The sequence below is a fragment of the Polaromonas sp. P1_G4 genome (assembly GCF_056405475.1).
Genome location: NZ_JBFUCA010000001.1, coordinates 1 through 50232, shown reverse-complemented (window position 1 = coordinate 50232; position 50232 = coordinate 1). Strand labels below are relative to the sequence as shown.

The window sequence follows — 50232 nt, the reverse complement described above, 5'->3', positions numbered from 1 at the left end:
GCTATCAAATAGATAGCAAACACTTTAAACGGGAATCGCCGGCAGCAACTTCTCAACAATGGCACGCGCGTAGACGCTGGCCACTTCCGCCACAAATGCCGGAAAGTCCACGTGCGCGGTGTCGTCGGCGCGGTCGGAAATCGTTCTCACCGACGCAAACGCCACGCCGTAGTCATGGCAGACCTGCGCCACGGCCGCACCCTCCATCTCGACCGCCAGCGGCGTGTGGCCTGCTGCAATCAGTGCCGCACGGATACCGGCGGCTTCCTGCGCACCGCAGACAAAGCGGTCGCCGCTGATCATCAGCCCGCGGTGGACACGCGCAGACGGATACGCCGGCACAGTACCGGCAGCCAGCGCCGCCGCGTGCAATAACGCCGTCAAAGCCGCGTTGCTTTCAAAAACCGTCTTGCCATACAGCGGAACCTCATAGCGGGGAAACAGCGGTGAGGCGTCCATGTCATGCTGCACAAAACTGTCGGCCACCACCACATCGCCCACATTCACACTTTCGCCCAGCCCACCGGCCACACCGGTGAATACAATGCGGCCGACCTTGAAGTGCTCGATCAGCGCCACCGCCGTGGTGGTTGCCGCCACTTTTCCGATACGCGCGAGCACCAGCACGACCGGGTGCCCGTGCAGGGCACCAAGCCAGAACTCGCGGCCAGCGTGCTTCACCTGCCGCGCGTTTTCCAGCAGGTCAATCAGGCCGGACTGCTCTTCAGCAMGGGCGCTGAGGATGGCGGTGGGTGCACGGGGGAAGATGTCAACGGAAGTCATGCCCTGATTTTGCCCGCGCTTTCAACACCGGGGGCGCAGAAAAAAGGGCAGCTTGCGCTGCCCTCTAGAAAACCTGCCGCGCATGCGCGGCGAGCTCTGAAACTTGCCGTTTATTTCTTGTCGCGCAGTTCGCGGCGCAGGATCTTGCCAACCGGCGTCTTGGGCAGATCGGTACGGAACTCCACCACTTTCGGTTGTTTGTAGCCTGTGAGATTGGTTTTGCAGTATTCCCGCACCTGTGCTTCCGTGAGCTCGGGATTCTTTTTCACGATCACCAGCTTCACGGCTTCGCCGGACTTTTCATCGGCAACGCCTACGCAGGCACATTCCATCACGCCGTCGAGCTTGGCCACTACATCCTCAATTTCGTTCGGATAGACATTGAAGCCGCTCACAAGGATCATGTCTTTCTTGCGGTCGACGATCTTGAAGAAGCCGTTTTCATCGACCACGCCGATGTCGCCTGATTTGAAGTATCCGTCGGGCGTCATGACCTTGGCGGTCTCGTCGGGGCRCTGCCAGTAGCCGGCCATGACCTGCGGACCCTTGATGGCGATTTCGCCGGGCTGGCCTTGCGGGACTTCATTGCCGTCGTCATCGAGCAGCTTGAAGTAAGTGCCGGGAATCGGCACACCGATGGTGCCGGTGAAGGCCTTGCTGTTGGTCGGGTTGCAGCTGGCCGAGGGTGATGTCTCGGAAAGGCCGTAACCTTCGCAGACCGGGCAGCCGGTTTTCTCGAGCCACAGCTTGGCCACCGCGCCTTGCACAGCCATGCCGCCACCCAGAGAAATCTTCAGGTGCGACCAGTCCACGGTGTTGAAGTCCGGGTGATTCGCCAGGCCATTGAACAGGGTATTGACCGCGGGGAAGCTGTTGATCTTGTGCCTGGAGAGCTCTTTAAGCACGGCCGTCAGGTCACGCGGATTGGGGATCAGGATGTTTTTGCTGCCGGTGCGCATGCCCAGCATCATGTTCACGGTGAACGCGAAGATGTGGTACAGCGGTAGCGCGCAGACATACGTGAGCTGCTCGCCGGCCGGCAGGGCCGCCATGGCCGGGCTGTTCCAGGCTTCGGACTGCAGCACATTGGCGATCACGTTGCGGTGCAGCAGAACGGCGCCCTTGGAGACACCTGTGGTGCCGCCGGTGTATTGCAGCACGGCCACGTCGTCTGGTTTGATGTCGKGCCGCTTGAGCGTCAGGCGCGTGCCCTGCGCCACAGCGTCGTTAAAACGCACGGCGCCGGGCAGGTTGAAGGCCGGCACCATCTTCTTGACGTTGCGCACCACGTAGTTGACGAGCGCGCCCTTGAGCATGCCTAGCTGGTCACCCATGGCGCACAACACCACGTGCTTGACGGGCGTGGCGGCAATGCATTGCTCGAGCGTGTTGGCGAAGTTTTCGATGATGACGATCGCCTTGGCGCCCGAATCCTTGAGCTGATGCTCCAGTTCGCGCGGCGTGTACAACGGGTTCACATTGACCACCACATAGCCGGCGCGCAGGATGGCGGCCACCGCCACCGGGTACTGCGGTACGTTGGGCATCATGATGGCAACGCGGTCGCCCTTAGCCAGGCCCAAGCTCTGCAGGTAGGCGCCGAAGGCGAGCGACAGGCTGTCGGTCTGGCCGAAGGTCACGTCCTTGCCCATGAAGCTGTAGGCGACGCGGCTGCCGTGTTTCTTGAAGCTTTCCTCCATCAATGCGACCAGCGACGGGTACTGGGACGCGTCGATATCGGTAGGAACGCCCGGCGGATAGGCTTTGAGCCATGGGCGGTCAAGGGTCGCTGCATTCATGTTTGTCTTCTCCATTACGTATTGCTTACTGCCATGGATTCTCATGGCGTGCCCTCTTCGTGGCTATTGCGTTTTCCCTAGGAAACCCGGGAAATCAGGAGGGAAGCCTCTCTAAATCGGGGTGCGCCCGCGGCTCGCCGCCGCGGGAAAACCCGGCGGCCAGCGATTACTCGATGGCCTTGCCCATGTCTTCGATCACCTTTTTGGCGTCCCCGAACACCATCATGGTCTTGTCCATGTAGAAGAGTTCGTTGTCCAGGCCCGCGTAGCCAGCCGCCATGGAGCGCTTGTTGACGATGACCGTCTTGGCCTTGTAGGCCTCCAGAATCGGCATGCCGTAGATCGCGCTGCCCTTGACGTGCGCGGCGGGGTTCACCACGTCGTTGGCGCCCAGGATGATGGCGACATCGGCCTGGCCGAACTCGGCGTTGATGTCTTCCATTTCATGCACCTGGTCGTAGGGCACTTCGGCCTCGGCCAGCAACACGTTCATGTGGCCGGGCATGCGGCCGGCCACCGGGTGGATCGCGTATTTGACGTTGACGCCCTTGTCGATGAGCTTTTGCGCCAGCTCTTTGACCGAGTGCTGGGCGCGCGCCACGGCCAGGCCGTAGCCCGGCACGATGATCACGGTCTCCGCATTGCCCAGGATGAAGGCAGCGTCGTCGGCAGAGCCCGACTTGACGGGGCGCTGCTCTTTGGCGCCTGCGGCGGCGGTGCCGGCCTCACCGCCGAAGCCGCCCAGGATCACGTTGAAGAAGGAGCGGTTCATCGCCTTGCACATGATGTACGAGAGGATGGCGCCCGACGAGCCGACCAGCGAGCCGGCAATGATCAGCATGGAGTTGTTGAGCGAAAAGCCGATACCGGCCGCGGCCCAGCCCGAGTAGCTGTTGAGCATGGACACCACCACCGGCATGTCGGCGCCGCCGATCGGAATGATGATCAGCACGCCCATGACGAAGCTCATTGCCAGCATCGCGAAGAAGGCGGGCCAGCTGCCCGTGAACATGAACACCAGCCCCAGGCCGATGGTCACCAGGCCCAGCACCAGGTTCAGCTTGTGCTGGCCGGCAAACTGCACAGGTGCGCCCTGGAACAGGCGGAACTTGTAAGTGCCCGACAGTTTGCCGAAGGCGATCACCGAGCCGCTGAAGGTGATGGCGCCAATGGCGGCGCCGAGAAACAGCTCCAGCCGGTTGCCGGTGGGGATGGGGTTGCCTTTGGCGGCGATGCCAAAAGCGTATGGCTCGGCAACGGCGGCCACAGCGATAAAGACCGCAGCCAAACCGATCATGCTRTGAAAGAACGCCACCAGCTCGGGCATCTTGGTCATTTCGACCGTCTTGGCGCGCCAGGCGCCATAGCCTCCGCCGACCACCAGGCCCAACAGAACGTAACCCATGCCGAGGGCCTTGCCGCCCGAGATCTCGACAATCAGCGCCGCCGTGGTCAGCGCGGCAATCGCCATGCCGGCCATGCCGAACAGGTTGCCGCGGATTGAGCTGGTAGGGTGTGACAGGCCCTTGAGCGCCTGAATGAAGCAAACGGAGGCTACCAGGTACAGCAGCGTGACGAGATTCATGCTCATTTGGCGGCTCCTTCAGCGGGCGCGGCGACTTTTTTTTCTTTCTTGCGGAACATCTCCAGCATCCGGCGCGTCACCAGAAAGCCGCCGAAGATGTTGACGGCCGCCAGCGCCACGGCCAGCACGCCCATGGTTTTGCCCAGTGGTGTTTCGGTCAGTGCGGCCGCGAGCATCGCGCCCACGATCACGATGGCCGAAATCGCATTGGTCACCGCCATCAGCGGTGTGTGCAACGCCGGCGTGACGGTCCACACCACGTGGTAACCCACGTAGATGGCCAGCACAAAAATAATCAGGTTGATGATGGTGGGTGACACTGCATCCATGGTCTTCTCCGTGAGGGACTACGCGGGCGTGAGCCCGGCTTGTCCGATTAAATCCAATTGATCCGATGAGTCCCGAACGGGTTACTTCTTCTTGACCTCGCCGCCCTGCGTCATCAGGCAGGCTGCGACGATGTCGTCTTCCAGGTCGACATTGAGCGTGCCTTCCTTGGTGATGATGAGCTTGAGGAAGTCGAGCAGGTTGCGGGCATAGAGCGCGCTGGCATCCGCCGCGACAAGGGCCGGTACGTTGGTCTGGCCGATCAGCGTCACGCCGTGCTTGACCACGGTCTTGCCGGGTTCGGTCAGCGGGCAGTTGCCGCCTTGAGGTGCGGCCAGGTCGACGATCACGCTGCCGGGCTTCATGGCCTTGACCATGTCTTCGGTGACCAGCACCGGCGCCGGGCGGCCCGGGATCAAGGCTGTGGTGATGACCACGTCGGCTTGCGCCACGCGCTTGGCGACTTCGGCCTTTTGCCGCTCGAGCCAGCTCGGCGGCATGGGCTTGGCATAGCCGCCCACACCGACCGCGGCTTCGCGTTCTTCGTCAGTCTCGTAGGGCACATCGATGAATTTACCGCCCAACGATTCGACCTGCTCTTTGACGCTCGGGCGCACGTCGCTGGCTTCAATGACGGCGCCAAGGCGCTTGGCGGTGGCGATGGCCTGCAGGCCGGCTACGCCGACGCCCAGGATCACCACGCGGGCGGCCTTGACCGTGCCGGCCGCCGTCATGAGCATGGGGAAGAAGCGCTGGTATTCGGCAGCGGCCATCATCACGGCCTTGTAGCCGGCGATGTTGGCTTGCGAAGACAGCACGTCCATGCTTTGCGCGCGGCTGGTGCGCGGCGCGGCCTCCAGCGCGAAGGACGTCAGCTTGGCCGCAGCCAGGCGCTGCAGCCCGGTGGCATCAAAAGGATTGAGCATGCCGACCAGCACACCGCCGGCTTTGGCCAGGCCCATTTCACTGTCCAGCGGGCAGCGGACCTTGAGCACGATATCAGCGCCATAAGCGCCCGCCGCGTCGGTGATCTCTGCGCCGACCGCCGTGTAGGCCTCATCGGGAACGCTGGCAGCCACCCCGGCGCCGGACTGCACACGGACGGTATGCCCTTGTGCCTTGAGCTTTTTGGCCGTTTCGGGCGTGATGGCGACGCGTGTTTCTCCGGCCGTGATTTCGGCGGGTACCCCAATGAGCATGGGTCTCTCCTCAGTACGTTGGTGTTGGTTTGATTGACGTCAGCCCGCAGGCGGGCTTGCGCGCGATCTGTCTCGGTGTCTTTATCTGCGTATCCGCTTTTGTACCTGTCATGAAGCTTACATGAGATTTCTGCAATTTTTTGTCAGGGCAGTCTACAGTTTTTGACCCGAGTCAAGCCACGCAATAAAAAAAGCCCCGCCTGCCAATACATGGCGGTTGGGGCCGGTTTGCCTTGATGGCTGGCGTGCTATTTCTATTTGGCTGTCGGCATCACGAATTCGGCGCCCTTGCCGATGCTCTCTGGCCAGCGCTGCATGATGGACTTTTGTTTGGTATAGAAACGTACGCCCTCTTCGCCATAGGCGTGCATGTCGCCGAAGAGGCTTTTTTTCCAGCCACCAAAGCCATGCCAGGCCATGGGCACCGGGATCGGCACGTTGATGCCGACCATGCCGACCTGGATGCGGCGGCTGAATTCGCGGGCCACGTGGCCGTCCCGGGTGAAGCAGCTCACGCCGTTGCCGAATTCATGGGCATTGATCAGGTTCACCGCTTCGGCGAAGTCCTTCACGTGCACGCAGCCCAGCACCGGGCCAAAAATCTCTTCTTTATAGATGCGCATGTCGGGCGTGACATGGTCAAACAGCGTGCCACCCATCCAGAAGCCCTTGCCGCAGCCCGGGCCGGCCTTGGCGCCCGTGAAGGTGCGGCCGTCCACCAGCAGCTTGGCGCCTTCTTTCACGCCCGTCTCGATGTAGCCGGTAATGCGCTGGTGCGCGGCCGATGTGACGATGGGGCCCATTTCAGCGTCAAGCTCCACACCGTTTTTGATCACCAGTGTTTTGGCGCGCGCTTCCAGCATGGGAATGAGTTTTTCGGCCACATTGCCCACCAGCACAGCCACAGAGATCGCCATGCAGCGTTCGCCGGCCGAGCCGTAGCCCGCGCCGATCAATGCGTCCACCGCCTGCTCCAGGTCGGCGTCGGGCATGACCACCATGTGGTTCTTCGCGCCGCCCAGTGCCTGCACGCGCTTGCCGTGGCGTGCGCCGGTTTCGTAGATGTAGTTCGCGATCGGTGTGGAGCCAACAAAGGACACGGCCTTCACGTCCGGGTGCACCAGCAGGGCGTCGACCGCCTCTTTATCGCCCTGCACCACGTTGAAGACGCCGTCGGGCAAGCCGGCTTGCTTGAGCAGGTCGGCCATGAAAAGGCTGGGGCTGGGGTCGATGGGACTGGGCTTGAGCACAAAGCAGTTGCCGGCGGCAATCGCCACCGGGAACATCCACATCGGCACCATCACCGGGAAATTGAAGGGCGTGATGCCGGCCACCACACCCAGCGGCTGGCGCAGCGTCCAGTTGTCGATGCCGGTGGAAACCTGGTCGGTGAAGTCGCCCTTGAGCAGCTGCGGAATGCCGCAGGCGAATTCAACAATGTCGATGCCGCGCGAGACCTCGCCTTGGGCGTCGGTGAACACCTTGCCGTGCTCGGCGGTGATCATGTGGGCCAGCTTGTCCTTGTTCAGGTTGAGCAGTTCCAGGAACTTGAACAGCACGCGCGCGCGGCGCAGTGGCGGCGTGTCGGCCCAGGCGGGAAAGGCGGCCTGGGCTGACGCCACGGCCGCATCGACCTCCRTTCCGCTGGCAAGCGCGACATAACCCGACACCGCGCCCGTTGCAGGGTTGAAGACTTCCTGGCTACGCCCGGAAGACGGCGCGGCCACACGGCCATTCAGGTAGTGGCCGATGGTGGCTTGTGAAGCGGAGGCAGCAGGGGATAAAGACATTTTGCAATCCTTGAAAGGTGGCGGCACCGGACTGGCCGTTGGGGGTTCACCGCAGTCTAGGGCTGCGCAGCCGAATTGATAATGCCCCGTTTTGTGATTACATTGTTCATATTTTTGAACAATAGACCTCTCGACCTCCATGTCTTCCGACCAGCTATCGCCCCTTGTCGCCGATCTTCACCTGCTGACCATCCTGGCGGCTACACGCAGCTTTACCGAAGCGGCGCGCCGCCTCGGGATGTCCAAGGCCTCGGCCAGCATGCGCATCAGTGAGCTGGAGCGCGCCGCCGGCGTGACGCTGGTGCGACGCACCACGCGCTCCGTAGGCCTGACGGAGGCTGGCCAGCAATTGGTGAACGACATGCAGCCGGCGTTTAACCGCATCAGCGAGAGCTATTCCGCCGTGAAGGACCTGGTGGAAACCCCGCGCGGGCTGATCCGCGTGACAGCACCTGTCGCGCTCGGGCGTCAGCACCTGGCGCCCTGCGTTGCGGCCTTCCTCAAGCGCTATCCCGAGATCCATATCGAACTGGAACTCACCGACCGCTTTGTCAACCTTGCCAATGAAGGCTTCGACCTGGCGATACGACACACGAATGCGCCGCCCGACACCCATGTGGCCTGGGTGTTGTGCGAAACGCGCTCCATCCTGCTGGCCAGCCCCGACTACCTGGCGCGCCGCGGCGTGCCTGCGCAGCCGTCAGACCTGGCCGCGCACGATTGCCTGCTTTACCTGGGCAACCACAACACCGCCAGCTGGACCTTCGTGCGCAGCGGCAAGCGCAAATCCCGCGAGCAAGTTGGCGTGAACATCACGGGCACACTGAAGGCCAACAACAGCGAAGTGCTGCGCGAAGCGCTGGTGGCGGGCCTGGGCATCGGCCTGCTGCCGGATTTCAGCGCACCTGCGGGTGGCAGCGCGGTGCCATCGCCGTCGCCGCTTGTGCAGGTGCTGCCCGAGTGGCAGGTGCAGGGATTTTTCGGCGAGCGCATTTACGCCCTCAGGCCCTGGTCGCAGCAAGTGCCCAAGGCGGTGCAATGCCTTGTGGCACATTTGCGCGAGAGTTTCGCTGCCGGATTTTCGGCTAGCAAACACACCTGGCCGGCCGGTCAGGACCCCGGTCATCAAGGCCACGGATAATCCGGCGCATGATTAAACGATGGAAACCCAGCGTCACGGTCGCTGCGGTGATTGAAAAAAAGACGGGCGGTGTCTCCAGGTTCCTGCTGGTCGAAGAGGAAACGCGGGACGGCCTGAAGCTCAACAACCCCGCCGGCCACCTGGATCCCGGTGAAAGTCCCTTTGAGGGTTGCGTGCGCGAAACACTGGAAGAAACCGCCTTCCATTTCACGCCCACCGCCATTGTGGGTGTCTATCTCTCCCGCTTTGAGCGGGCCCTCATCGGGCAGGAAGAATCCGAAGACATCACCTACCTGCGCTTTGCGTTCTGCGGCGAACTGGGCGAGCACGTGGCAGGCCAGGCGCTGGATGAGGGCATTGTGCGCACGGTCTGGCTGACGGCCGACGAAATAAGAGCAAGCGCTCACATGCACCGAAGCCCTCTCTTGTTGACCTGCATGGAAGATTACCTGGCAGGCAGGCGCTTCCCGCTTGATCTGGTGACCACGGATGCCAGCGTGCATGCACCGCTGAACCAGAAGTAGGAAGCACCGCTGCCGTGGATGATTTGGCAGCGCCAACGGGACCCCGCTTTCCCGCTGACAGCCAGCGCAATCCTCAATAAAGAATTCGTTGCGCCACCGGCGGCGGCGTCCACTGGTACAACCAGGTCTCCGTCAATGACTGGCCGTCGACCTGCAAATGCATGCGCAGGTTGATGGGTGCCGTGCTGTCGCCATCGGGGCGCAGGTCGAACATGGCACGCCACCCCTTGATGGCGTCCAGCGGCCGGGCCGACGTCAATTCAATCGTGCCGCGCGAAGCGGTGATCACGGCTTTGACCTGGGCCCCGCGGTTCAGCAAGGCAAAGTCGCCGCCCGCAAAATCGACGGCAAAACGCCGCGTGTAGGCGGTGCGCTTTTGCCCGACCACGCCGCCGAGGCCGGTACGTGTGGCCACACAGCGCGCCAGCGGCCCTTGCGCGGCGGGCGGTTCGCCCCCCCAGTGCAGCCGGTAGGAAAACAGCAACTCCTGCCCTGCCTGCGGCTTGTCCCTGGGGTTCCAGAAGGCCACGATGTTGTCAAAGGTTTCGTCCGCGGTCGGAATTTCCACCAGCTGTATCGCGCCCGCACCCCAGCCCGCCTTGGGCTCAACCCACAGGCTCGGGCGTTTTTCATAGAACACGCCGTCGTCCTGGTAGTGGTCAAAGTTGCGATCGCGCTGCATCAGGCCAAAACCGCGCGGGTTCTCGTCCTGGAAGGCGTTGAACTGCAATTGCGCCGGATTGGTCAGTGGACGCCACAGCCATTCGCCCGTGCCGCTGTGCATGGCCAGGCCGTCGGTGTCGTGGATTTCGCCGCGCCAGTCCCAGCCCATGCGTTTGTCGTTTTCGCCGGTCTGGAACATGCTGGTGCACGGCGCGATGCCCATGCGGTCAATGGTTTTGCGCGGATACAGCGCCACGTCCAGGTCCATGACCTGCGTGTCGCCCGGCGTGATCACAAAGCGGTAGGCGCCGCTGACACTCGGCGAGTCCAGCAGGGCGTAGACGGTCAGTGAAGCCGCTTTCGGGTCCGGCTTTTCGAGCCAGTAGCCGATGAAATCCGGAAACTCTTCCGGGAAAGTTTGCGCCGTGTCGATGGCCAGGCCCCGTGCCGACTGGCCATACTGCCATTCGCCTCCCACCGCGCGAAAGTAGCTTGCGCCAAGGAAGGCCGCCACGTCACGCACCGGATCGGTGTGGAAGTTCAGCCGGAAGCCGGCAAAACCGAGATCGACGGGCAATTTGTCGCCCCGCACGCCGCTTTTTCCGTAATCAAACATGGCCGGGTCATAGGCCAGTTCCTGTGCCTGGCCATTGCTCACTTCATGCATGCGCACCGGCGTCTTGAAGAATAGGCCGAGGTGAAAAAATTTGGCCACGAAGCGCAGCTTGTCATCGCCCCACAAGGCATGGTCGTCCCTAAAGCGGATGGCCTGGTGCTGGTCCCAGTTCAAGTCCGAAATACCGGCCGGCAAGGCCGCAGGCCGGGGCCGGTAGGGTTTGGCGGCCAGGTCGCGCGCCTGGCCCTTGAGCATCGCGTAATCGAAGGCTTGGGCCTTGCCCACGGGTTTGAGGCCCGCAGCCTGGGCCAGTGACGAAAGCCATGGCAACCCGGTGGCGATGCCGGCGGCCGTGACGGCCTGCCCGGTGCGGGAAAGAAATTGACGTCGTTGCAAAGTGGCAGCTCCTGCAAGAAAGGGAGTTCCATTGTGCCGCCGGCCGCACGGCCAGCAGGGCCGGAAAGCCCGGACAGGCGCAAACGCTTTCATCTTTTTACAATAGAGCCATGGGCAACCCGCAAATCAACACACACAGCCACGACGGCAAGCGGCAACGGATCGTTGTTGGCCTGAGCGGAGGCGTGGACTCCGCCGTGACGGCGCACCTGCTCAAGCAGCAGGGGCACGAGGTTATCGGCATCTTCATGAAGAACTGGGAAGATGACGACGACAGCGAGTTCTGCTCGTCCAACATCGATTTTGTCGACGCCGCCGCCGTGGCCGACGTGATCGGCATCGAGATCGAGCACGTCAACTTCGCAGCCGACTACAAGGACCGCGTCTTCGCCGAGTTCCTGCGCGAATACCAGGCTGGCCGTACGCCCAACCCCGACATCCTGTGCAACGCCGAAATCAAGTTCAAGGCATTTCTGGACCATGCCATGCGCCTGGGCGCCGAAAAAATCGCGACCGGCCACTATGCGCGGGTGCGTCGCAATGAAGCCACCGGCCTGCACGAACTGCTCAAGGGCCTGGACCCGGCCAAAGATCAAAGCTATTTTTTGCACCGGCTGAACCAGTCACAGCTCTCCAAAACGCTGTTCCCTGTGGGTGAGCTGCGCAAGACCGAAGTCCGGCGCATTGCCGACGAGATCGGCCTGCCCAACGCGAAGAAAAAAGACTCCACGGGCATCTGCTTTATCGGCGAGCGGCCTTTCCGCGAATTTTTGAATCGCTACATTGCCAAAGAGCCCGGCCCCATCAAGAACGACAAGGGCCGCGTGCTCGGTGAGCATGTGGGCCTGTCTTTCTACACGCTGGGGCAGCGCCAGGGCCTGGGCATAGGCGGCGTGAAGGCCAAAGGGGCCGAGCTCAAGGCCGTGCAGGCACGCGGGTTACGCGGCGTGGGCGAGCACGAACCCTGGTTTGTGGCACGCAAGGACCTTGAAACGAACACGCTGTGGGTGGTTCAGGGCCATGATCACCCCTGGCTGCAATCCACCGTGCTCCAGGCGCAGGACTGCAGCTGGGTGGCGGGACATGCACCGACGCCCGGTGTCATGGCGGCCAAAACACGCTACCGGCAGGCCGACGCGCCCTGCGAATTGCGCAGCGCTAACGGTGCGGCCTGCGAACTGGTGTTTGCCGATGCCCAGTGGGCGGTGACGCCGGGCCAGTCGGCTGTGCTCTACCAGGGCGATGTCTGCCTGGGTGGCGGCGTGATTGCCACCAGCAATGTGCAGAACCAGCCGGCTGTGCCGGTCCGGGCAGTCTACGCCTGATTTTCATTCAAATCAGGCCGAAAGCCATTATGGTATTGCGCAAGCAGCTATTAAATCAATAGCAAAACGACTCAAAGCGCGGTTTCAACGTAGGTGTAAATGTAGTTGGAGCCGCCGTTGACGTTGCCCAGCAGGCGCGACGAACCAAAAATGCCCGAGCGGTGCGACACACCAAAGCCTATAAAGGTGTCCTTGAGCGGCCGGTAGCCGATCAGGTCGCCCAGGCTCACGTCAATGGTCGGGTCCAGGTAATTGAGCATGCGCGAGGCCGACTTGCCGTTTGCCGCCAGGCTGGACGACTCGATGTAGGGCGCCCGCTGCGCCATGGAGACGCCCACGCCCAATCCCAGCCGCGTCTTGACCCGGTCGCTCCACGGGAAGCCCGAGTAAACGGCCTTCATGAACAGGTCCAGTTGCACGCCATTGGCCTGCAGGCCCCGCTCATCGTGGTGCGTGAGGCCCACGTAGCCGATGAAGTCGAGCGGCCAGCCGTTCACGTTGTTCAGGAAGGGCTTGCCCACCTGAATGCCGGTAATGCGGGTCGAATTGACCTTCGCCGTCGACAGGCACTGCGCCGTGATGATCTTGGCCAGGTGGCAGCCGTCTTCGGTTGACTTGCCGTACAGCAGCTTGAAGTAGGTGGGTGAGCCGTCTTCTGCCCACTCGCGCTTGTGGCCGCCGAAGTCATAGGCCGCACCGACATACACGGCGGGCAGCACGCTCTTTTGCACGATGGGGCTGTTCTTGGTCTTGTTGTCCAGCAGGGTGGCCGACACACCGGCCAGCAGACGCCAGCGCTCGGTGAGGTCATAGGAGCCGTACAGGCCAATCGAGGTCTGCACGCCCGAGCCCGGCGCATAAGCAGGCCGCCCGGCCGTTGCCTCACTGGCCTGCACTCCGTAGTAATAGTTGTTGAGCCTGGCGTCGCGCACCCCCACGGTCACATTGGGGCGCAACATCCAGGGGCCCGAGCGCCAGTCGTAGGTGTAGCCCAGACGGAACTCGTTGCCCTTGTACGTGTTGCTGATGTCATGCACCAGCTCGGCCTGCAACGTGCCCCAGGGCTGGCGCCAGCGGTAGGCTAGGCCCAGGTCCAGGCCCGAGTCGCGCGGCGACATGCCGGCCAGACTGGCGGGCAGGCGCTCGGTCGGAAAGCCCTCCAGGCGCTGCTCCACAAAAAGGTCCAGGCGCCGCTCGGTGCCGTTGAGCAGCTTGATGCCGCCCCGGTTGGCATGCAGGAAAAGCCGTTCGCCCTCATACAGGTAAAGCGGCAACAGGTCGTAGCGCGTGCCGGCATCCTTGTAGGGCGAACGCTCGATCCGGGTCACGAGGCCCAGCCCGACACTGCCCGGCGAAGAAAGGATGTCGGTGAGCGGCTCAGTGTTGCCGCCGGCAAAGGCCGGCAGGGCCGCGCACAGCCCGGCAGCCGCAATAGCAGCTCCGCGCAGAACTCGGTGTGGCAAAAGGAGCAAAGGGGAGCGATTCATCATGTTTTTTTTGAAAGTGGGGGATGTTGCAGCAGCCGGTCAGGGGGCACACACTCCGATGCTATCCACGAACAACGCATCCGCTCCGGCCGATTTGTAAGAAAACGGGTACAAATCGGATAGGCCGACACCGCGCCATTCCCCTTATTGATTCGATCCGGGCGTCTTTCTCACACGCCGGCTCACACGTACACTGCCTATCTTCGGGTCTCCACTAACTTAACGGAGCCTGTTATGCCCAAATTCGTGATCGAACGTGCCATCCCCGGACTCGGGGCCCTGAAGCCCGCCGAGCTGCAATCCATCTCCCAGAAATCCTGCGGTGTGCTGCAGGAACTGGGGCCTGATGTGCAGTGGGTGCAAAGCTATGTGACGGGCGGCAAGATGTACTGCATCTACAACGCGGCCAGCGAGGAACTCGTGAAGGAACACGCGCGCAGGGGTGGCTTTCCGGCGGACACCGTCTCGCGAGTCACCACCACCATAGACCCCACCACCGCCGAAGCCTGAGGCAGCCGGTGAACTCGCCAGCCCCGAACGACGCGCCGCCTTTGGGGCTGGCCATCCACCTGCTCGGCCCGCCGCGGGCGGAGCGCGGAGGCCAGCCCGTGCCGGCGCCACGCGGGCACAAAGTCTGGGGCCTGCTCGCCTACCTGGTCCGCAGCGATGCGCCGGTCAGCCGCAAGCACCTGGCGCAGCTGCTGTTCGAGGATGCCGAAGATCCGCTGGCCGCCCTGCGCTGGAACCTTAGCGAGCTGCGGCGCCTGCTCGGCACCGCAGATTTGCGCGGCGATCTGCTGGCGCTTTCACTGGAGCCTGCCACCTACGTCGACCTCAGCGCCGTACTGTCGGGTAGCTGGGCGCAAGCCCTGTATGTGCCCGGCCTGGATCACGAGTTGCTGGAAGGCATGAATTTTTCCGGCAGCCCGGCCTTCGAGGTCTGGCTTGCCACGGAGCGCCGCCATCTGCAGGCCGCCGCCGAAGCCGTGCTGCGCGAAGCCGCACTGGCTCGCATGGCCGCGGGCGCCATGACAGAAGCAGCCGCGCTGGCCGGCCGACTGGTACGGCACAACCCGCTTGACGAGAACTACCAGGCTTTGCTGGTGCGCAGCCTCGCGGCCGCGGGTGACGGCGTGGGCGCCGCGCGCCAGGCCGCAGCCTGCCGTGAATTGTTCCAGCGCGAACTCGGCGTGCAACCCGGCGCCACGCTGGACGCCGCCCTGCGCACGCTCACCGCAGCGCCCACCGCGCGGCCCGCCACCGGGCGCGCCGCGGCGCTGGCACAGCTGGAAGCCGGGGAGGCGGCGATCAGCGCCGGCGCGCTCGATGCCGGCCTGCAATGCCTGCGCCGCGCGATCGTGGAAGCCGATGCCACCGGCGACGCGGCGCTGCGCGCGCGCACGCGTGTGGCCCTGGGCGGCGCGCTGGTGCATGCCGCCCGCGGACGCGACGAAGAGGGCGCTACGGCGCTTCACGAAGCACTGGAGGTCGGCCACGAGGCTTCGCCGGCACTCGCCGMCGCCGCGTGCCGCGAGCTCGGCTACGTCGAATTCCTGCGCGGCCGCTATGAACGCACGCTGGCCTGGCTGCAACGCGCGACGCCGATGGCAGCCGGCGACCACGCGGAGCAAGCGCGCATTGCCACCGTGCAGGGCGCTGCGCTCAGTGACACTGCGCATTACACAGCCGCCATCAGCCAGCTACGCGAAGCAGAGGTGCTGGCTGCTAGCGTCGGCGACAGCCGGCAACTTGCCTACGCGCTGTCCATGCTGGGCCGCGCGCTGCTGCTGCACGGTGAACCCGAGGCCGCCGCCGACGCCCTGGACCGCTCGGTGGCACTGGCCCGGCAAGGCTGGACCGCCTTTGTGCCGTGGCCGCAATCGCTGCGGGCCGAGATCGACCTGCTGCGCGGCGACGTGGATGCGGCCGCGAACCGCTACGAGCATGCCTTCGCGCTCGGCTGCCAGCTCAGCGACCCATGCTGGGAAGGCATTGCCGGCCGAGGCCTGGGGCGCGTGGCGATGGCGCGCGGGGAACCGCAGCGCGCCGTCGAAATACTCGCTGACGCATTGACGCGCTGCATACGCCTTCCTGATGCCTACCTGTGGGCCAAGGCATATGCCCTCGACGCGCTGTGTGATGTCGCTGTGGCACAAGCCATGCCCCAGGCCTCGGCCTGGATCAACGAAATGCAGGACCTCGCTGCGCGCAGCGGCATGCGCGAACTGACGGTGCGCGCCTGCCTGCACCGCGCGGCGCTCGGCGACGGTGCGAGCGCGGCGGCGGCGAAGCTGCTTGCCGGCCAGATCGACAACCCCGCGCTGCACGCCCTTGCCGGGCTATGACTGCGGTTGCCACATCCAAAGAGGCTGATGATGAATGCGAAATCAAACGACGCCGTATCGCTCAGCGGCATCCGGCGCCTGGTGCCCGGCCAAGCGCTGCGTTTGCCGCGGCGCGGCGGCGAACTGACGGTGCTGCACGGCCGGCTCTGGCTGACGCTCCACAACGATCCCGGGGATCATTTCATCGAAGCCGGCCAGCGCGTGCGCCTTGGCACCAACAAGAACGCAGTGGTTGAATCCGCAGGAACCGCGCAGGGCGTGAGTCTGCACTGGGAGCCTTGTCGCCCGGGCTTCGTCAGTGCCTTGCTCGCCCGGCCCCTGAGCGGCACGGCCTTCCTGGCCTTTTTGGCGGCCCGCGGCTTCGCGGCGCTGGCCCTCAGCGCCGCGGCAGGCGCAAGACGCGCGCGTGGCCATCATGCGGTCAGCGACCGCCACGTGTTCATCACGCTGGAAGGCGGCGGGGCGCGAGGGTCAGGCCACCCTTGAGGAAAAAAGCCATCAACCCTTATCGGATGAGCGCAAACAGCTATTAAATTGATAGCAAACACGCCGTGACGCTCTTTTTTAGCGCTGCATGCCATCGCCACCGCGGCGGATGCCACCGGTGAACACAGGCCGGGCGCCGCATGGCCTCAGCCGAGCCCGCACCACTGCGCGATGCGGTGCATCATGTCGCCCCACAAACCGAGCACGGCGGCAAGCACCAACACCCCGCCAGCCAGGCGCACGCCAAGTTGCCCGCCCAGCCTATTGCCAGCGCGCCGAAGCCCAGCCAGTAGTTGCGGCGCCAGCAACAGGGAGACGCCGCTACCTACCGCAAAAGCCGCCATAGCCAGCGCACCTTGCAGCGGTCCGCCGCTGAGCGACGCCACCAGCAGCGCCGAATAAAGCAGGCTGCAGGGCATAAAGGCCCACAACGCGCCCACCGAGAACATGCCGCCGCGCGATGCGGCCACGGCACCCACCCTGGACCACGCGGAGCGGCCCGCGCGGTCGGCCCAGGCCGGCTGGCTGGCCTTCACCACCAGCATCAGGCCCCAGCCCAGCACGGCCAGGTGAAACAGCACCCAGAGCGGCTTGACCACGGCGGCCTGCTCCGTAATCCAGGCAAAACTTTGCACCGCCACGGCTGCCGCCGCGCCCGCGGCGGAATAGCCTACAAGCCGCCCGGCCTGAAAGACCAGCGGTGAATGTGCCTGCCGCTGCGGGCCCACGCGCCGGAGACCGCCACAGGCAGCGCCGCACATCACGGCGCAATGCGGTCCGCCGGCCAGCCCCATCAGCAAGGCCGTCATGGCGAGTGCGTAAGACATGGGCGGCGCCGCAATCAAATAATGCGCGAAAACCGGCTGCGGTTGAGGTCGGACTGCAGGTAGCGGTCGAACACCATGGCCACCGCGCGCAGCACGAAGCGCCCCTCGGGCGTCACTTCGATGCCGGTGTCAGACAGCACGACCAAGCCGGCGTGCTCCAGTTCGCGCAGGCGTTCGAGCTCGGGCGCGAAGTAGGCCTTGAAGTCCAGCATCCAGGCGAGTTCTATCGACTCGAACCAGACCCGGCCTTGGCACATGATGGCCATGATCACCGCGCGGCGCGCCAGGTCGTCCCGGCTTAGCGCCAGGCCGCGCGTAACCGGGAAGCGCCCCTGATCCAGCAGGTCGCAGTATTCCTCCAGGTCCTTGGCATTCTGGCTGTAGGTGGCGCCGACCGCGCCTATGGCCGACACGCCCAGACCCACCAGGTCGCGGTCGGGCTGGGTGCTATAGCCCTGGAAGTTGCGGTGCAACCGGCCCTCGCGGCTGGCCACGGCCAGCGCGTCGTTCTCAAGCGCGAAGTGGTCCATGCCGATGTAGCGGTAACCCGCGCCCTGCAAACGCTGCATGGCCTCGGCCAGCATGGCGGCCKTGTCCTCGGCCGCGGGCAGCAGCGCCGTTGGGATGTGCCGCTGCGGCTTGAAGCGCTCCGGCAAATGGGCATAGGCATAGAGGGCAATGCGGTCCGGCCTGAGCTCCTCGACCCGGCGTATGGTGCGCGCGAAGGACGTCTGTGTCTGCCGCGGCAAGCCGTAGATCAGGTCCACATTGATGGATTCAAACCCGAGCGCGCGCGCCTGCGCGACCAGCGCGAACACCTGTTCGGCGGGCTGGACGCGGTGCACGGCTTTTTGCACATCGGGGTCAAAATCCTGGACGCCGAAGCTCAGTCGGTTAAAGCCCAGGGCGGCCAGCGCGGCCAGGCGCGTGTTGTCCACAGTGCGTGGGTCTACCTCGATGGCCATTTCCGCACTGGCCGCGATGTCGAAGTTGCCTCTGAGCATGTCCATGAGCCGTGCGAGTTCCGCGTCGGACAAAAAAGTCGGCGTGCCCCCGCCCAGATGCAGCTGGCTAACGGGCTGCCCCTGCCCCAGTCGCGCCGTGTACAGGGCCACTTCGCGCTCAAGATAGCCCAGGTAGGCGGTGGCGCGGCTGTGCTGCTTGGTGATGATCTTGTTGCAGGCGCAGTAGTAGCACAGCGATTCGCAAAACGGGATGTGCACATACAGCGACAGCGGCGCCGCCGATGTCTCGGCCCGCACGCGTCTGTCGTCCAGCGCGCGGCTATGGTCGACGGCGGTAAAGGCCTCGACAAAACGGTCCGCTGTGGGAAAGGAGGTGTAGCGCGGCCCGGTGATGTCGAACCGTCGAAGGGCCTGGGGTAATACAGCGGGCATGGAATGTTTAGGGAATGTGAGGCCTCCACTGTGCCGCCCCTCCGCCCCGGCTGCGTTGATGTGGATCAACGAGGGCGCAAGGTGGGGCCGCCGGACGCGTCTGCCCTGTTCTTGACCTGCGTCAAATCGCCGCGAAGGGCACGCCGTAAGCTGGCGGCTTCCCCATTGCCCTGGGTGGACGGCCCCGGCTGCCAACCCTTCATCTCATGTCCCTGTCACAAGCAATCCAAGTAACCCAAGCTACTGTTCTTCCGCACCGAAAAGTCCTGCGTTCCTGGCTTCTTCCCGTCTCGACCAAAAACACCGGCCTTGCATTGGCGCTGGCCCTGATGGACCTTGCCCTGTTCGCTGCATGCATGGCCGGGGCGGTGCTCGCGGACCACCCCGCCCTCCAGGTGCTCATGGCCCTGCTGGCGGGGTTCATGATCGCCAGGCTGTTTATCCTCGGCCACGATGCGTGCCACCAGAGCTTCACCTCACACCGCAAACTCAACCGCTGGCTGGGCCGCCTGCTTTTTCTGCCCTCGCTCACACCCTACAGCCTGTGGGACGTCGGGCACAACATCGTGCATCACGGCTACACCAACCTCAGCGGCTTTGATTTCGTCTGGCAGCCCGCAACTCTTGAGGCCTATGAACGCCTGCCCGCCTGGAAGCGATGGCTGGAGCGCGTCTACCGCAGCGGCTGGACGCCCTGGCTCTATTACCTCGTGGAAATCTGGTGGAAGCGGCTTTACTTCCCGTCCAAAGCCGTGATGCCCACACGGCGCGGCATTTTTGTCGCGGACAGCTTGCTGGTCACCGCCGCTGCCGCTGCCTGGGTCGCGGGCCTTGTGGTCACGGCATGGTCTACCGGCCAGTCGGCACTCTGGCTTTTGGCTGTCGGCTTTTTCCTGCCGCTGCTGGTGTGGAACGGCCTTATAGGCTTTGTGGTCTACGTGCACCACACGCACACCCAGATCGCCTGGTACGACAACAAAAAGAGCTGGTCCGACGCAAACCCCTTTGTCTCCACCACCGTGCACCTGACCTTCAACTCGTTTTTCGGCGCGGCGCTGCACCACATCATGGAGCACACCGCCCACCACGTCGACATGGGCGTGCCGCTGTACCGCCTCAAGCAGGCCCAGGCCGTCCTGGAGGCCAGGCTACCCGGCCACATCGTTGTACAGCCCTTTTCATGGCACTGGTACTTCGACACGGCGCGCCGCTGCAAGCTTTACGACTTCGAGGGGCGGCAATGGACGGATTTTTCCGGCAATCCGACCTCGCAAGGGATGGCCGGGCCCGTTTAAGCCGTAAACAGGTTGTCAGTGGACGCGCGTGTCGAAGACCTGTTTGAGGGCCGCATGGTCAAGGATGCGGATGTGGCGCTTGTCGACTTCAAGGATGCCCTGTTGCTGGAAAGCGGAAAAGGTGCGGCTCACGGTCTCCAGTTTCATGCCCAGGTAGCTGCCGATTTCGGCACGCGACATGCGCAGGTGAAACTCGCTGGCCGAGTAGCCGCGTAACTTGAGCCGCTGCGACAGGTTAAGCAGGAAGGCGGCCAGCCGCTCTTCGGCGTTCATGCTGCCCAGCAGCATCATCAGGCTGTGTTCCTTGACGATCTCCCGGCTCATCAGCCGGCCGACGGCCTGCTGCATGTCGGCACTGGTCGCGGCCAGGCCGCTGATCTGGTCGTAGGGAATGGTGCAGACTTCAGTGTCTTCGAGCGCGGTGGAGTTGCTGGCATACGCGCCGTTGGCAATACCGTCCAGGCCCATCAGCTCACCGGCCATCTGGAAGCCGCTGACCTGCTCACGGCCGTCCGCGAGCGTGAGGCTGGATTTGAAGGTGCCGATGCGCACCGCATAAATGTTGCGGAAAGCCTGGCCCTCATGGTAGAGCGTCTGCCCCGCCTTGACCTTGATCCGGCTGAAGTGGAGATCGTCCAGTCCCCCCACATCGGCGGGCTTCATGCCGCAGGGCAGGCAAAGGTCGCGCAGATTGCAGTTCGAGCAGGGAGTCTTCAGCGGCAGGATGGCGGCGGAAGAAATGCYGCCGACGGATGAAGTGCCGCTGGTGGATGAACAGGCTACAGGCATGATGACTCCTTGGATTGGGAGGAAGAAACGGATTGATCCACACGCCGCGGCTGCGCAAGCATTGCCACGGTGTCCCCGAGTTGGTAAAACTCGGCGTGTTTATCGAGGAAGCAGGCAGCACCCRCAGCCAGGTAGCGCGCACGGTAGGCGGCCTCGGCATGGTTGCTGAGGATGATGAAAGGAATGTCTTGCGTGGTTTTGAGGATGGACTGCAGCACCTGCATGCCCGTGCCCTTCTCGAATTGCACGTCAAGCACCACCACATCGGGCTGCGTCGCCAGGATGCCCGAGACCGCAGACTCCGGCGTATCGGCCTGGCCCGCGACCACCACGCCCCGGGCGGTAAGCATTTCGGCAACGCTGCGGCGGCTCAGCGCGGAGTCGTCGGCCAGAAAGACCCGGGTGGGTGAAGCGGTGTGTTGCATGCCTCTACTGTCGCGCAGGCGGCGCGGCAGGGACATCGTCTTTTGCTGAAAGGCCGGCTCGGATAAGGCTGGTTCGCCGGCACCGGCGCTCCGATCCAGACTCGGAAATTTCCGAGCCTGTACCGACCAGCGCGCCCGCTTAATGCGCCATCAAAACCGGCAGCGTCATGCTTTTGAGGACGGTCCGGGATGCGCCGCCCAATACCCATTCATAGGCGCGGGCGCGGCCATAGCAGCCCATCACCAGCAAGTCCGCCTGCAGATCGAACGCGCGCGACAGCAGCAGGTCGCCCAGGTTCCCGGGTTCCGCGCCTTCCACATTTTCCCGGTGCCAGCTGGCCTGGACACCGTGGATCTTCAGGTAAGAGACGATATTCGGACCTGCGCCCGTAGCCGCCACGGCATCAACGCCCCAGCTCAGGATATGCACCGAGTTTGCGTTGCGCAGGATGGGCAGGGCCGCGGTCACCGCGCGTGCGGCTCCGCGGGTGGGCTTCCAGGCGATCACCACATTGCCCGGCAAACCCGGTTTTGCCGACGTGTAGGGCAGCACCAGTGCCGGCCGCCCGCTCAGGGCGATCACGGCCTCCGGAAAATCCGCCGGCATCAGTGTGGACCAGCCCTCGCCCGGGCCGTGCTGGCCCAGCACCAGCAAGTCGGCATAAAGCGCCTGTTCGGCAAAGGCCGACACCAGCGGAAATTCATGAACTTCAGCCCAGGTGGCCGACAACCCCGCGGGCCTGAGCTGCTCGAACACCGAACGTGCCCGCGCCAGTTCGGTGTCCTGCACGTTCTCCCGCCTCACGGCCAGGCCGACGCCGATGCCGGAGGCGACGGGAAGCGCCTCCGAGGCCGAAGGCGATGCATACAGCGCCGTGATGCCGGCGCCATGCTGCGYGGCAAGCCGGCAGGCAAATTCAAGGCGTTGCGCGAATTGCGGCGAGGCATCGGCGTGGACCAGCAGCTGTTTCAGTTCATTGCCCATGGAACACCTCCCGGTGCAGAGTTTGGATACCCTGACTGTAGGCAGATGCACCCAAGGCCGTATTGACCCTCGTCAACACCATGCTCTTTGCGCGGCCGCTTTCAGCGTTCAGCTGTCCAGCGGTTCGGCCAGCCCGTGCTTGATGGCGTAGCGGATCAGTTCGCTCTGGTTTTGCAGTCCCATTTTTTGCATGAGGTTGGTCTTGTGGGTGCTGACGGTCTTGACCGACAGGTTCAGCCGCGTGCCAATGTCCGTGAGAGAGACGCCGGCCACCAGCAGCTGCAGCACCTCGAACTCGCGGTTGGAAAGGCTCTCGTGCGGAACCGCCTGGCTACCGGGCATCGCGCCCAACGCAAGCTGTTCCGCCACCTCGGCGCTGATGAAGGCGCCGCCCGAAGCGACCTTGCGTATGGCCTGCTCCAGCTGGTCCGGTGCGCTCTCTTTGGTCAGGTAGCCGCTGGCGCCGTTCTTGATCGCGCGCACGGCGTACTGCAGCTCCTGGTGCATGCTCAGGACCAGGATGCGCAGCTGCGGTTTTTCGCCGCGAATCAGCTTGATGAGCTCCATGCCGCTGCGCCCCGGCATGGAGAGGTCCAGCACCAGCACGTCGAAGGCCAGCTCGCGCACGCGCTGCATGACTTCCGTTCCGTTGCCGGCCTCGCCGGCGACCTCCATGTCCTCGATGGAGGACACGATGCGCTTGAGCCCCTCCCGCACGATTGAATGGTCGTCGGCAATCACAATCCTGATCACGTGATGTCTCCTGTTTCGGGCACCGGGATGCTAACCCGTATGCGGGTGCCCTGGCCCGGCGCGGTGTCTATGTCCACCGTTCCCTGCAGCAAGCGGGCCCGCTCGTGCAGGCCCATCAGGCCCAGCGAACTGGGCTTGCGCGGCGCGTCCAGGGCGAATCCGGCACCGTCGTCGACCACTTCGAGAACCACGGCCGCGTCAGTCCTCGCGATGCGCACCTCGACTTGCGACGCACCCGCGTGCTTGGCCACGTTTACAAGCGACTCCTGCACGATGCGGAATACCGCCGTGGCATACGGTTCGGCCAGTTCAACGTCCTCGTCCAGCGACAGTTTGCATGCCACGGCATGGCGCTGGGTGAAGTTGTGGGTGAGCCATTGGATGGCCGGCACCAGGCCCAGGTCGTCCAGCAGCAGCGGCCGCAAATCCGACGCGATGCGGCGCGTGGCGGCCACCGTGGTGTCCAGCAAGCCAAGCATGTCGTCGAGTTTGGCCCGCACGGCACCCGCATCCGGGGACAAGGCTTCCCGARTCCAGGTGGCGTCCATTTTGATCGCTGTCAGTGACTGCGCGAGTTCGTCATGCAGCTCGCGCGCGATCCGTGTTTTCTCGCTCTCGCGGATGGCGTGGGCCGCCGAGGCGAAGGCGCTCAGTTCCTCGCTGGCGCGCACGCGCTCGGTCACGTCGCGCAGGATCACGGTGTAAAGCTTGCCGTGCGCGGTATCGAGCTGCGAGATCGAGGCTTCCAGGGGAAACTCTTCGCCGCTGGCCCTGAGCCCGTAAAGCACCGTGCCGTCTCCCATGCGCCGCGAGGTCGTGCCGGTCTGGCCGAAACGCCTGAGCTGCTCGCCGTGCGCGCCCTGGTGCCGCTGCGGGATCAGGCGCGTGAGAGGCTGGCCCAGCATCTCGCGCGTGGGCCAGCCGAATATTTTCTCGGCGGCCTTGTTGTAGAGGATCACGTGCTGTTCTTTGTCCACAGTGATGATGGCGTCCATGGCTGAATCCAGCAGGCCGGCCAGCCTCGCGTCCGCGCCCTCCAGCGCTTGCTTGCCGATACGGTCTCGCGCCGCGTCACGCCCGGCCAGCAGCCAGGCGATGCCGCAAGTGGCGGCGGCCAGCGCCGTAACCAGCGGCAGGCCCGGCAGYGACTGCGGGCTGGATGCCAGATGGACGGCGGCCAGCAGCGTAAGGGTTGCCATCACGGCCAGCGTGACGGCCATGGAACGCCGGCGCTTCGGCACTGCGTCACCTATGTGGGGGAACAAGGACATGGGGCAGCTTCGGGAGTGGAACCCGATCTTACCGCCCGGCCCTTTCTGCGGAAGCCGGCACAGGCCCCATCAGCAGCACCGTCAAGGCGCTGGAGGCCGCGCAAGCAAGCCAGAATACAAAAAAGGCGGCGGTCTGCAGCGCCAGCCGGGACAGCCCCGCGGGTTGCCCGTAACGCAGCATTTCCTCAGGGTCGAACAGTCCGAAGAGCAGCAGTTCCAGCAGGCAGGCCGACAGAAAGGCCGGCCAGGCGATGCCCAGTATCTTGTTGGCTGAAATCATGGTGTCTCCTCTTTGTGTTGCAGGCGATCAGGGGCGAGCCGTTTTGTCGGGTGTGGCCGCGTGGTTGCGCCCCTCCAGGGCAGGCGCCAGCGCCTTGGGTTGATGCAGCGCATTGGTTCGCGAGGCCCGCGCCGGCTCCTGTCCGCCTATCACGGCATCCGGATACTTGACGGCCAGAAAGGCTGTCACCACGCCTGCCACGACCACGGCGGCGGGCCCGGAAATCACCAGCCAGACATGGCCGTGCTTCCACCAGGGGGAGGCTTGGGTGGGAATGGTATTCATGAAAGGCCTTTCATCGCGGAACCAGGAACACGGACTTTTCTTCGACGTGGGCGCGCCCGCTCTCATCGCCGACACGGAACACGATGGCGTGCGAGCCGGCCGGCGCCGAGCCGTAGGGAATCTGCAGCCGCACCGCGACCCAGCGGGATTCGGTGGGTCCCACGCTGACCTCGGCCTCGGAGGCGACCGTCAGGCCCTCCAGTCCGGCAGCCGCAATCGTGTAGCGCTGCGGCTGCTCGGTGGCGTTCATGATCTGCAGGCGGTACACGTTTTCCAGCCGCCCACCGGCAACGATGCGCGACAGCGCCGCGCGGTCGCGCACCACGTCAACCTTCAGCGGCATGCGCGCCACCAGGCTCCACAGCAGCGCCAGGCACAGCACGCCCAGAAGCGTGGTGTAGACCAGCACGCGCGGCCGCAGCACCCGGCGCAGCATGCGCGAAGCGCTCCATTTCCCGGCCAGCGCGTTCTGGGTCGTGAAGCGGATCAGGCCTCGTGCATAACCCATCTTGTCCATCACGCCGTCACACACGTCCACGCAGGCGGCGCAGCCTATGCACTCATACTGCAGGCCCTCGCGAATGTCTATGCCCGTTGGACAGACCTGCACGCACAGGGTGCAATCGACGCATGCGCCCAGAGACAATGCCGAGGCGTCGGCGTGGCGCGACCTGGCGCCGCGCGGTTCACCCCGCGCGGGGTCGTAACTCACGATCAGCGTGTCCTTGTCGAACATCGCGCTCTGAAAACGCGCATAGGGGCACATGTATTTGCACACCTGCTCGCGCAGGAAACCGGCATTGCCGTAAGTGGCGAAACCGTAAAACAGGACCCAGAAGATTTCCCAGCCACCCATTTTGGTCTGCAGGAACTGCAGGATCAGCTCGCGGGCCGGCACGAAATAAGCGACAAAGGTAAAGCCGGTCCACATCGCCACACCTATCCAGAGGATGTGCTTGAACCACTTCTTGACCAGTTTTTCCAGGGAGAAAGGGGCGCCGTCCAGCCGCAACCTGGCCGTGCGGTCGCCCTCCACCTTGCGCTCTATCCAGAGGAAGATTTCGGTATAGACCGTCTGCGGGCAGGCAAAGCCGCACCACAGGCGGCCCGCCACCGCCGTGAACAGGAACAGCGACAAAGCGCTGGCGACCAGCAGGCCGGTCAGGTAGATGAAGTCCTGCGGGTACAGCACATAACCGAATAGATAAAAGCGCCGCGCCTCCAGGTCGAACAGCACCGCCTGGCGCTGCCCCCACTGTAGCCACGGCAAGCCGTAGAAAAACAGCTGGGTCAAGATGACGAATGCCCAGCGCCAGCGCGCGAAAAGCCCGCTCACGGAGCGCGGGTAGATTTTCTTTTGCGCCTCGTACAGCGACTCCCCTGCCGGCTCCGCCGCCGGCACGATGGGAATGATTTTTCGCAGTGGCAGCTGGGTCACTGTCGCCTCAAAGTTTTGCCGCAGCGGCTTTGTTGGAGAGTCCCCAGATGTAAGCTGTCAACACATGGATCTGCGCTTCCGTGAGCTTGCCGGCCTGCGCAGGCATCTCGTTGGTTTTGCCTTTGTTAACAATGTCAACGATGGCCTGCTCTCCCCAGCCGTGCAGCCAGATGTCGTCGGCAAGGTTGGGCGCGCCTATCGCGGTATTGCCCTTGCCGTCCATGCCGTGGCAGGCCGCGCAGGCGGTGAATTTGGATTTGCCGAGCTGCGCGCGCAGTGAATCGTGGGGACCACCGGAAAGGCTCAGCACATAATTCGCCACGTTCTTGACATCATCAGGCGTTCCTACAGCGGCCGCCATGGGCGGCATCTGACCCTTGCGACCCAAGGTCAAGGTTTCCCTGATTTTTTCGGTTGAGCCGCCGTGCAGCCAGTCGTTGTCAGCGAGGTTGGGAAAACCCTTGCTGCCGCGTGCGTCCGAGCCGTGGCACTGGGCGCAGTTGTTCATGAAGAGGCGCTCGCCCACCGCCATGGCATTGGCAKCACCCGCGAGTTCGTCCGCGCCTTTGGCAGTGAAGCCGGCATACAGCGGCGCAAGTTCCTTGTTTGCGTTTTCCATCGCGGTGTTGTATTCGCCACGCGTGCTCCAGCCCATTTCGCCCGGGTAAGCACCAAGGCCCGGGTAGGCGACCAGGTAGAGCAAGGAATAGATCACGCTGATCACGAACAGCCACATCCACCAGCGCGGCATCGGGTTGTTGGACTCGCGCAGGTCTTCATCCCAGACGTGACCCGTCGTGTTGTCGCTGCGCTCGGGCATCTTTTTGCGGGCCGTGGCCCACAGCAGGACCAAGGCGCCGAGGATGCCGACCAGGGTCAGCGCGGCCACATACCAGGACCAGAAGTTGTCAGTGAAATCGCTCATACGTCACACCTGATGAGTTGTGCGGTAAAGAAAAAACCGGTGAAGAGGGTTTGCATGGCGCGGTTCCCCTAGTCCTGCAGGAAGGGGATCTTTGCGTCCTCTTCAAAGCGTTTGTGGTTGCGGCTGGAATAGGCCCACACCAGCAAGCCGACGAAGGTGGCAAAACACAGCAGGGTTGCGATGATGCGCAGCGTGTTGACGTCCATGGTGCTCTCCTTTACTTCAGGGCCTTGCCCATAACTTGCAGATAGGCCACCAGGGCATCCATTTCCGTCTTGCCCTTCACCACACCGGCGGCCTCGGCGATTTCGGCGTCGGTATAAGGCACCCCCACCCTGCGCAGTGCTGTCATGCGGGGCGCCATGTCGGCGGGGTCGACGGGTTTCTTCTCCAGCCAGCTATAGGCCGGCATGTTGGATTCAGGGACCAGGTCGCGCGGATTGTTCAGGTGGATACGGTGCCATTCGTCGGTGTACTTGCCGCCCACGCGGTGCAGGTCGGGCCCGGTGCGCTTGCTGCCCCACTGGAAGGGATGGTCGTAGACAAATTCCCCGGCCACCGAATAGTGACCATAGCGCAGCGTCTCTGCGCGAAACGGGCGAATCATCTGCGAGTGGCAGTTATAGCAACCTTCCCTCAGGTAGATGTCGCGGCCGGCTAGTTGCAACGCTCCATAGGGCTTGACGCCTTCGAGCGGCGCGGTGGTCGACTTCTGGAAGAACAGCGGCACGATTTCCACCAGGCCGCCGACGGCGATCACCAGCAGGATCAGGATGATCATCAGGAAGTTGTTGGTTTCGATCTTCTCGTGCGAGAAGCCGGCCGCAGAGGGAGTTTCGTCTTTCATGGGATGTACTTTCTTCTCTTGTTATGCGTGGGCCAGTGCGGGCACCAGCACCCGGACGGGGCGACCCTTGGCCACCGTCATGCAGACGTTCCAGGCCATCAGCAGCATGCCGCCCAGGTACAGCAGCCCGCCGAAGAAGCGCACCACATAGAAGGGATAGGTGGCCTTGACCGCTTCGACAAAGGTGTAGGTCAGGGTTCCGTCGGCGTTGACGGCGCGCCACATCAGGCCCTGCATCACGCCGGCGATCCACATGGCGGCGATGTACAGCACGATGCCCACGGTGGCGGTCCAGAAATGCACCTCGATGGCGCGCATCGAATACATCTGCTTTTGCCCGAACAGGCGGGGGATCAGGTAATACAGCGTGCCCATGGAAATCAGCCCCACCCAGCCGAGCGCGCCCGAATGCACGTGGCCCACGGTCCAGTCCGTGTAGTGCGAGAGCGCATTGACGGTCTTGATGGACATCAGCGGGCCCTCGAAGGTACTCATGCCGTAGAAGGACAGCGACACGATCAGGAAGCGCAGGATGGGGTCGTCGCGCAGCTTGTGCCAGGCGCCGGACAGCGTCATCACGCCGTTGATCATCCCGCCCCAGCTGGGCGCCAGCAGGATCAGCGAGAACACCATGCCCACCGATTGCGTCCAGTCAGGCAAGGCCGTGTAGTGCAGGTGATGCGGGCCCGCCCACATATAGGTGAAGATCAGCGCCCAGAAGTGGACGATGGACAGGCGGTAGCTGTAGACCGGCCGCTCCGCCTGCTTGGGGATGAAGTAATACATCATGCCCAGGAAGCCCGCGGTGAGGAAGAAACCCACTGCGTTGTGGCCGTACCACCACTGCACCATCGCGTCCTGCACGCCTGCATAAGCGGAATAGGATTTCATCCAGCCGGCCGGAATCTCCGCGCTATTGACCACATGCAGTACCGCTACCGCCAGAATGAAGGCGCCGTAAAACCAGTTGGCCACGTAGATGTGCCGGACCTTGCGGATTCCCAGCGTGCCGAAAAAGACGATGGCATAGGACACCCAGACCAGGGTGATGAGGATGTCGATGGGCCATTCGAGTTCGGCGTATTCCTTGCCGGTGGTGTAGCCCAGCGGCAGGCTGATCGCGGCGCCCAGGATGACCAGCTGCCAGCCCCAGAAAGTAAAGGCGGCCAGCCGCGGTGCAAACAGCGGCACGCTGCTGGTGCGCTGGACCACGTAGTAGCTGCTGCCGATCAATGCGCAGCCGCCGAAGGCGAAGATGACGGCATTGGTGTGCAGCGGCCTGAGCCGGCCATAGCTGAGCCAGGGAACGCCGAAATTCAGTTCAGGCCATGCCAGTTGGGCGGCGATGAACAGGCCCACCCCCATGCCCACCACGCCCCAGAGCACCGCCGCCAGTGAAAACTGGCGAACCACCGTGTCGTGATAGGCGATCCCTCGTGTCGTTTCTTCGTTCATGAAGCACCTTTTGTCTTGATGCTTCAAAGTGTCGATGCGGCGTGGGTCGCGCCATTTGATGCAAGTCAATCAGTGTGAAGAATGCGCTCGGCTTCCTGCTCAAGCGCCTCGAATTGACCTCGCCATACCGCCCAGCCCAGCGCTCCGATGATGAGCAACGCCAGTACTACAGACAGCGGAATCAGTAAAAACAGGATGTCCATTCAGTGTTCCGACACGCCGCGCGCCAGCCTCGCGGAATTGACGACCACCAGCAAGGAGCTCGCCGCCATGCCGAAGCCGGCCAGCCAGATCGGCATATAGCCCAAGATCGCCAACGGTACGCAGACCGCGTTGTAAACCGCTGCCCACAACAGGTTCTGCCGCACTACCGCCCGGGTGCGCCGCGCCTGCGCGACAAGGGCTGGCACCGTGAGCAGCCGGTTGCCGGTCATGATGAAATCCGACCTGGCCTGGGCCACCGGCACGGCCTGGCCCATGGCGACGGACACATCAGCCACGGCCAGCACCGGCCCGTCGTTCATGCCGTCGCCCACCATCATGACGCGATGGCCCTCGCGCTGAAGGCGGCGCACATGTTCCAGTTTGACCTCCGGCGTGCATTCGCCAAAGCACCATTCGATGCCGGCCCGGCGCGCAAGGTGAGCCACTGCCTGGCCAGTATCGCCCGAAAGCAGCTGCACGCGGACACCGAGTTTGAGCAAGTCGCCCACGGCCTGGGCCGCGTCGGGCCGCATCGCTTCGTCAAGCTCGAAACCCGCGAGGTAATGGTCACCGTCGGACAGATGGGCCTGCAGCACCGGCACATCACGCCCCGGTACAGGCACGCGGCAAAAAAAGGCCGACCCCAGGTAGAGGTAGTGTGGCTCGCTGCCATCCAACCGGGCGACCTTGCCGCGCAGGCCGCGACCTGTGATCTCCTCCACTTCACTGGCCACCCAATCCGTCGCGGGAAAACGGGCAGCGATGGCGCGTGAGACCGGATGCAACGAATGCCTGGCCAGCGCACCCGCCCAGTCACAGGCCTCGTCGCGATTCCCACCGGCAGGCACATGGACCATGACGACCTGCATGCGGTCTTCCGTCAGTGTGCCGGTTTTGTCGAAGATCACGGTGTCGATGGCCGCGCAGCTTTCCAGCGCCTGCAGCTTGCGCACCAGCACGCCACGCCGTGCCAACGCGCCCGCACCGGCCAGCATGGCCGCCGGCGTGGCCAGCGACAGGGCACAAGGGCAGGTCACGATGAGCACCGCAACCGCGACCGCCATCGCATGCGCCTGACCAAAAGGCCACCACCACACGGCTGCGACGGCGCTCGCCATCAGCACAGCCACCAGAAAAGGGCTGGCGATGCGGTCCACCAACTGCACCAGGCCGGGTTTTTCGACCGAGGCCTGCTCCATCAGGGCGACGATTTCGGCGTAACGGGTTTGCGGCCCAACCCGCTCAACGCGCACCAGCAACACCCCCGTGAGATTATGGCTGCCGGCGATGACGCCGTTGCCCACCCGCCGCAGCAAGGGTTTGGATTCGCCCGTCAGCAGCGACTGGTCAACGCGGCTCTCGCCACCCTCCACCGCCCCATCCGCGGGAAAGGCCTGCCCCGGCAGCACGCGAACCAGGTCGCCCGGCACGAGGCGGCGGACGGCCACCGCGCGGAAACTGCCGTCGGCTTCCTGTCGGTCCACGCTGTCCGGCAGCCGCCGCATGAGCGCGTCCAGCGCACCGGCGGTGCGGTCCCGCAGGCGCTGCTCCAGCAGCCGGCCCGAGAGCAGGARAAACACAAACATGGGCACCGAGTCATAGGAGGCATGCTCGCCCCAGGCGCTGGCCGGGTCAAAGGTCGCGGCCGTGCTGGCCCCGAAGGCAATCAGCACGCCCAGCGCCACCGGTACGTCCATGCCTATGCGCAGGTTCCGCAGGTCGCGCAGCGCCGCCGAGAAAAAAGGCCAGCAGGAAAACAGCAACACCGGCAAGGTCAGCACCCAGGAGGCCCATCCCAGAAGCGCCTGGATGTCGGGCGTGATCTCACCGGCCGGCGCAAGGTAGGCCGGCGCGGCATACATCATGACCTGCATCATGCAAAAGCCCGCCACCAGCCAGCGCCACAGCATCACGCGCTGGGCCTGTACCCTGCGGCCGGCCAGCAGCAGGTCGCCCGCCGGCAAGGCGCCGTAGCCAGCTTGGCGCAATGCCGCCATCCAGAGAGACGGGCGTGTGGCTTGCGGCCGCCATTGAAGCCGCGCCGTGGCATTAACACCGTTGACTTCGACCGTATCCACGCCGGGCAGCCTGCGGAGCACCTCCTCGATCGTGAGCGCGCAGGCCGCGCAGTGCATGCCCTCGATCACCAGGCAGGACTCCCACCAACCTTCACGCCCCGGCACCGGCCGGCTGAAGCCTTCCCATTCGGCCGGCTCGTCCAGCGCGCTCCACGCGGCGGCGTCAGGCATGGCGGGCTGCGCCGGGCCGGCGGTCAGGAAGGGTGCGGCTTGCATGACGACAGCTTAGCCAGCGCAGAGTGCCGCGCCCTTGATATGGATCAATCCAGGGTCGCAGCGGCGCTCCTAGACTGCGGCACATCAACACAGGAGAACCACCATGTACAAGCGCATTCTTGTTGCCACCGACGGCTCCRCRCTTTCCAAAAAAGCGGTCARGGASGCCRTCGMACTTGCCGCRTCSCTGGRMGCCGGYCTTGTGGCRMTCAACGTCGTGCCGCGTTATCCCATGAGCTACTTCGAAGGCGGCGCCACCATCTCGCCACAGGAAGTCGGCCGCATCGAAAAGGAATGGGCCGACAAGGGTCAGGCCGTCGCCGACGCGGTGCAGAAGTCTGCGGAGGCCGCAGGTGTCAAGGCCAAGGCCGTGATCGCCAAATCCGACCTCGTCGCCACCGCCATCCTGGCCGCGGCCAGAAAGAACAAGTGCGACCTCATCGTCATGGCATCACACGGCCGTAAAGGTCTCTCGCGCATCCTGCTCGGAAGCGAGACCCAGCAGGTACTCACGCACAGCRCCATTCCCGTGCTCGTCCTGCGTTGAATCGGCGCCGAATCCCCGCTGAAAAAGCACTTGGAGAACACCATGAAAGTCCTTCTGGCCGTTGACGGCAGCAAGTTCACAAAAAAGGCCCTCGCCTTTCTGGTCACTCACGAAACCCTGATGGGGCCCGAGGCAGAGTTGATTGTGCTCAATGTACAGATCGCTGTTCCTCCTCGCGTCAAGTCCATGGTGGGCGCCGCCACGGTACATGCCTACCACCGCGATGAAGCCCAGAAAGTGCTGGAGCCCATAGAACGCTTTCTCAAACGCCACGGCATTACTTTCCGGGCCTCCTGGGTCACCGGTACGCCGGCCACACAAATCGCGCAGGCGGTGAAGCGTGAAAAGGTGCACATGCTGGTCATGGGCACGCACGGCCACGGGTTGCTGGGCCGCGCCCTGCTCGGCAGCGTCGCCCAACGCGTGGTGGCAGACGTCGACGTGCCGGTGCTGCTGGTCAAGTAACCACTCATCTTTTACGGAAGGCATGCCATGAACACACTGTCAAATACCCGCTCCCCCGTGTCGCCGCCGCGGGCCATTCCCACCACACGGCAGGCGCAAGGCGGTTTGGGCCTGGGGCTGCTGGTCGCGCTGGTGACGGGCTCCATCATCGGCAGCGGCATTTTCGGTCTGCCGCAAAACATGGCGGCTGGCGCTGGCGCTGGCGCCATCCTGATAGGCTGGCTGGTCACGGGCGCGGGCATGCTGGTGCTGGCGCGTGTCTACCAGATGCTGGCCCTGCGAAAGCCAGAGCTGGACAACGGTGTCTACGCCTATGCGCGCGCGCTGTCGGGTGACTACATCGGCTTTAACTCGGCCTGGGGTTACTGGATCAGCGCGTGGATCGGCAATGTCGGTTACCTGGTGGCCGCCTTCGGCGCGCTCGGATATTTCTTTCCGGCTTTTGGCGAGGGCAACACGCCCGCAGCCGTGGCCGGAGCATCGATAGTCCTGTGGGTCGTGCATGCGCTGGTGCTGCGCGGCATCAACACCGCCGCCTGGGTCAACGCAATTGTCACAGTCGCCAAGGTCATTCCCTTGCTGCTGTTCATCGTGCTGGCTGCCGCCGCTTTCCAGGCACCCACCTTCAGCCTGGACTTCTGGGGCGGCGCCAAACTCGGCTCGGTGCTCGACCAGGTCAAGAGCACCATGCTGGTGACGGTGTGGGTGTTCATCGGGATTGAAGGCGCCAGCGTCTATTCGGCGCGCGCGCGGCAGCGCAAGGACGTCGGCAAGGCCACGGTGATTGGTTTTCTGATCTGCCTGGCACTGTTGATGGCCGTYTCGTTGCTGTCCCTGGGCATCTTCACGCAGCCCGAACTTGCCGGATTGAAGAATCCCTCCATGGCCAGCGTGCTTGAGAAAGCCGTGGGCACCTGGGGCGCTGTGCTGATTTATGTCGGCCTCATCGTTTCCGTCGGCGGTGGCTTCCTGGCCTGGACATTGCTCGCCGCGGAGTCGCTCTTCACACCGGCCAACAGCGGCGTGATGCCCGAATGGCTAGGCCGCCAAAGCGGCAAGGGCGTTCCGGCCAATGCCTTGTGGCTGAGCAGTGCCATGGTTCAGATCTTCCTTATTGTCACGCTGGTTTCCAAGGCTTCCTACCTGGCCCTGATCTCGCTGTCGACCGCGATGATTTTGCTGCCCTACCTCTTCAGCGCGCTTTACGGCCTGAAGGTGCTGCTGCGCGGTGAGGGCCCAACGAGGGAAGCCAACGCCGGCGGGTCCCTGGACCTGCCGGTGGCCGCGCTCGCGTCGGTGTACTGCCTGTGGCTGCTGTATGCCGCCGGCGCCAAATACCTGTTACTGAGCGCCCTGCTCTATGCCCCCGGCGCGGCCCTGTACTTCATCGCCAAACGGCAGAGCAACAAACAGCCCTTTACCGCTGGCGAGAAAGCCATGCTCGCAGCCGTGCTCGCGCTCGCAGTGGTGGCCGGCTGGATGCTCGCCACCGGTCAGTTGAGTCTGTGATGGCCGGCGTTCATTCAGAAACGGGCCGGCTGCGCAAGGTGCTGGTCTGCAGGCCGGGCCTGGCGCACATGCGGTTGACACCCGCGAACTGCCGGGACATGCTGTTTGACGACGTGATGTGGGTCGCCCAGGCCAAAAACGATCACTTTGCGTTCACCAGCGCCATGACAGAGCAAGGCGTGCAAGTGCTGGAACTGCATGACCTGTTGGCGGTCACGCTCGGCAACCCCTTGGCGCGCGATCGGCTGCTGGACCGCGAACTTGCCGGCACTGACTTTGAAGCTGCGGGGGTGCTGCGGCCCTGGCTGCAGGAACTACCACCGGCTCGCCTGGCCGAGTTCCTGATCGGCGGGCTGACGCCGGCGGACCTGCCTTTCAAGCTGCCCGGCCTCACGGCCGCCTGCGCCAGCCCATCGGACCTGCTGCTCCCCGCCCTTCCCAACACCCTTTTCACTCGCGACAGCAGTTGCTGGATTGGCGACGGTGTGGCGCTGGGATCCATGTACTGGCCCGCTCGCCGTCAGGAAAGCCTGCTCATGGCGGCGATCTTCCGCTTCCACCCTGCGTACGCCGGCAAGGTGACTGAATGGTGGGGCGACCCGGAGCAGCCGCATCCGCAGGCCACGCTGGAGGGAGGCGATGTGATGACCTTGGGCCAGGGCCTGGTGCTGATCGGCATGGGCGAGCGGACCTCGCCGCAGGCCGTGACCCAGCTCGCGCGCAACCTGTTTGCCCGCGGCGCCGCAACCCGCGTGCTGGCTGCCCAGTTGCCCAAATCACGCGGCGCGATGCACCTGGACACGGTGCTGACCTTTTGCGACCGGGATCTGGTGACTGTGTTCCCGGATATTGTGCAGGCCGTACGTGTGTTCAGCCTCAGACCCGGCGATGAACCAGGCTCACTCGACGTCAGGGCGGAAGCCGAACCATTTCTCGACGTCCTCGCACAAGCCCTGGGCCTGCCGAAGTTGCGGGTCGTCGCCACCGGCGGCAACGCCTACGAGGCGGAACGCGAACAGTGGGACGACGGCAATAACGTGCTGGCGCTGTCGCCCGGTGTGGTCATGGCCTACAACCGCAACACCCACACCAACACCTTGCTGCGCAAGGCCGGCGTCGAAGTCATCACCATCCCCAGCGGTGAGCTGGGGCGTGGCCGCGGCGGCAGCCACTGCATGTCCTGCCCGATTGAGCGCGACGCCGCCTGATCCTTTCCCGCCATTGAGGCATCCACGAAAGACGGCCATTCATGAGCTTCAATCTTCACAACCGCAGCCTGCTGGACCTCAAGGATTTCTCCCCGCGGGACATCCGTTTCCTGCTGGACCTGGCCGCCGAGCTCAAGCGCTCCAAATATGCAGGAAACGAGCTCGCCCGCCTCAAGGGCAAAAACATCGCGCTGATTTTCGAGAAAGCCTCCACCCGCACGCGCTGCGCCTTCGAAGTCGCAGTGCACGACCAGGGTGGCCATGTGACCTACATCGACCCGGTCAGTTCGCAGCTGGGGCACAAGGAGTCTCTCAAGGACACTGCCCGGGTGTTGGGCAGGCTATATGACGGCATCGAGTACCGCGGCTTTCACCAGACGGTGGTGGAAGAAATCGCGCGCTTCTCGCACGTCCCGGTCTGGAACGGGCTCACGGATGAGTCGCACCCGACCCAGGTGCTGGCAGACCTGCTGACGATGCAGGAGTTCGGCGAAAAGCCGCTGCACGAACTGTCCTTTTGCTACCTGGGCGACGCCCGCTTCAACATGGGCTGTTCGCTGCTGGTGGGCGGCACGCAGATGGGCATGGACGTGCGCATCGCCGCTCCCGCGGCACTGATGCCACCGCCCGAACTGGTGAGCGAAATGCGAGAACTGGCCAGGACAACAGGCGCGCGCATCACCCTCAGCAACGATCCAACCGAAGCGGTCAAGGGCGCGGACTTTCTCTACACCGACGTCTGGGTGTCCATGGGTGAGCCCGACGACACCTGGAAACTGCGCATCGAGCAACTACTGCCCTTCCAGGTCAACAGCGCCCTGATGAAGGCCACCGGCAAGCCGAGGACCCGCTTCATGCATTGCCTGCCGGCCTTTCACAACCTGGATACTGAAGTGGGACGTCAGATCCACGAGCGCTACGGCCTCAGCGAAATCGAGGTGACCGATGAGGTCTTTGAGTCCGATGCGTCCGTTGTGTTTACGCAGGCGGAAAACCGCATGCACACCATCAAGGCCGTACTCGTGGCCACCCTCGCATGAAGCTGGTCGTGGCGCTGGGCGGCAATGCCTTGCTGCGCCGGGGCCAGTCACTCAGCGCGCAGCACCTGCTGGAAAACATCCAGGGCGTGGCGGCCCAATTGGCCCGCGTCGCACTGCAGCATGAATTGGTGGTGACGCATGGCAACGGGCCGCAAATAGGCCTGCTGGCCCTGCAGAACTCGGCCTACGCGGCAGTGGCGCCCTATCCACTCGATATCCTGGGCGCGCAAACCGAAGGCATGATCGGCTACCTGCTGGAGCAGGAACTCGCCAACCATCTTCCACCCGGGCGCCCCGTGGTCACCCTGCTCACGCGCGTGGAAGTCGATCCAGCCGACCCGGCTTTCGGGAAACCCACCAAACCTATAGGGCCTGTCTATACGGAAGAAGAAGCAGGACGGCTTGCGCAAGCCATGCACTGGCATGTTGCGCCGGACGGGGCAGGCTTCAGGCGCGTCGTGGCTTCGCCTCTCCCAACATGTGTGCTGGGCATGGACCCGATCCGCTGGCTGCTGCAGCATGAGGCGGTGGTGATCGCCGCGGGTGGTGGCGGCATCCCGGTGGTGCGCGCTGCCGGCGGGCGTTCTCTTCAAGGCATCGACGCCGTGATCGACAAGGACCTGACAGGCGCCCTGCTCGCGCACGAACTGGGGGCCGACTGCCTGGTGATTGCCACTGACGTGGATGCGGTCTATCTTGACTGGGGAACGCCGTCGCAGCGCGCCGTTGGCAAGGTGAGGCCGCAGGAACTGCTAGACCATAGCTTCCCTGCAGGCTCCATGGGCCCCAAAGTGCAGGCCGCCACCGGTTTTGTGTCCAAGTCCGGCAAGAAGGCGCTCATAGGCTCACTGACCCAAATCGAGGAGATGCTGGCGGGCCGGGCCGGTACCGAGGTCAGCCCCCACGGAGACACCGCGGACTAAGACCCGGTTATTACAGCCAATGCGTGGAGCGCAGCAAATCGATTGGCCTGCGCCTGGAAGCCCCACCGTCCGTCGCGAATCCATCCACATTGACCCGCATCAACATGCGGCTCCCAAAAATCGCCACCATGGATGACGTTTCAACTCACATGAGGCATTCACCATGTTCAAGCGAATCCTGATTCCTGTGGRTGGCAGCGACACTTCCAACAAGGCCCTTGTCGCCGGCCTGGCGATGGCGCGCGAGACCAGTGCCAGCGTACGGCTGCTGCACGCCTTCAATGAGGCAGCTTATCTGGGCGGAGTCGACCCCTATGGCACCTGGTCGGCTGATCTGGTTGGCATGATGCGCGAGAGCGGCGCCAAGGTCCTGACGGATGCCACGGCCATCGCCGAATCGGCCGGGGTCACGGCAAGCCAGGTGCTTTGTGATGAACCGGGCAAGCGCCTGGGAGAGTCGGTGGCAGAGGCGGCCAGGCTCTGGGGCGCCGATCTCATCGTGGTCGGCTCCCACGGCCGACGCGGCCTGGGGCGGGTGCTGCTGGGCAGTGGCGCCGAGCAGATCCTGAGGCTGGCGCCGGTGCCTGTTCTGGTCGTCCGCGATTCACCGTCAGCGCAGGCTTAAACGAAAAATAGCTGCAAGGCATGAAAAACGTGCGCGAATAGCTATCAAAACAATAGCACTCCTCGGAGCGGAATATCGTCGCCATGTCGACCACGCGCCAGGCCGGGCGTCAGCTTTCATTTGACGCGCTGGCGGCCTGCCGTTGTTGTTCTCTGTCTGCCAGCAAGTCGACAAAGGCACGGACCTTCGCGGGACGAAAGCGCGCGGCCGGAAACACGGCATGGATGCCGCCAGAAGGCAGGCGCCATTGCGGCAGGACCTGTATGAGACGGCCGGCCGCAAGATCACCCGCTACCGCATAGTCCGGCAGCACCGAAAGCCCCGCGCCGTGGAACACGGCTTCGCGCACGGCAAGCGTGGCGTCGAGAAAAATCGAGGCCTGCACGCTAACGGCCTGGCGCTCACCCTCGTTGAGCGAGAAATTCCATGTCAGGTGGTCGCGAAGAGCGGTGTTGGCGATGAAGGGAAGGCCGGCGATCTCTTGCGGGGCGGTCAGCCGCGCCAATTGCGGCTTCATGGCCGGCGACGCCACGAGCAGTTGCCGGAAAGAACCAATTTTTCGCGCCTGCAGGCTGGTTTCAGCAAGCCAGCCGACACGTATCGCCAGTTCGATGTTGCCCGACATGAGGTCCAGCGTCTGGTCGGTGAGGACGGCATCGACCTTGCACGCGGAGTAGCGCCGGGTAAAGGCGGCGATGGCAGGCACCACCACGCCGACACCATAGTCGAAAGGCGCGGTGAGCCGCAGCATGCCGGACGGCTCCGCCGAGGTTTCGGCAAGGTCGTCGAAGGCGTCCCCGGCCTCGCGCAGAATCAGTGCGCAACGCAGGTAGAAGGCTTGCCCCAGTTCGGTGGGCTGCACCTTGCGTGTGGTGCGGACGAGCAGCGATGTCCGGAATTCACGCTCCAGCCGCGCAACCTGCTGGCTGACCACGGCCTTGGTGATCCCCAAGCGATCCGCAGCCGCGGTGAAGGAGCCGGTTTCCACCACCGCCGCAAAGTAGGCCAGGCGCCTCAGGTTTCCCAGTCCGCCGAGGCCGCCCTCGTCTTGATTGTTTGCTTTAAACATACATTGTGTTTATCAGAGATGTATTTAACAGTCAATGGATAGTGCCTACGATCACAGCCAGTGAGCAAAAAACCCATGACCAAAACCCTCCATTACCTGTTCGACCCGCTGTGCGGCTGGTGCTACGGCGCCATGCCGGCGCTCTCCGCATTGGCTGAAACTCCCGCTGTCCGCATCGAACTGCTGCCGACCGGGCTGTTCGCGGGCGAGGGCGCACGGCCCATGAACAGTGACTTCGCCGCCTATGCCTGGTCCAACGACCAGCGCATCGAGCGCCTGACGGGGCAAGGCTTCAGCGAGCAGTATCGCGAGCGGGTTCTCGGTGACCACCAACGGCTGTTTGACAGCGGCCCCGCCACGCTGGCGCTCACGGCCGTGTCATTGACGGCACCGGCTCGGGAACTGGAAGCCCTCAAGGCGATCCAGACTGCACGCTATGTGGATGGCCAGGACACGACCTCGCTGGAAACGCTGGCCGCCCTTCTGCAAGGGCTGGGGCTTGAGCAGGCCGCCGCAATGGTGGACAAGCCTGATGAAGATCTTCTCTCGGCCAACCGGGCCCGCATGGATCGCGCCCAGGCCTTGATGCGGGAGTTCGGCGCACACGGCGTGCCTACGCTGGTAGCCGAATCCGGCGCGCAGCGCTGGGTCTTGAATAACGCCGATTTTTATTCCAACCCGAGCGCGCTGGCAGGCGAGCTCGAGGCTGCTTGAGCCCGGCACCGCCTCCACCCCCACAACCCATTTCAGTTAACTGTTCAAGAAGAAGGAAAAACCATGACAACACGAAGAGAAGCAATCAAAACTGTAGCCGGCGCGGCTGTCGCGACGGCCATCTTAGGAGTGAAAAGCGCTATGGCTGCAAATACCAACCTGACCTGGAAACACTTTCCCGCCGGCGAACACGGATTCTTCCGTGCCCCGGTGCTGATCTCCGGCGAACGCGAGGCTGTCCTCATCGACGGGGGCTTTACGCTTCCCGACGGCAAGGCATTGGCCGAGGCCATCAAGGCCACCGGCAAAAAGCTCACGACCATCTACATCAGCCAGAGCGATCCCGACTACTACTTCAGCCTGGCGCCCATCAAGGCGGCGTTTCCCGACGCCAAGGTGATTGCGGCACCGGCCACGATCACGGCCATCAAGGGCAACGTGGAAAAGAAACTGGCAACCTGGGGCCCCCAGCTCAAGGAGAACGGCCCACAGGCGCTGGCGGACATCGTGATGCCCGAAGCCTTCGACGGCCGGTCGCTCACGCTGGAAGGCCAGACCCTCGAAATCGCCGATGCCGATGGCTTGGCCAACCGCCGCTACATCTGGGTGCCTTCGCTGAACGCCATCTTCGGCGGCGTGCTGCTGTTCTCCGGTGTTCACGTGTGGACCGCCGACACGCAGGGCGCCGAGGGCCGTGCCACATGGGTGAAGGCGCTTGACGCCATGGCCGCGCGCAAACCCGCGGTGGTGGTCCCCGGCCACATGGCGGTCACGGCGGCGGTGGACGCAAGCGCGATCAAATACACGCGCGACTACCTCGTGGCTTTCGAGGAAGAGCTGGCCAAGGCCGCGGACAGCGCCGCCCTCATCGCGGCGATGACCAAGCGTTATCCGAATGCCGGCATGGGCGTGGCCCTGCAGATCGGCGCCAAAGTCGCCAAGGGCGAGATGAAGTGGGGTTGAGGCCATGATGTCGAATATCGACATCGTCCGTGCCCACTACGCGGCGTCGGCCCAGGGAAACATCCAGGAGATGATGGCCCATGTCTCGCCCCAGGTACGCTGGACCGAGATGGCAGGCTTCCCCTGCGCGGGCACCTGGGTCGGGCCTCAAGCGGTTGTCGACAACGTCTTTGCCGTGCTGGGCAGGGACTGGATCGGCTATCGCTTCGAACTGCAAAGCCTCATCGACGGTGGTGACCACATCCTCGGGGTGGGGACCTACCACGGCACTTACCGCGCCACGGGAAAGGACATGCAGGCCCGTGTGGCCCATGTCTGGCACCTGCGGGACGGGAAGGTCGTGGCCTTTGAGCAGTTCACGGACACGCTGCTAGTCCGTCAGGCGATGAGCTGATCATCCGGACGCCTGCAAACGAAAAGCCCACTCTCCTCTCGAAGAGTGGGCCTCCATCGACAAAGACTGTTCGTATTTAGAACGGGATATCGTCGTCCATGTCGTCAAAGCCGCTGGCGGCCTTGGCTGCCGGGGCGGGCCGCGGTGCGGCGGCCTGTGGACGTGCCGCAGGTGCGGACTGGCGCGGCGCTTCATAACCGCCGCCGTCATCACCGCCGGGGCCGCCCATGCCCTGACGGCTGCCCAGCATCTGCATCTGGTCGGCACGGATTTCGGTGGTGTACTTTTCCTGGCCGTCCTTGTCGGTCCACTTGCGCGTGCGCAGGCTRCCTTCGACATAGACCTGCGAGCCTTTGCGCAGGTACTGGCCAACGATTTCAGCCAGACGGCCGTTGAACACCACGCGGTGCCATTCGGTGGCCTCCTTCATTTCACCCGTCTGCTTGTCCTTCCACTTGTCAGTGGTGGCAATGGTGACGTTGGCGACCTGGTCACCGCTGGGGAAGCTGCGCATTTCGGGGTCCCGGCCCAGATTGCCGACGACGATAACTTTATTGACGGATGCCATGGGGTGTTCTCCTGATCTAACTTAGAGTTTAACTGGCTGGCCCGGTGCGGCGCCGTGGCCGCCTGTAACAGCGGCGGGCCCGTGCCGGCCAGGCGCTGTCATGGGCCAGGCGACCAATAGCCATAGCAGCATCAGGCCGCCGCACACCGCAAAAAGCCCCTCAGCCCCCTGCGTTTTTGTGATCCAGCCGCCGACGGCCCCGCCGGCAAAAAACCCCAGCGACTGCAAGGTGTTGTAAACCCCGAGCGCAGCGCCGCGGGCATGGGCTGGCGCCACCCGGGAGGCCAGGCTGGGCTGGGTGGCTTCGAGGACGTTGAAACCGCAAAAAAACAGGAACAGCAGCACGGCCAGAATGCCCAGACTGGCCGGCGCCGAGGTAGACGATGCCACCCAAAGCAAGCCCAGCTGAACCAGCAGGACCAGGCCGACAGCCCCCAGGAACACGGCACGCAGATAGCCCCGTTTTTCCAGCGGAAACAGCGTAGCTCCCATCACCCCAAAAGAGGCCAGCACCGCCGGCAGGTAGACCTGCCAATGCGCGGCCTTGTCGAGCCCGGCATTCACCAGCAAAGCCGGGATCGCCACCCACATGGCCAGCTGCACGGCATGCAGCACGAACACGCCGAAATTCAGCCGCAGCAGCGCGGTGTCCTTCAGCACCTCCGCCACGCTGCCGCGCGGCCGGTTGACGTGCTCCACCGGTTCGGGTGGCACCCACCAGACGACCACGGCAATGCCGCCCAGTGCCAGCGCGCCAGTCAGGGCAAACAGCCCGTGCAGGCCGATAGCGCCGGCGAGCAGGGGTGCGGCCAGCAGCGAAAGCGCAAACATCAGGGCAATGCTGCCGCCCACCAGCGCCATGGCCTTGGTACGCACTTCGTCGCGGGTGGAATCGGCCAGCAGCGCCGTAACGGCAGCCGAAATGGCCCCCGCCCCCTGCAACGACCGGCCGGCGATCAGCCAGTTCAGGTCGGGCGCCCAGGCGGCGATCAGGCTGCCAAGCGCAAAAATGACCAGGCCGGAAACAATGACACGCTTGCGCCCCCACCAGTCCGAAGCGATCCCAAAGGGAATTTGCAGGATGCCCTGCGTCAGGCCATAAATACCCATGGCCAGGCCAATCCGGGCCGGGTCATCGCCCCCCGGGTATTTGGCCGCCTCCAGCGCAAACACCGGCAGCACCAAAAAGAGGCCGAGCATGCGAAGCGCAAAGATCGACGCCAGCGAAACGCTGGCGCGCCGCTCGGTAGCGGTCATGGGAAACGACATGGGGGCTGTAGGCGCAGTCAAGGGGATTAAAAGGGCAAAAGCGGCCAAAAAATAGCTAGAAAAGCTCCAAAACAGGGCAATAACCCGGGATTGACCGACTGGGAGCGGCAAGCCCACGGCAGCCCGTGGCTTGCCCAGCCGGCTATTGTGCTTGAAACGGTGCTTCGGTCTATGATGGAGAGTTTTGCGGCTGCCACATCTTGAACTCTCCTGACGACAGCAAATACCTTGCCAAAGTGCTCGCGGCCCAGCGGATCAGCATCCGCGGCGCGCGCACGCACAACCTTAAAAATATCGATCTCGATATTCCGCGCAACCAGCTGGTGGTGATTACCGGCTTGAGCGGTTCGGGCAAGTCGTCTCTCGCCTTTGACACGCTGTACGCCGAAGGCCAGCGCCGCTACGTTGAGAGCCTCTCCACCTATGCGCGGCAGTTCCTGCAGCTCATGGACAAGCCCGACGTGGACATGATCGAAGGCCTGTCGCCTGCGATCTCCATCGAACAGAAGGCCACCTCGCACAACCCGCGCTCCACCGTGGGTACGGTCACTGAAATCCACGATTACCTGCGCCTGCTGTTTGCGCGGGCCGGCACGCCATATTGCCCAAACCACGACCTGCCGCTGCAGGCCCAAAGCGTCAGCGAAATGGTCGACACGGTGCTGGCCCTGCCCGAAGACACCAAGCTGATGATCCTGGCGCCGGTGGCGCGCGACCGCAAGGGCGAATTCGTGGACGTGTTTGCCGAGATGCAGTCGCAAGGCTATGTGCGCTTTCGCGTCGACGGCACGGCCTATGAGTTTGACGACCTGCCCAAGCTCAAAAAAACCGAGAAGCACAACATCGATGTGGTGATTGACCGCATCAAGGTTCGCGCGGACCTGCAGCAACGCCTGGCCGAAAGCTTTGAGGCCGCGCTTCGCCTGGCCGACGGCAAAGCGATTGCCATGGAAATGGACACCGCCAAAGAGCACCTCTTCAGCGCGAAGTTTTCCTGCCCGRTGTGCGACTACTCGCTAAGCGAAATGGAGCCACGGCTCTTCTCTTTCAACTCACCCGTCGGCGCCTGCCCCACCTGTGACGGCCTGGGCCATATGGAATTTTTCGACCCGGCGCGCGTGGTGGCCTTTCCGTCGCTGAGCCTGGCCAGCGGCGCCGTCAAGGGCTGGGACCGGCGCAATGGCTACTACTTCTCGATGCTTGAGAGCCTGGCAAAGCACTACAAATTCGACATCGACGCTGCCTTTGAGAACCTGCCCGACAACGTGCGGCAGGTTGTTCTGTACGGCTCGGGCGAGGAAGAAATCAAGTTCAGCTACGTGATGGATTCGGGCAACTTTGCCGGCAAGAAGATCGCAAAGAAGCATCCTTTCGAAGGCGTCATCACCAACTTCGAGCGGCGCTACCGCGAAACCGACTCTGCCGCCGTGCGCGAAGAACTGTCCCGCTATCGCAGTGTGCAGCCCTGCCCTGACTGCGAAGGGACGCGCCTGCGCACCGAGGCACGCCACGTGTACCTGGTGAGCGCGCCTGAAGACGGCGTTGACGCATCGGTGACCGATGGCACCAAGCCTGGGCGCAAGGCGATCTATGAAATCAGCCACTCAACGTTACGCGAGAGTTTCGGGTATTTCAACACGCTGAAAATGCAGGGCGCCAAGGCCGAAATTGCAGCCAAGGTAGTGCGCGAGATCGGCCTGCGCCTGAAGTTCCTCAACGACGTGGGCCTCAACTACCTCAGCCTGGATCGCAGCGCGGAGACACTGTCGGGTGGCGAGTCCCAGCGCATCCGCCTGGCCTCGCAGATCGGTTCGGGCCTGACCGGCGTGATGTACGTGCTCGACGAACCCAGCATCGGCCTGCACCAGCGCGACAACGACCGCCTGATCGGCACGCTCAAGCATTTGCGCGACATCGGCAACAGCGTGCTGGTGGTCGAGCACGACGAAGACATGATCCGCGCGGCCGACCATGTGATCGACATGGGACCGGGTGCCGGCATCCACGGCGGGCGCGTGATGGCGCAAGGCACATTTGACGAAGTCAAGAACAACCCCGACTCGCTCACGGGCCAGTACCTGGCGCAAACACTGAAGATCGCCGTACCCAAACGCCGCACGCCCTGGCTGCCGACGGTCAAGGCGGTGGAAGCGGCGGAGAAAAAGAAAGCCTCGCGCTTTCCGCAAAGCCCGGCGGCCGAGCGCCGCGCCGCGCGCGAAGCGATCCACCAGGCCACGCTGGGCGACATGCAGGCCTTGCGCGTCGTCAACGCCACCGGCCATAACCTCAAAGGCGTGAGCGTCGAATTCCCGGTGGGCCTGTTGACCTGCGTAACCGGTGTCTCCGGCTCTGGGAAGTCCACACTGGTCAACGACACGTTGTATGCGGCCGTGGCGCGCACGCTGTACCGCGCCCATGAAGAGCCTGCGCCGCACGAAGCGATAGAAGGCATCGAGCATTTCGACAAGGTCATCAACGTTGACCAGTCGCCCATCGGCCGCACGCCGCGCAGCAACCCGGCCACCTACACCGGCCTCTTCACACCGATCCGCGAGCTGATGGCCGAAATGAATACCGCGCGCGAGCGCGGCTACGGCGCCGGGCGATTCAGCTTCAACGTGGCCGGCGGCCGCTGCGAAGCCTGCCAGGGCGACGGCGTGGTCAAGGTCGAAATGCACTTCCTGCCCGACGTGTACGTGCCCTGCGATGTCTGCAAGGGCATGCGCTACAACCGCGAAACACTGGAAGTGCAATACAAGGGCAAGAACATCGCGCAGATCCTGGACCTGACCGTCGAGGTGGCCGCCGAGTTCTTCAAGGCGGTGCCGACGATTGCGCGCAAGCTGCACACCCTGCTCGACGTGGGCCTTTCCTACATCAAGCTGGGCCAGGCCGCGACCACGCTCTCGGGCGGCGAGGCACAGCGCGTCAAGCTTGCGCTGGAATTGAGCAAACGCGACACCGGCCGCACGCTGTACATCCTCGATGAACCGACGACCGGCCTGCACTTTGCCGACATCGATTTGCTGCTCRAGGTATTGCACCAGCTGCGCGACGCGGGCAACACGATTGTGGTGATCGAGCACAACCTGGATGTCATCAAGACGGCCGACTGGCTGATCGACATGGGCCCCGAGGGTGGCGCCGGCGGTGGCACGGTGGTGGGCGTGGGTACGCCGGAAGACATCGCTGCCAATTCGGCCAGCCATACCGGGCGGTACCTGGCGCGCCTGCTCTGAGTTTCCCTGCCACGTCCAGGTGCCTGCCGCGCCCGGACGCGGCCTTCTTTTCACGGAATCCCGGTTTGAACAGCTCCACCTTCTTCACCCAGCGCAAGGTCGTTTTTCTGCTGGCCTCCTTGTGCTGCCTGCTCTGGGGCAGCGCCTATCCGGCCATCAAGAACGGCTATGCGCTGTTTCATATTGCGGCCGACGACATTCCCTCCAAGCTGGTGTTTGCGGGCTGGCGCTTTATTTTTGCCGGCCTGGTGCTGCTGGTGTTTGCGGTCATCAGCAAGAAGCCGGTGTTCCAGCTGGACCGCCGCACCTTCGGCCAGGTGACGCTGGTGGGCCTCACGCAGACGAGCCTGCAGTATGTGTTCTTCTACATCGGCCTGGCGTACGCCACCGGCGTGAAGAGCTCGATCATGAATGCAACGGGCACCTTCTTCAGCGTGCTGCTGGCGCATTACATCTACAAGAATGACCGGCTCAGCTTCAACAAGGTGCTGGGCTGCATGGTGGGCTTTGCCGGCGTGATGGTGGTGAACTTCAGCGAAGGCCTATTGACCTTCGACTTCACGCTGCTGGGCGAAGGCTTTGTGGTGATCGCCGCTTTTGTGCTGTCGGCCGCCAGTATTTACGGCAAGAAGGTGTCGCAGCGCGTGGATTCGGTGGTACTGACAGGCTGGCAATTGGCCATAGGCGGCCTGGCGCTGCTGCTGATCGGTGTTGCTACCGGCGGAACATTGAGGGGTTTCACGCGTCAGTCCACCCTGTTGATGGTTTACCTCGTGGTGCTGTCGTCCGCGGCGTTCTCGCTGTGGACGATTTTGCTGAAGTACAACCGCGTGAGCATGATCACGGTGTTCAATTTCATGGTGCCGATTTTTGGGACACTGCTGTCGGCGGTGTTTCTGGATGAGCGCTTCCTGGAGTGGAAAAACGGCCTGGCCTTGTTGCTGGTTTGTTATGGGATCTGGCTGGTGACGAAAGAAGAGAAAGTTAGCGGCTGAGCCTGGGTTTTGCGCGCATGCGGCCCCCGGCAGCGATGGCGATGGCGATTGCGATGACAACCAGCACCGCCGCAACCGCGAACGTGACCTGCATGCCGGTGGCAACAGCCCCGGCACCCGCGGTCGTGATGTCCGGCGCTGAGGCAAACGCGAACACGGCCCCCATCGCGGAGGCCCCGGTCATGAGCCCCAGATTGCGCGACAGGTTGAGCATGCCGGAAATGACACCCCGCTGGTCCGAAGGAATATCCGTCATGACAGCGGTGTTGTTGGCGGCCTGGAACAGCTGATATCCCGGGGTCAGGATAAAGATGGCGGCCACGTAGCCCGCAACACCGAACATCGCTGGAAGCGCGGCCAGCGCCGCCGCGCCGGTGGCCACGGCGATGAGCCCGGCGACGGCCATGAACGGCGCACCCAGGCGGTCCACCATGCGGCCGGCCGGGACGCCGCTCAATGCTGAAATGACGGGGCCGACCGACATGACGATACCGACCAGCGCGGCGTTGAGCCCGAGACCACGGGACAGATAAAACGGCCCGACCACAAGCGTCGCCATCATCACGGTCGCAACGAGCGTGTTCATGGCGAGGCTTGCGCTCAAGCCTGGAGCGCGGAACGTCGCGAGCCGGACCAGAGGGGATTTCGCTCTCGATTCGACGAGCACGAAAAAGCTGGCGCCGATAACAGCCGCCAGCAGCAGCGCCATGTTGATCGGACCGAAATGGCCGCGCCCCGTTGTCATGGCCAAGGCGTAGGCCGCGAGTGTCAAGGCCAGCAGCAGTGTGCCCAGGCGATCAAAGCGGGGACGATCTGCCTTCCGCTCCTTGCGATCAACGGGCAAGTAGCGATGCACCAGGAAAAAAGTCAGGATTCCCAGCGGTACGTTGACGAAGAACAGGGCCTGCCAGCCCGATACAGCAATCAGGACACCGCCCAGCGATGGCCCCAGCGCGGTGCCGACCGCAGACATGGTGCCGAGCAGCCCCATGGCACTGCCGGTTCTGGCCTTAGGAACCGCCTCGCCGACAAACGCCATAGTGAGCGCCATCATCACGGCCGCCCCCAGGCCTTGCACAGCCCGGGCGGCAACCAGCAGCCAGAGCGTCGGCGCGATGCCGCACAGGACCGAGGCCACCGAGAACAGGAAGATGCCAGCCAGCAGCAACCGCCGGCGCCCCATCAGGTCCCCCAGCCGTCCGGCACTGACGATCAGGGCGGTGATGGACAGCAGGTAAGCCAGGACCACCCACTGCACTTCCTGAAAAGAGGCGTTGAACGCCTGGGCCAGCGCCGGCAAACCCACGTTGGCGATGCTGGTGCCGAGCGAGGACAGCAGCATGGACAGTGAAAGGCTGGCCAGCACCCATCGGACCGGCGGCGCCGGTTCCGCGTTGGCGTTTGTTGATGGAACAGTGGGTGCAATGGGAGTGGTCAAGATAGTCCAGTGGGCAAAGTGGGCAAGCGGGTAAACAGGTAGAGGGGGTCGTGGTTCCCCGAAATGGAGCTCTCTGGGAGCGTAGTTCTTTACCTGGCATGGCGGAAGACGCATCATTTGCACTTTATGAGTGCGTTTAACGCCATCTCATGGCCAAATTGCGCTATGGTCGATGCATGGCTGCGCCCGATTTCAACCTTCTTGTCACCCTGGATGTGCTGCTCGCGGAAGGCAGCGTGGCGGGCGCAGCCCGGCGCCTGCGGCTGAGCCCGTCAGCGATGAGCCGGGCGCTGGCCCGATTGCGCGAAACAACCGGCGACCCGCTGCTGGTCAGGGCTGGACGCGGCCTTGTTCCCACACCGCGGGCCGTCGAACTCCGTGAGCGCGTCAGTCAGCTTGTGCAAGACGCAGAAGCGGTGCTGCGCCCCGCCAAAAAGCTCAAGCTCAAACAGCTGGTCCGCACGTTCACGCTGCGCACGCGCGAAGGTTTTGTGGAGAACTTCGGGCCAGAGCTTATTGCACGCGTCGCGAATGAAGCACCCGGCGTACGGCTGTGCTTCGTACAGAAGCTCGACAAGGACAGCACRCMGCTTCGCGACGGGACCGTCGACCTTGAAACCGGCGTKGTGGGAAAGACGGCGGCACCGGAGCTGCGGGTGCAGGCCTTGTTCCGGGACCGGTTCGTCGGCGTCGTGCGAATGGGACACCCGCTGGGCGAGGGAGAGATCACGCCCGCCCGCTACGCCGCCGGCAGGCATATCGACGTCTCGCGGCGGGGCCAGGGCAAGGGGCCGGTGGATGAAGCCTTGCACCCATTCGGGCTCGAAAGGGAGATCGCCACCATCGTCGGCGGCTTTGCGGCGGCACTGGCACTGGCCCGGTCTTCCGACTTGATCGCCACGGTTCCCGAACGGCATACCGGGAACCTGCGCGCCGGAATGCACAGTTTTGCGCTGCCGGTCTCCACGCCGGAGATCACGGTGTCATTGCTCTGGCATCCGCGGCTGGATGCGGATCCTGGGCATCGGTGGCTACGGGGGTGTGTTCGGGAGGTTTGTGTGAGGCGGCCCCTCGCCTGATCGAGCGGTTGGTGATGTTGTGGCCGAGCTCTTTGCTGAGTCTTGCTGGCCGGGGGTTGCCCGRCATGCAACTCACTTTCTTTTGCTTCGCCAAAAGAAAGTAAGCAAAGAAAAGGCGACCCTGGTTCCTGCGTCCCTTCGCTACGCTACGGGCAACCTGCGGTGCTCGGGCCAGCCGGGGTCAAAAACAACTCGCCTGCGGCTCAAACAAGTTTTTGCCCTGATCCGTCTGGACCTCCGCTCCTCGGTGC

At 63.8% G+C, this 50232-nt stretch carries 48 protein-coding genes; 20 read left to right on the top strand and 28 right to left on the bottom strand.

Annotated elements, in window-relative coordinates; translation table 11 throughout:
- Window positions 1-24 precede the first annotated feature (24 nt).
- From AC1D1X_RS00240 to AC1D1X_RS00215, 6 genes are all read right to left on the bottom strand, one after another.
- The gene (locus AC1D1X_RS00240) at window positions 25-783 is read right to left on the bottom strand and encodes a 5'-methylthioadenosine/adenosylhomocysteine nucleosidase (RefSeq protein WP_477697656.1); all 759 of its coding nucleotides are present in this window, start codon (window positions 781-783) and stop codon (window positions 25-27) included.
- 110 nt (window positions 784-893) lie between these two features.
- On the bottom strand, window positions 894-2582 hold the full coding sequence (locus AC1D1X_RS00235; protein WP_477697655.1) for a long-chain-fatty-acid--CoA ligase: 1689 nt from the start codon (window positions 2580-2582) through the stop codon (window positions 894-896).
- Window positions 2583-2748: 166 nt separating this feature from the next.
- Entirely contained in the window at window positions 2749-4173 is a 1425-nt protein-coding gene (locus AC1D1X_RS00230; RefSeq protein ID WP_477668783.1) for an NAD(P)(+) transhydrogenase (Re/Si-specific) subunit beta, read from the bottom strand.
- Window positions 4170-4496, bottom strand: coding sequence for an NAD(P) transhydrogenase subunit alpha part 2 (locus tag AC1D1X_RS00225; RefSeq protein ID WP_011485418.1), 327 nt, complete (start codon window positions 4494-4496; stop codon window positions 4170-4172). Before AC1D1X_RS00225 ends, AC1D1X_RS00230 begins: the two co-directional genes overlap by 4 nt.
- Before the next feature lie 81 nt (window positions 4497-4577).
- Complete coding sequence (locus tag AC1D1X_RS00220; protein ID WP_477668784.1) at window positions 4578-5693, bottom strand: Re/Si-specific NAD(P)(+) transhydrogenase subunit alpha; 1116 nt, start codon at window positions 5691-5693, stop codon at window positions 4578-4580.
- 254 nt (window positions 5694-5947) lie between these two features.
- A complete protein-coding gene (locus AC1D1X_RS00215; protein ID WP_477697654.1) occupies window positions 5948-7483 on the bottom strand; it encodes a CoA-acylating methylmalonate-semialdehyde dehydrogenase in 1536 nt (511 codons plus the stop codon).
- A gap of 139 nt (window positions 7484-7622) precedes the next feature.
- On the opposite strand from AC1D1X_RS00215, the gene AC1D1X_RS00210 reads away from it, so the two are divergent.
- Window positions 7623-8624 (top strand): LysR family transcriptional regulator, encoded by a 1002-nt coding sequence (locus AC1D1X_RS00210; RefSeq protein WP_457281504.1) that lies wholly within the window; start codon window positions 7623-7625, stop codon window positions 8622-8624.
- An 8-nt stretch (window positions 8625-8632) separates the two neighbouring features.
- The gene (locus tag AC1D1X_RS00205) at window positions 8633-9148 is read left to right on the top strand and encodes an NUDIX hydrolase (protein WP_477668786.1); all 516 of its coding nucleotides are present in this window, start codon (window positions 8633-8635) and stop codon (window positions 9146-9148) included.
- Window positions 9149-9221: 73 nt separating this feature from the next.
- Here AC1D1X_RS00205 and AC1D1X_RS00200 read toward each other — a convergent pair whose 3' ends face one another.
- Window positions 9222-10823 (bottom strand): OpgD/OpgG family glucan biosynthesis protein, encoded by a 1602-nt coding sequence (locus AC1D1X_RS00200; protein WP_477668787.1) that lies wholly within the window; start codon window positions 10821-10823, stop codon window positions 9222-9224.
- Between the two features lie 110 nt (window positions 10824-10933).
- Here AC1D1X_RS00200 and mnmA point away from each other — a divergent pair, with 110 nt between their 5' ends.
- A complete protein-coding gene (gene mnmA, locus AC1D1X_RS00195; RefSeq protein WP_477668788.1) occupies window positions 10934-12148 on the top strand; it encodes a tRNA 2-thiouridine(34) synthase MnmA in 1215 nt (404 codons plus the stop codon).
- A 71-nt stretch (window positions 12149-12219) separates the two neighbouring features.
- On the opposite strand, the gene AC1D1X_RS00190 is transcribed toward mnmA, so the two are convergent.
- Window positions 12220-13635 carry a MipA/OmpV family protein gene (locus AC1D1X_RS00190; protein ID WP_477668789.1) on the bottom strand — a complete coding sequence of 472 codons (1416 nt, stop codon included), beginning with the start codon at window positions 13633-13635 and terminating at the stop codon, window positions 12220-12222.
- A 234-nt stretch (window positions 13636-13869) separates the two neighbouring features.
- On the opposite strand from AC1D1X_RS00190, the gene AC1D1X_RS00185 reads away from it, so the two are divergent.
- Genes AC1D1X_RS00185 through AC1D1X_RS00175 form a run of 3 tightly spaced genes read left to right on the top strand, consistent with a single transcriptional unit; the run spans window position 13870 to window position 16466 of the window.
- Entirely contained in the window at window positions 13870-14145 is a 276-nt protein-coding gene (locus tag AC1D1X_RS00185; protein ID WP_477668790.1) for a DUF4242 domain-containing protein, read from the top strand.
- An 8-nt stretch (window positions 14146-14153) separates the two neighbouring features.
- Window positions 14154-15980: an AfsR/SARP family transcriptional regulator gene (locus tag AC1D1X_RS00180; protein ID WP_477697653.1), complete on the top strand. Its 1827-nt coding sequence runs from the start codon at window positions 14154-14156 to the stop codon at window positions 15978-15980.
- A gap of 30 nt (window positions 15981-16010) precedes the next feature.
- Complete coding sequence (locus tag AC1D1X_RS00175; protein ID WP_477668792.1) at window positions 16011-16466, top strand: DUF2917 domain-containing protein; 456 nt, start codon at window positions 16011-16013, stop codon at window positions 16464-16466.
- A 146-nt stretch (window positions 16467-16612) separates the two neighbouring features.
- On the opposite strand, the gene AC1D1X_RS00170 is transcribed toward AC1D1X_RS00175, so the two are convergent.
- Window positions 16613-17293, bottom strand: a complete 681-nt coding sequence (locus AC1D1X_RS00170; RefSeq protein ID WP_477668793.1) for a sulfite exporter TauE/SafE family protein — start codon at window positions 17291-17293, stop codon at window positions 16613-16615.
- A gap of 14 nt (window positions 17294-17307) precedes the next feature.
- Window positions 17308-18690 carry an oxygen-independent coproporphyrinogen III oxidase gene (gene hemN / locus AC1D1X_RS00165; protein ID WP_477697652.1) on the bottom strand — a complete coding sequence of 461 codons (1383 nt, stop codon included), beginning with the start codon at window positions 18688-18690 and terminating at the stop codon, window positions 17308-17310.
- A 206-nt stretch (window positions 18691-18896) separates the two neighbouring features.
- On the opposite strand from hemN, the gene AC1D1X_RS00160 reads away from it, so the two are divergent.
- Window positions 18897-19985: a fatty acid desaturase gene (locus AC1D1X_RS00160; protein ID WP_477668795.1), complete on the top strand. Its 1089-nt coding sequence runs from the start codon at window positions 18897-18899 to the stop codon at window positions 19983-19985.
- A 15-nt stretch (window positions 19986-20000) separates the two neighbouring features.
- Here the strand turns inward: AC1D1X_RS00160 and AC1D1X_RS00155 are convergent, their stop codons facing one another.
- From AC1D1X_RS00155 to AC1D1X_RS00090, 14 genes are all read right to left on the bottom strand, one after another.
- Window positions 20001-20774, bottom strand: coding sequence for a helix-turn-helix domain-containing protein (locus tag AC1D1X_RS00155; RefSeq protein ID WP_477697651.1), 774 nt, complete (start codon window positions 20772-20774; stop codon window positions 20001-20003).
- Entirely contained in the window at window positions 20765-21199 is a 435-nt protein-coding gene (locus AC1D1X_RS00150) for a response regulator (protein ID WP_477697650.1), read from the bottom strand. The genes AC1D1X_RS00155 and AC1D1X_RS00150 overlap by 10 nt, the downstream gene beginning before the upstream one ends.
- Before the next feature lie 139 nt (window positions 21200-21338).
- Complete coding sequence (locus tag AC1D1X_RS00145; protein ID WP_477697649.1) at window positions 21339-22184, bottom strand: universal stress protein; 846 nt, start codon at window positions 22182-22184, stop codon at window positions 21339-21341.
- A 108-nt stretch (window positions 22185-22292) separates the two neighbouring features.
- On the bottom strand, window positions 22293-22937 hold the full coding sequence (locus AC1D1X_RS00140) for a response regulator (protein ID WP_477668799.1): 645 nt from the start codon (window positions 22935-22937) through the stop codon (window positions 22293-22295).
- A complete protein-coding gene (locus AC1D1X_RS00135; RefSeq protein WP_477697648.1) occupies window positions 22934-24208 on the bottom strand; it encodes a PAS domain-containing sensor histidine kinase in 1275 nt (424 codons plus the stop codon). Before AC1D1X_RS00135 ends, AC1D1X_RS00140 begins: the two co-directional genes overlap by 4 nt.
- Before the next feature lie 28 nt (window positions 24209-24236).
- Window positions 24237-24488 carry a hypothetical protein gene (locus AC1D1X_RS00130; RefSeq protein ID WP_457281521.1) on the bottom strand — a complete coding sequence of 84 codons (252 nt, stop codon included), beginning with the start codon at window positions 24486-24488 and terminating at the stop codon, window positions 24237-24239.
- Window positions 24489-24515: 27 nt separating this feature from the next.
- On the bottom strand, window positions 24516-24773 hold the full coding sequence (locus AC1D1X_RS00125; RefSeq protein ID WP_477668801.1) for a nitrogen fixation protein FixH: 258 nt from the start codon (window positions 24771-24773) through the stop codon (window positions 24516-24518).
- 10 nt (window positions 24774-24783) lie between these two features.
- Window positions 24784-26211, bottom strand: a complete 1428-nt coding sequence (ccoG, locus tag AC1D1X_RS00120) for a cytochrome c oxidase accessory protein CcoG (RefSeq protein WP_477668802.1) — start codon at window positions 26209-26211, stop codon at window positions 24784-24786.
- Window positions 26212-26218: 7 nt separating this feature from the next.
- Window positions 26219-27136, bottom strand: coding sequence for a cytochrome-c oxidase, cbb3-type subunit III (ccoP, locus tag AC1D1X_RS00115; RefSeq protein WP_477697647.1), 918 nt, complete (start codon window positions 27134-27136; stop codon window positions 26219-26221).
- A 68-nt stretch (window positions 27137-27204) separates the two neighbouring features.
- Complete coding sequence (locus AC1D1X_RS00110) at window positions 27205-27342, bottom strand: cbb3-type cytochrome oxidase subunit 3 (RefSeq protein ID WP_477668804.1); 138 nt, start codon at window positions 27340-27342, stop codon at window positions 27205-27207.
- A gap of 11 nt (window positions 27343-27353) precedes the next feature.
- Window positions 27354-27983, bottom strand: coding sequence for a cytochrome-c oxidase, cbb3-type subunit II (gene ccoO, locus AC1D1X_RS00105; RefSeq protein ID WP_457281526.1), 630 nt, complete (start codon window positions 27981-27983; stop codon window positions 27354-27356).
- A 21-nt stretch (window positions 27984-28004) separates the two neighbouring features.
- Window positions 28005-29438, bottom strand: a complete 1434-nt coding sequence (gene ccoN, locus AC1D1X_RS00100; protein WP_477668805.1) for a cytochrome-c oxidase, cbb3-type subunit I — start codon at window positions 29436-29438, stop codon at window positions 28005-28007.
- A gap of 65 nt (window positions 29439-29503) precedes the next feature.
- Window positions 29504-29641, bottom strand: coding sequence for a cbb3-type cytochrome oxidase assembly protein CcoS (gene ccoS / locus AC1D1X_RS00095; protein ID WP_431095040.1), 138 nt, complete (start codon window positions 29639-29641; stop codon window positions 29504-29506).
- Window positions 29642-31936: a heavy metal translocating P-type ATPase gene (locus AC1D1X_RS00090; protein WP_477697646.1), complete on the bottom strand. Its 2295-nt coding sequence runs from the start codon at window positions 31934-31936 to the stop codon at window positions 29642-29644.
- A gap of 103 nt (window positions 31937-32039) precedes the next feature.
- Here AC1D1X_RS00090 and AC1D1X_RS00085 point away from each other — a divergent pair, with 103 nt between their 5' ends.
- The 7 genes from AC1D1X_RS00085 (at window position 32040) to AC1D1X_RS00055 (ending at window position 38253) form a co-directional block, all read left to right on the top strand.
- Window positions 32040-32483 carry a universal stress protein gene (locus AC1D1X_RS00085; RefSeq protein ID WP_477697645.1) on the top strand — a complete coding sequence of 148 codons (444 nt, stop codon included), beginning with the start codon at window positions 32040-32042 and terminating at the stop codon, window positions 32481-32483.
- 42 nt (window positions 32484-32525) lie between these two features.
- Window positions 32526-32948 carry a universal stress protein gene (locus tag AC1D1X_RS00080; RefSeq protein WP_477668808.1) on the top strand — a complete coding sequence of 141 codons (423 nt, stop codon included), beginning with the start codon at window positions 32526-32528 and terminating at the stop codon, window positions 32946-32948.
- A gap of 27 nt (window positions 32949-32975) precedes the next feature.
- Entirely contained in the window at window positions 32976-34457 is a 1482-nt protein-coding gene (arcD, locus tag AC1D1X_RS00075) for an arginine-ornithine antiporter (protein WP_477668809.1), read from the top strand.
- Window positions 34457-35665, top strand: a complete 1209-nt coding sequence (locus AC1D1X_RS00070) for an arginine deiminase (RefSeq protein WP_477668810.1) — start codon at window positions 34457-34459, stop codon at window positions 35663-35665. The genes arcD and AC1D1X_RS00070 overlap by 1 nt, the downstream gene beginning before the upstream one ends.
- Before the next feature lie 41 nt (window positions 35666-35706).
- Window positions 35707-36705: an ornithine carbamoyltransferase gene (gene argF / locus AC1D1X_RS00065; RefSeq protein ID WP_477668811.1), complete on the top strand. Its 999-nt coding sequence runs from the start codon at window positions 35707-35709 to the stop codon at window positions 36703-36705.
- A complete protein-coding gene (gene arcC / locus AC1D1X_RS00060) occupies window positions 36702-37628 on the top strand; it encodes a carbamate kinase (RefSeq protein WP_477668812.1) in 927 nt (308 codons plus the stop codon). Before argF ends, arcC begins: the two co-directional genes overlap by 4 nt.
- A gap of 163 nt (window positions 37629-37791) precedes the next feature.
- Entirely contained in the window at window positions 37792-38253 is a 462-nt protein-coding gene (locus AC1D1X_RS00055) for a universal stress protein (RefSeq protein WP_477697644.1), read from the top strand.
- 109 nt (window positions 38254-38362) lie between these two features.
- Here the strand turns inward: AC1D1X_RS00055 and AC1D1X_RS00050 are convergent, their stop codons facing one another.
- A complete protein-coding gene (locus AC1D1X_RS00050; RefSeq protein WP_477668814.1) occupies window positions 38363-39322 on the bottom strand; it encodes a LysR family transcriptional regulator in 960 nt (319 codons plus the stop codon).
- Window positions 39323-39397: 75 nt separating this feature from the next.
- Here AC1D1X_RS00050 and AC1D1X_RS00045 point away from each other — a divergent pair, with 75 nt between their 5' ends.
- The 3 genes from AC1D1X_RS00045 to AC1D1X_RS00035 all read left to right on the top strand — a co-directional run bounded on the left by AC1D1X_RS00045 (window position 39398) and on the right by AC1D1X_RS00035 (window position 41393).
- Window positions 39398-40036 carry a DsbA family protein gene (locus AC1D1X_RS00045; RefSeq protein WP_477668815.1) on the top strand — a complete coding sequence of 213 codons (639 nt, stop codon included), beginning with the start codon at window positions 39398-39400 and terminating at the stop codon, window positions 40034-40036.
- Window positions 40037-40099: 63 nt separating this feature from the next.
- Window positions 40100-40999 carry an MBL fold metallo-hydrolase gene (locus tag AC1D1X_RS00040; RefSeq protein WP_477668816.1) on the top strand — a complete coding sequence of 300 codons (900 nt, stop codon included), beginning with the start codon at window positions 40100-40102 and terminating at the stop codon, window positions 40997-40999.
- Between the two features lie 4 nt (window positions 41000-41003).
- Window positions 41004-41393, top strand: a complete 390-nt coding sequence (locus tag AC1D1X_RS00035) for a nuclear transport factor 2 family protein (protein WP_477668817.1) — start codon at window positions 41004-41006, stop codon at window positions 41391-41393.
- A 76-nt stretch (window positions 41394-41469) separates the two neighbouring features.
- On the opposite strand, the gene ssb is transcribed toward AC1D1X_RS00035, so the two are convergent.
- Together ssb and AC1D1X_RS00025 are read right to left on the bottom strand one after the other, a co-directional pair.
- On the bottom strand, window positions 41470-41961 hold the full coding sequence (gene ssb, locus AC1D1X_RS00030; RefSeq protein ID WP_477668818.1) for a single-stranded DNA-binding protein: 492 nt from the start codon (window positions 41959-41961) through the stop codon (window positions 41470-41472).
- A gap of 21 nt (window positions 41962-41982) precedes the next feature.
- Window positions 41983-43218 carry an MFS transporter gene (locus tag AC1D1X_RS00025; RefSeq protein ID WP_477668819.1) on the bottom strand — a complete coding sequence of 412 codons (1236 nt, stop codon included), beginning with the start codon at window positions 43216-43218 and terminating at the stop codon, window positions 41983-41985.
- A 212-nt stretch (window positions 43219-43430) separates the two neighbouring features.
- Between AC1D1X_RS00025 and uvrA the strand changes: the two genes are divergently transcribed.
- Both uvrA and AC1D1X_RS00015 read left to right on the top strand, forming a co-directional pair.
- The gene (uvrA, locus tag AC1D1X_RS00020) at window positions 43431-46469 is read left to right on the top strand and encodes an excinuclease ABC subunit UvrA (RefSeq protein WP_477697643.1); all 3039 of its coding nucleotides are present in this window, start codon (window positions 43431-43433) and stop codon (window positions 46467-46469) included.
- A gap of 65 nt (window positions 46470-46534) precedes the next feature.
- Entirely contained in the window at window positions 46535-47464 is a 930-nt protein-coding gene (locus AC1D1X_RS00015; protein WP_477697642.1) for a DMT family transporter, read from the top strand.
- Here AC1D1X_RS00015 and AC1D1X_RS00010 read toward each other — a convergent pair.
- Window positions 47454-48902: an MFS transporter gene (locus AC1D1X_RS00010; RefSeq protein ID WP_477668822.1), complete on the bottom strand. Its 1449-nt coding sequence runs from the start codon at window positions 48900-48902 to the stop codon at window positions 47454-47456. The genes AC1D1X_RS00015 and AC1D1X_RS00010 overlap by 11 nt on opposite strands.
- Before the next feature lie 176 nt (window positions 48903-49078).
- On the opposite strand from AC1D1X_RS00010, the gene AC1D1X_RS00005 reads away from it, so the two are divergent.
- Entirely contained in the window at window positions 49079-49981 is a 903-nt protein-coding gene (locus tag AC1D1X_RS00005; protein WP_477697657.1) for a LysR family transcriptional regulator, read from the top strand.
- Window positions 49982-50232: the final 251 nt, after the last annotated feature.

Bases quoted from the DNA above. Each gene is read 5' to 3' on its own strand.
- AC1D1X_RS00225 (WP_011485418.1), bottom strand. From the start codon at position 4,496: ATGGATGCAGTGTCACCCACCATCATCAACCTGATTATTTTTGTGCTG.
- AC1D1X_RS00220 (WP_477668784.1), bottom strand. From the start codon at position 5,693: ATGCTCATTGGGGTACCCGCCGAAATCACGGCCGGAGAAACACGCGTC.
- AC1D1X_RS00210 (WP_457281504.1), top strand. From the start codon at position 7,623: ATGTCTTCCGACCAGCTATCGCCCCTTGTCGCCGATCTTCACCTGCTG.
- AC1D1X_RS00205 (WP_477668786.1), top strand. From the start codon at position 8,633: ATGATTAAACGATGGAAACCCAGCGTCACGGTCGCTGCGGTGATTGAA.
- mnmA (WP_477668788.1), top strand. From the start codon at position 10,934: ATGGGCAACCCGCAAATCAACACACACAGCCACGACGGCAAGCGGCAA.
- AC1D1X_RS00190 (WP_477668789.1), bottom strand. From the start codon at position 13,635: ATGAATCGCTCCCCTTTGCTCCTTTTGCCACACCGAGTTCTGCGCGGA.
- AC1D1X_RS00185 (WP_477668790.1), top strand. From the start codon at position 13,870: ATGCCCAAATTCGTGATCGAACGTGCCATCCCCGGACTCGGGGCCCTG.
- AC1D1X_RS00175 (WP_477668792.1), top strand. From the start codon at position 16,011: ATGAATGCGAAATCAAACGACGCCGTATCGCTCAGCGGCATCCGGCGC.
- AC1D1X_RS00170 (WP_477668793.1), bottom strand. From the start codon at position 17,293: ATGTCTTACGCACTCGCCATGACGGCCTTGCTGATGGGGCTGGCCGGC.
- AC1D1X_RS00160 (WP_477668795.1), top strand. From the start codon at position 18,897: ATGTCCCTGTCACAAGCAATCCAAGTAACCCAAGCTACTGTTCTTCCG.
- AC1D1X_RS00130 (WP_457281521.1), bottom strand. From the start codon at position 24,488: ATGATTTCAGCCAACAAGATACTGGGCATCGCCTGGCCGGCCTTTCTG.
- AC1D1X_RS00125 (WP_477668801.1), bottom strand. From the start codon at position 24,773: ATGAATACCATTCCCACCCAAGCCTCCCCCTGGTGGAAGCACGGCCAT.
- AC1D1X_RS00110 (WP_477668804.1), bottom strand. From the start codon at position 27,342: ATGGACGTCAACACGCTGCGCATCATCGCAACCCTGCTGTGTTTTGCC.
- ccoO (WP_457281526.1), bottom strand. From the start codon at position 27,983: ATGAAAGACGAAACTCCCTCTGCGGCCGGCTTCTCGCACGAGAAGATC.
- ccoN (WP_477668805.1), bottom strand. From the start codon at position 29,438: ATGAACGAAGAAACGACACGAGGGATCGCCTATCACGACACGGTGGTT.
- ccoS (WP_431095040.1), bottom strand. From the start codon at position 29,641: ATGGACATCCTGTTTTTACTGATTCCGCTGTCTGTAGTACTGGCGTTG.
- AC1D1X_RS00080 (WP_477668808.1), top strand. From the start codon at position 32,526: ATGAAAGTCCTTCTGGCCGTTGACGGCAGCAAGTTCACAAAAAAGGCC.
- AC1D1X_RS00070 (WP_477668810.1), top strand. From the start codon at position 34,457: ATGGCCGGCGTTCATTCAGAAACGGGCCGGCTGCGCAAGGTGCTGGTC.
- argF (WP_477668811.1), top strand. From the start codon at position 35,707: ATGAGCTTCAATCTTCACAACCGCAGCCTGCTGGACCTCAAGGATTTC.
- arcC (WP_477668812.1), top strand. From the start codon at position 36,702: ATGAAGCTGGTCGTGGCGCTGGGCGGCAATGCCTTGCTGCGCCGGGGC.
- AC1D1X_RS00050 (WP_477668814.1), bottom strand. From the start codon at position 39,322: ATGTTTAAAGCAAACAATCAAGACGAGGGCGGCCTCGGCGGACTGGGA.
- AC1D1X_RS00045 (WP_477668815.1), top strand. From the start codon at position 39,398: ATGACCAAAACCCTCCATTACCTGTTCGACCCGCTGTGCGGCTGGTGC.
- AC1D1X_RS00040 (WP_477668816.1), top strand. From the start codon at position 40,100: ATGACAACACGAAGAGAAGCAATCAAAACTGTAGCCGGCGCGGCTGTC.
- AC1D1X_RS00035 (WP_477668817.1), top strand. From the start codon at position 41,004: ATGATGTCGAATATCGACATCGTCCGTGCCCACTACGCGGCGTCGGCC.
- AC1D1X_RS00025 (WP_477668819.1), bottom strand. From the start codon at position 43,218: ATGACCGCTACCGAGCGGCGCGCCAGCGTTTCGCTGGCGTCGATCTTT.